The sequence below is a fragment of the Kitasatospora sp. NPDC094028 genome (genome assembly GCF_049543595.1).
Classification (GTDB): Bacteria; Actinomycetota; Actinomycetes; order Streptomycetales; family Streptomycetaceae; genus Kitasatospora.
Genome location: NZ_JBMVFA010000027.1, coordinates 1 through 53857 on the forward strand (window position 1 = coordinate 1; position 53857 = coordinate 53857).

At 71.8% G+C, this 53857-nt stretch carries 66 protein-coding genes (1 of these 66 cut by a window edge); 29 read left to right on the top strand and 37 right to left on the bottom strand.

Annotation, left to right across the window (positions count from 1 at the left end):
* Window positions 1–451: 451 nt before the first annotated feature.
* From ACPC54_RS30300 to ACPC54_RS30330, 7 genes are all read left to right on the top strand, one after another.
* Complete coding sequence (locus tag ACPC54_RS30300) at window positions 452–1432, top strand: hypothetical protein (RefSeq protein WP_498969345.1); 981 nt, start codon at window positions 452–454, stop codon at window positions 1430–1432.
* Window positions 1433–1476: 44 nt separating this feature from the next.
* Complete coding sequence (locus tag ACPC54_RS30305; protein ID WP_498969347.1) at window positions 1477–2211, top strand: zinc finger domain-containing protein; 735 nt, start codon at window positions 1477–1479, stop codon at window positions 2209–2211.
* Window positions 2204–2413, top strand: coding sequence for a hypothetical protein (locus tag ACPC54_RS30310; protein ID WP_498969349.1), 210 nt, complete (start codon window positions 2204–2206; stop codon window positions 2411–2413). Before ACPC54_RS30305 ends, ACPC54_RS30310 begins: the two co-directional genes overlap by 8 nt.
* Window positions 2406–3413, top strand: a complete 1008-nt coding sequence (locus tag ACPC54_RS30315) for a hypothetical protein (RefSeq protein WP_498969351.1) — start codon at window positions 2406–2408, stop codon at window positions 3411–3413. The genes ACPC54_RS30310 and ACPC54_RS30315 overlap by 8 nt, the downstream gene beginning before the upstream one ends.
* 482 nt (window positions 3414–3895) lie before the next feature.
* Window positions 3896–4402, top strand: a complete 507-nt coding sequence (locus ACPC54_RS30320) for a hypothetical protein (RefSeq protein WP_498969354.1) — start codon at window positions 3896–3898, stop codon at window positions 4400–4402.
* 118 nt (window positions 4403–4520) lie between these two features.
* Window positions 4521–5291 (top strand): hypothetical protein, encoded by a 771-nt coding sequence (locus ACPC54_RS30325; RefSeq protein ID WP_498969356.1) that lies wholly within the window; start codon window positions 4521–4523, stop codon window positions 5289–5291.
* A gap of 264 nt (window positions 5292–5555) precedes the next feature.
* The gene (locus ACPC54_RS30330) at window positions 5556–7502 is read left to right on the top strand and encodes a hypothetical protein (protein ID WP_498969357.1); all 1947 of its coding nucleotides are present in this window, start codon (window positions 5556–5558) and stop codon (window positions 7500–7502) included.
* Between the two features lie 111 nt (window positions 7503–7613).
* Here the strand turns inward: ACPC54_RS30330 and ACPC54_RS30335 are convergent, their stop codons facing one another.
* Window positions 7614–8441, bottom strand: a complete 828-nt coding sequence (locus ACPC54_RS30335) for a hypothetical protein (protein ID WP_498969359.1) — start codon at window positions 8439–8441, stop codon at window positions 7614–7616.
* Between the two features lie 123 nt (window positions 8442–8564).
* Window positions 8565–9200 (bottom strand): hypothetical protein, encoded by a 636-nt coding sequence (locus ACPC54_RS30340; protein WP_498969361.1) that lies wholly within the window; start codon window positions 9198–9200, stop codon window positions 8565–8567.
* A gap of 278 nt (window positions 9201–9478) precedes the next feature.
* Between ACPC54_RS30340 and ACPC54_RS30345 the strand changes: the two genes are divergently transcribed.
* Entirely contained in the window at window positions 9479–9988 is a 510-nt protein-coding gene (locus ACPC54_RS30345; RefSeq protein WP_498969362.1) for a helix-turn-helix transcriptional regulator, read from the top strand.
* A 37-nt stretch (window positions 9989–10025) separates the two neighbouring features.
* Here ACPC54_RS30345 and ACPC54_RS30350 read toward each other — a convergent pair whose 3' ends face one another.
* Window positions 10026–10469: a hypothetical protein gene (locus ACPC54_RS30350; RefSeq protein WP_498969364.1), complete on the bottom strand. Its 444-nt coding sequence runs from the start codon at window positions 10467–10469 to the stop codon at window positions 10026–10028.
* 232 nt (window positions 10470–10701) lie between these two features.
* On the opposite strand from ACPC54_RS30350, the gene ACPC54_RS30355 reads away from it, so the two are divergent.
* The 4 genes from ACPC54_RS30355 to ACPC54_RS30370 all read left to right on the top strand — a co-directional run bounded on the left by ACPC54_RS30355 (window position 10702) and on the right by ACPC54_RS30370 (window position 13532).
* Window positions 10702–11085 carry a hypothetical protein gene (locus ACPC54_RS30355; RefSeq protein ID WP_498969365.1) on the top strand — a complete coding sequence of 128 codons (384 nt, stop codon included), beginning with the start codon at window positions 10702–10704 and terminating at the stop codon, window positions 11083–11085.
* 270 nt (window positions 11086–11355) lie between these two features.
* On the top strand, window positions 11356–11973 hold the full coding sequence (locus ACPC54_RS30360) for a hypothetical protein (RefSeq protein ID WP_498969367.1): 618 nt from the start codon (window positions 11356–11358) through the stop codon (window positions 11971–11973).
* 435 nt (window positions 11974–12408) lie between these two features.
* Window positions 12409–12690, top strand: a complete 282-nt coding sequence (locus tag ACPC54_RS30365) for a hypothetical protein (protein WP_498969369.1) — start codon at window positions 12409–12411, stop codon at window positions 12688–12690.
* 47 nt (window positions 12691–12737) lie between these two features.
* Window positions 12738–13532, top strand: a complete 795-nt coding sequence (locus ACPC54_RS30370; RefSeq protein WP_498969371.1) for a site-specific integrase — start codon at window positions 12738–12740, stop codon at window positions 13530–13532.
* Window positions 13533–13545: 13 nt separating this feature from the next.
* Here the strand turns inward: ACPC54_RS30370 and ACPC54_RS30375 are convergent, their stop codons facing one another.
* Entirely contained in the window at window positions 13546–14208 is a 663-nt protein-coding gene (locus tag ACPC54_RS30375) for a hypothetical protein (RefSeq protein ID WP_498969373.1), read from the bottom strand.
* Window positions 14209–14714: 506 nt separating this feature from the next.
* Here ACPC54_RS30375 and ACPC54_RS30380 point away from each other — a divergent pair.
* Complete coding sequence (locus ACPC54_RS30380; RefSeq protein ID WP_498969375.1) at window positions 14715–15455, top strand: hypothetical protein; 741 nt, start codon at window positions 14715–14717, stop codon at window positions 15453–15455.
* 19 nt (window positions 15456–15474) lie between these two features.
* Here ACPC54_RS30380 and ACPC54_RS30385 read toward each other — a convergent pair whose 3' ends face one another.
* The gene (locus ACPC54_RS30385; RefSeq protein WP_498969377.1) at window positions 15475–16761 is read right to left on the bottom strand and encodes a helix-turn-helix transcriptional regulator; all 1287 of its coding nucleotides are present in this window, start codon (window positions 16759–16761) and stop codon (window positions 15475–15477) included.
* A 205-nt stretch (window positions 16762–16966) separates the two neighbouring features.
* On the opposite strand from ACPC54_RS30385, the gene ACPC54_RS30390 reads away from it, so the two are divergent.
* From ACPC54_RS30390 to ACPC54_RS30410, 5 genes are read left to right on the top strand one after another with little or no spacing between them, the layout of a single operon-like run.
* Window positions 16967–17707 carry an O-methyltransferase gene (locus tag ACPC54_RS30390; RefSeq protein ID WP_498969378.1) on the top strand — a complete coding sequence of 247 codons (741 nt, stop codon included), beginning with the start codon at window positions 16967–16969 and terminating at the stop codon, window positions 17705–17707.
* On the top strand, window positions 17704–18432 hold the full coding sequence (locus ACPC54_RS30395; protein ID WP_498969380.1) for a hypothetical protein: 729 nt from the start codon (window positions 17704–17706) through the stop codon (window positions 18430–18432). Before ACPC54_RS30390 ends, ACPC54_RS30395 begins: the two co-directional genes overlap by 4 nt.
* The gene (locus ACPC54_RS30400) at window positions 18429–19109 is read left to right on the top strand and encodes a putative 2OG-Fe(II) oxygenase (RefSeq protein WP_498969382.1); all 681 of its coding nucleotides are present in this window, start codon (window positions 18429–18431) and stop codon (window positions 19107–19109) included. The genes ACPC54_RS30395 and ACPC54_RS30400 overlap by 4 nt, the downstream gene beginning before the upstream one ends.
* Entirely contained in the window at window positions 19106–19672 is a 567-nt protein-coding gene (locus ACPC54_RS30405) for a hypothetical protein (protein WP_498969384.1), read from the top strand. The genes ACPC54_RS30400 and ACPC54_RS30405 overlap by 4 nt, the downstream gene beginning before the upstream one ends.
* A 37-nt stretch (window positions 19673–19709) precedes the next feature.
* Complete coding sequence (locus ACPC54_RS30410; RefSeq protein ID WP_498969386.1) at window positions 19710–19943, top strand: hypothetical protein; 234 nt, start codon at window positions 19710–19712, stop codon at window positions 19941–19943.
* Between the two features lie 70 nt (window positions 19944–20013).
* On the opposite strand, the gene ACPC54_RS30415 is transcribed toward ACPC54_RS30410, so the two are convergent.
* From ACPC54_RS30415 to ACPC54_RS30460, 10 genes are all read right to left on the bottom strand, one after another.
* Entirely contained in the window at window positions 20014–20352 is a 339-nt protein-coding gene (locus ACPC54_RS30415; RefSeq protein WP_498969387.1) for a DUF6300 family protein, read from the bottom strand.
* The gene (gene dnaE, locus ACPC54_RS30420; protein WP_498969389.1) at window positions 20349–23909 is read right to left on the bottom strand and encodes a DNA polymerase III subunit alpha; all 3561 of its coding nucleotides are present in this window, start codon (window positions 23907–23909) and stop codon (window positions 20349–20351) included. Before dnaE ends, ACPC54_RS30415 begins: the two co-directional genes overlap by 4 nt.
* Window positions 23910–24185: 276 nt before the next feature.
* The gene (locus tag ACPC54_RS30425; RefSeq protein WP_498969391.1) at window positions 24186–25028 is read right to left on the bottom strand and encodes a hypothetical protein; all 843 of its coding nucleotides are present in this window, start codon (window positions 25026–25028) and stop codon (window positions 24186–24188) included.
* Window positions 25025–25423 carry a DUF6415 family natural product biosynthesis protein gene (locus ACPC54_RS30430; protein WP_498969392.1) on the bottom strand — a complete coding sequence of 133 codons (399 nt, stop codon included), beginning with the start codon at window positions 25421–25423 and terminating at the stop codon, window positions 25025–25027. The genes ACPC54_RS30425 and ACPC54_RS30430 overlap by 4 nt, the downstream gene beginning before the upstream one ends.
* 183 nt (window positions 25424–25606) lie before the next feature.
* The gene (locus tag ACPC54_RS30435) at window positions 25607–26158 is read right to left on the bottom strand and encodes a LuxR C-terminal-related transcriptional regulator (RefSeq protein WP_498969394.1); all 552 of its coding nucleotides are present in this window, start codon (window positions 26156–26158) and stop codon (window positions 25607–25609) included.
* Complete coding sequence (locus tag ACPC54_RS30440) at window positions 26155–26757, bottom strand: hypothetical protein (RefSeq protein ID WP_498969396.1); 603 nt, start codon at window positions 26755–26757, stop codon at window positions 26155–26157. Before ACPC54_RS30440 ends, ACPC54_RS30435 begins: the two co-directional genes overlap by 4 nt.
* 25 nt (window positions 26758–26782) lie before the next feature.
* Window positions 26783–27418: a LuxR C-terminal-related transcriptional regulator gene (locus ACPC54_RS30445; protein ID WP_498969398.1), complete on the bottom strand. Its 636-nt coding sequence runs from the start codon at window positions 27416–27418 to the stop codon at window positions 26783–26785.
* Window positions 27415–27963 carry a hypothetical protein gene (locus tag ACPC54_RS30450; RefSeq protein ID WP_498969400.1) on the bottom strand — a complete coding sequence of 183 codons (549 nt, stop codon included), beginning with the start codon at window positions 27961–27963 and terminating at the stop codon, window positions 27415–27417. Before ACPC54_RS30450 ends, ACPC54_RS30445 begins: the two co-directional genes overlap by 4 nt.
* Complete coding sequence (locus tag ACPC54_RS30455; protein WP_498969402.1) at window positions 27960–28904, bottom strand: hypothetical protein; 945 nt, start codon at window positions 28902–28904, stop codon at window positions 27960–27962. The genes ACPC54_RS30450 and ACPC54_RS30455 overlap by 4 nt, the downstream gene beginning before the upstream one ends.
* A gap of 518 nt (window positions 28905–29422) precedes the next feature.
* The gene (locus tag ACPC54_RS30460) at window positions 29423–30007 is read right to left on the bottom strand and encodes an ATP-binding protein (protein WP_498969403.1); all 585 of its coding nucleotides are present in this window, start codon (window positions 30005–30007) and stop codon (window positions 29423–29425) included.
* A gap of 208 nt (window positions 30008–30215) precedes the next feature.
* On the opposite strand from ACPC54_RS30460, the gene ACPC54_RS30465 reads away from it, so the two are divergent.
* Both ACPC54_RS30465 and ACPC54_RS30470 read left to right on the top strand, forming a co-directional pair.
* Complete coding sequence (locus tag ACPC54_RS30465; protein WP_498969405.1) at window positions 30216–31124, top strand: helix-turn-helix domain-containing protein; 909 nt, start codon at window positions 30216–30218, stop codon at window positions 31122–31124.
* Entirely contained in the window at window positions 31121–31354 is a 234-nt protein-coding gene (locus ACPC54_RS30470) for a DUF397 domain-containing protein (RefSeq protein WP_498969406.1), read from the top strand. Before ACPC54_RS30465 ends, ACPC54_RS30470 begins: the two co-directional genes overlap by 4 nt.
* 150 nt (window positions 31355–31504) lie before the next feature.
* Here ACPC54_RS30470 and ACPC54_RS30475 read toward each other — a convergent pair whose 3' ends face one another.
* The 18 genes from ACPC54_RS30475 to ACPC54_RS30560 form a co-directional block, all read right to left on the bottom strand.
* Window positions 31505–33298: a hypothetical protein gene (locus ACPC54_RS30475; protein ID WP_498969408.1), complete on the bottom strand. Its 1794-nt coding sequence runs from the start codon at window positions 33296–33298 to the stop codon at window positions 31505–31507.
* 216 nt (window positions 33299–33514) lie between these two features.
* Complete coding sequence (locus tag ACPC54_RS30480) at window positions 33515–34606, bottom strand: hypothetical protein (RefSeq protein ID WP_498969410.1); 1092 nt, start codon at window positions 34604–34606, stop codon at window positions 33515–33517.
* Window positions 34607–34729: 123 nt separating this feature from the next.
* Window positions 34730–35368, bottom strand: a complete 639-nt coding sequence (locus ACPC54_RS30485; protein WP_498969532.1) for a GmrSD restriction endonuclease domain-containing protein — start codon at window positions 35366–35368, stop codon at window positions 34730–34732.
* 31 nt (window positions 35369–35399) lie between these two features.
* On the bottom strand, window positions 35400–35630 hold the full coding sequence (locus ACPC54_RS30490) for a hypothetical protein (RefSeq protein ID WP_498969412.1): 231 nt from the start codon (window positions 35628–35630) through the stop codon (window positions 35400–35402).
* A gap of 192 nt (window positions 35631–35822) precedes the next feature.
* Window positions 35823–36212: an HNH endonuclease gene (locus ACPC54_RS30495; protein ID WP_350882137.1), complete on the bottom strand. Its 390-nt coding sequence runs from the start codon at window positions 36210–36212 to the stop codon at window positions 35823–35825.
* 77 nt (window positions 36213–36289) lie between these two features.
* Window positions 36290–36628: a hypothetical protein gene (locus ACPC54_RS30500; RefSeq protein WP_498969415.1), complete on the bottom strand. Its 339-nt coding sequence runs from the start codon at window positions 36626–36628 to the stop codon at window positions 36290–36292.
* Window positions 36629–36795: 167 nt separating this feature from the next.
* Window positions 36796–37293, bottom strand: a complete 498-nt coding sequence (locus tag ACPC54_RS30505; RefSeq protein WP_498969416.1) for a hypothetical protein — start codon at window positions 37291–37293, stop codon at window positions 36796–36798.
* 15 nt (window positions 37294–37308) lie between these two features.
* Window positions 37309–37791: a hypothetical protein gene (locus ACPC54_RS30510; protein ID WP_498969417.1), complete on the bottom strand. Its 483-nt coding sequence runs from the start codon at window positions 37789–37791 to the stop codon at window positions 37309–37311.
* A 20-nt stretch (window positions 37792–37811) separates the two neighbouring features.
* Window positions 37812–39020 carry a hypothetical protein gene (locus ACPC54_RS30515; RefSeq protein ID WP_498969418.1) on the bottom strand — a complete coding sequence of 403 codons (1209 nt, stop codon included), beginning with the start codon at window positions 39018–39020 and terminating at the stop codon, window positions 37812–37814.
* Window positions 39017–39265: a hypothetical protein gene (locus tag ACPC54_RS30520; RefSeq protein WP_498969420.1), complete on the bottom strand. Its 249-nt coding sequence runs from the start codon at window positions 39263–39265 to the stop codon at window positions 39017–39019. Before ACPC54_RS30520 ends, ACPC54_RS30515 begins: the two co-directional genes overlap by 4 nt.
* A gap of 177 nt (window positions 39266–39442) precedes the next feature.
* Window positions 39443–39955, bottom strand: a complete 513-nt coding sequence (locus ACPC54_RS30525) for a hypothetical protein (RefSeq protein WP_498969421.1) — start codon at window positions 39953–39955, stop codon at window positions 39443–39445.
* A 65-nt stretch (window positions 39956–40020) separates the two neighbouring features.
* A complete protein-coding gene (locus ACPC54_RS30530) occupies window positions 40021–40344 on the bottom strand; it encodes a hypothetical protein (protein WP_498969423.1) in 324 nt (107 codons plus the stop codon).
* Between the two features lie 128 nt (window positions 40345–40472).
* A complete protein-coding gene (locus ACPC54_RS30535) occupies window positions 40473–41300 on the bottom strand; it encodes a hypothetical protein (RefSeq protein WP_498969425.1) in 828 nt (275 codons plus the stop codon).
* A gap of 26 nt (window positions 41301–41326) precedes the next feature.
* Window positions 41327–41536, bottom strand: a complete 210-nt coding sequence (locus ACPC54_RS30540; RefSeq protein WP_498969427.1) for a hypothetical protein — start codon at window positions 41534–41536, stop codon at window positions 41327–41329.
* Between the two features lie 17 nt (window positions 41537–41553).
* Window positions 41554–41826 (bottom strand): hypothetical protein, encoded by a 273-nt coding sequence (locus tag ACPC54_RS30545; protein WP_498969429.1) that lies wholly within the window; start codon window positions 41824–41826, stop codon window positions 41554–41556.
* A 133-nt stretch (window positions 41827–41959) separates the two neighbouring features.
* On the bottom strand, window positions 41960–42241 hold the full coding sequence (locus tag ACPC54_RS30550) for a hypothetical protein (protein WP_498969431.1): 282 nt from the start codon (window positions 42239–42241) through the stop codon (window positions 41960–41962).
* 36 nt (window positions 42242–42277) lie between these two features.
* A complete protein-coding gene (locus ACPC54_RS30555; RefSeq protein WP_498969433.1) occupies window positions 42278–42577 on the bottom strand; it encodes a hypothetical protein in 300 nt (99 codons plus the stop codon).
* A 67-nt stretch (window positions 42578–42644) separates the two neighbouring features.
* On the bottom strand, window positions 42645–43049 hold the full coding sequence (locus tag ACPC54_RS30560) for a hypothetical protein (protein ID WP_498969435.1): 405 nt from the start codon (window positions 43047–43049) through the stop codon (window positions 42645–42647).
* 211 nt (window positions 43050–43260) lie between these two features.
* Here ACPC54_RS30560 and ACPC54_RS30565 point away from each other — a divergent pair, with 211 nt between their 5' ends.
* From ACPC54_RS30565 to ACPC54_RS30605, 9 genes are all read left to right on the top strand, one after another.
* The gene (locus ACPC54_RS30565; protein WP_498969437.1) at window positions 43261–43788 is read left to right on the top strand and encodes a hypothetical protein; all 528 of its coding nucleotides are present in this window, start codon (window positions 43261–43263) and stop codon (window positions 43786–43788) included.
* A gap of 86 nt (window positions 43789–43874) precedes the next feature.
* Entirely contained in the window at window positions 43875–44486 is a 612-nt protein-coding gene (locus ACPC54_RS30570) for a hypothetical protein (RefSeq protein WP_498969439.1), read from the top strand.
* 141 nt (window positions 44487–44627) lie between these two features.
* Window positions 44628–45551, top strand: a complete 924-nt coding sequence (locus ACPC54_RS30575; protein WP_498969441.1) for a hypothetical protein — start codon at window positions 44628–44630, stop codon at window positions 45549–45551.
* Between the two features lie 122 nt (window positions 45552–45673).
* Window positions 45674–47122 carry a hypothetical protein gene (locus tag ACPC54_RS30580; RefSeq protein WP_498969443.1) on the top strand — a complete coding sequence of 483 codons (1449 nt, stop codon included), beginning with the start codon at window positions 45674–45676 and terminating at the stop codon, window positions 47120–47122.
* A 73-nt stretch (window positions 47123–47195) separates the two neighbouring features.
* Window positions 47196–47810, top strand: a complete 615-nt coding sequence (locus tag ACPC54_RS30585; protein ID WP_498969445.1) for a hypothetical protein — start codon at window positions 47196–47198, stop codon at window positions 47808–47810.
* A 61-nt stretch (window positions 47811–47871) separates the two neighbouring features.
* Complete coding sequence (locus ACPC54_RS30590) at window positions 47872–48888, top strand: phosphoadenosine phosphosulfate reductase domain-containing protein (protein ID WP_498969447.1); 1017 nt, start codon at window positions 47872–47874, stop codon at window positions 48886–48888.
* A gap of 74 nt (window positions 48889–48962) precedes the next feature.
* Entirely contained in the window at window positions 48963–49523 is a 561-nt protein-coding gene (locus ACPC54_RS30595) for a hypothetical protein (protein ID WP_498969449.1), read from the top strand.
* A 212-nt stretch (window positions 49524–49735) separates the two neighbouring features.
* Window positions 49736–50650, top strand: a complete 915-nt coding sequence (locus ACPC54_RS30600; RefSeq protein WP_498969451.1) for a hypothetical protein — start codon at window positions 49736–49738, stop codon at window positions 50648–50650.
* A 61-nt stretch (window positions 50651–50711) separates the two neighbouring features.
* Window positions 50712–51218: a DUF5949 family protein gene (locus tag ACPC54_RS30605; protein WP_498969452.1), complete on the top strand. Its 507-nt coding sequence runs from the start codon at window positions 50712–50714 to the stop codon at window positions 51216–51218.
* 71 nt (window positions 51219–51289) lie between these two features.
* Here ACPC54_RS30605 and ACPC54_RS30610 read toward each other — a convergent pair whose 3' ends face one another.
* The 4 genes from ACPC54_RS30610 to ACPC54_RS30625 form a co-directional block, all read right to left on the bottom strand.
* Entirely contained in the window at window positions 51290–51898 is a 609-nt protein-coding gene (locus ACPC54_RS30610; RefSeq protein ID WP_498969453.1) for a hypothetical protein, read from the bottom strand.
* Window positions 51895–52989: a hypothetical protein gene (locus ACPC54_RS30615; RefSeq protein ID WP_498969454.1), complete on the bottom strand. Its 1095-nt coding sequence runs from the start codon at window positions 52987–52989 to the stop codon at window positions 51895–51897. The genes ACPC54_RS30610 and ACPC54_RS30615 overlap by 4 nt, the downstream gene beginning before the upstream one ends.
* Window positions 52986–53513: a toxin gene (locus tag ACPC54_RS30620; RefSeq protein ID WP_498969455.1), complete on the bottom strand. Its 528-nt coding sequence runs from the start codon at window positions 53511–53513 to the stop codon at window positions 52986–52988. The genes ACPC54_RS30615 and ACPC54_RS30620 overlap by 4 nt, the downstream gene beginning before the upstream one ends.
* A gap of 103 nt (window positions 53514–53616) precedes the next feature.
* On the bottom strand, window positions 53617–53857 hold the 3' portion of the coding sequence (locus tag ACPC54_RS30625) for a hypothetical protein (protein ID WP_498969457.1). 206 nt of this gene lie beyond the right edge of the window; the window shows 241 of its 447 coding nt (coding positions 207–447); its start codon lies off the right edge, out of view — the gene reads right to left on this strand; the stop codon is at window positions 53617–53619.

Genomic DNA, 53857 nt, shown 5'->3' on the forward strand with positions numbered 1-53857 from the left:
GGGGGCGGGGCGGGGGGGGGGGGGGGGGGGGGGGGGGGGGGGGGGGGGGGGGGGGGGGGGGGGGGGGGGGGCGGGGCCGGGGGGGGGGGGGGGGGGGGGGGGGGCGCCCCCCCCCCCCCCCCCCCCCGACCTCTCAGCAGGCGCGGGACTCGCGAACCGCTGGAGGAGAAGGTACTTGCGGACAAGCCCGGTGGGACTGCTACCGTGGTCGGCGCGGCCATGGTGCCGTGACGGCTGCGTGTGAGGGCCGGAGTCCCGCCGTACGGCCCGCGAACGGGCGGCACAGCGGCCAAGGTGGTAGGAGCGCAGTCCACGGACTGGTACTCCCGCACCGCACACATCGTCAGCTCAACCTGGTCCACCCGCCCTGCTCGCTGAGTCCTTCGCGCGCCGGGGCCCGGGTCGCGGGACCGAAGCCCCCTCTTGCTGTGCGCGCTGGAAGTAGACCGCGATGCCCAAGCACAACCGTTCCCGGAAGCAGGCCGCGCGCCGCCGCAAGGCCACCACCGGCATGTCGTTGTCGGCCGCCGCCAACGGCACCGGCCACAAGCACCCTGGCCCCGACCTGACCGACCTCAACGCGCTGCCGCACGCGGCCGGCCGGCAGGTCAACACCCGGCTCGCGACGGCCCTCGTCGGTGCGTGCCGTGCCGCCTGCCAGCCCTGCCAGGCGTCCGTGATCCCCAAGCTCGTCGCGGACCGGCCCACCGTCGCGGTGCTCGCCGCGGCCGCGTACGACAATCCCCTCACTCGCCTCGCAGGCGGCCCCGGGATGTTCGCCTCCGAGCCCACCCGGGCCTGGTGGGCCGCAGCGCGCGGAGTCGGCGCCGACCAGGCCGGGCAGGAGAAGGCCCGGGCGGCTCTGGACCTCCTGGAGAAGATGACCACCAGCGAGGCCACCGCCGTCCTGGATGACGCCCTCGACCACTGGGCGGCCGGCGCCGATCCCGCCACCGCGCCGGGCGGCGAGTCGGGCATCCAGATCGTCACGCTGGAAGACCTCGGCCTGGCCGACGACGAACCCGCCTCCGGCACCTACGGCGTGATGCTCGGCCACATCACCCTGCCCGGGCAGCCCCCACTGCCGATGCTCACCCTCTACCCGGAATCCCCGGCCGCCGGCCTGGAGGATCTGCGCCGACGCACCAGCTGGAGCACCTGGGACGGCTCCCGCCTTCCGATGGTGAACACCAGCTGGCGCCTGCGCCTGAACATCGCCAGCCGCTCGCTGGAGGAACTGGTGCTCGTCGACGACGAGGGCTTCGACGAGGAGAACCTGTGGCTGGCCGCCGAGCAGGTGAGCCTGCCCGACAGCTGGTGGGACCTGATCGACCGTACGGAGCACGTCCTGGTCGCAGGCCCCGGAAGCCCGGACGACGGCAGCCTCGACGCGCAGGCCATCGCCGTCGTGGCCCGGGCGAGGTTCATGTGACCCGCCCCCACCACACCCTCCCGGCCGACGAGACGGAGCCCGGCATGACCACCACCCCCTCCGTACAGACCAGCACTGACCCCGCCGACACCGCACACCTGCGTGCCGGCCGCCGCATCACCCTGGAGGAGATCACCGGCCACGTCTCGTCCGCCGCCGTTCTGCTGCGGCAGGTCGCCTACGCCGCCGAGACCCCCGACGTCCCGGTCGAACTGGCCGACTTCATCGAGGAGCTGCGCCGCACCGCCGACGCCCTGGCCAAGAACGCCGACACCGCGCAGCACCTGGCCGCCATCACGGCCGGCGAACTTCCCCTCGCCACCACCTTCGAGGACAAGCGGACCTGGGGCGCCGCCGCCCGCGACGAGGAGCCCAGCACGGCCCCGGGCAGCTACCCGCCCGCCGTCGTGCCCACCTATAAGCAGCTGCTGCTGCTCGCCCGCCGCGGCCGCCCGATCCCCGACGACCACCCGATGGCCCGCTGGCTGCGCACCGAGACCACCACCTTCCCGGAGGCGATGGACGGCGTGCACTTCGTGGAGTCGAAGGTTGCAGCCGAGCGCCGGGCAGTCGAACGGCTGGCAGAGATCCAAGCCGAAGTGCTGCTCGTCGAGTGCGACACCGTAACGTGCGCCCAGGGCGAGGGACAGCCGTGCCGCACCAGCACCGGCCGGCTGACCGAGCAGCCGCACAAGGGCCGCCTGAACAGGGCAACGCTCCGCGTGGACGAGCGACTGGACACCCTCGGCTCCACCGTAACGGTAACCCGCCATGTCTGAGCGCCGCCCCCGCCGCGAGCACCCGGCCCCGCTGCCCGGCATCGCCCGAATCCGCGTCACCGGCGACGACCAGGCCGTCGCCGCCGTCCTCCAGCACCTTGCCGACCGCTTCGTCGTCACCGGTGCCGCCCGCTACCCCGGTGGCCGCGCCTACCTCGAAGCCGACACCCGCCCGCCGATCCGGGAGACCCATGATGGCTGACCAGTTCACGTTCGCCGCCGCCCGCTTCACCCCCCTGGCCGGCACCCATGAACCGCTGGCCGGTTCGGCGCTGGTGCTGAGCGTCCACGGGATCGTGCGCTTTGTCCTGGACGAGGGCGGCGCCGGCGAGCACTATGTGCTGCACCTGGCCACCGCATGCCTGGACCTTCCGCCCACCGACCCCGGCCACGGGTACGACGTGCACCTGTGGGCACAGGACCCCCTGTGGTCCGGCCCGATCGAGGTCTGGCTCGCCGGCGTTCACTTCGAGCCCGCCACGGTGTGCAAGGACGGGACGAGGGTGGAGATCATCGGCCGAGGTCGGGGCCGCTCCCTCTACCGGGCCGACGAGGTGCCGCCGGTGGCGCTGGCCGCCCTTCAACCACGAGCGGACACCGATATGACCACCTACCAGACCAACGCCGCGCAGAGGCGGTTCCCGGACCCCGCGCCGCTGGATCACACAGCGGTGCGCGACCTCGCCCGGCACGCCAACGACGTGATGTGGCCAGCCGCGCGGATGAAGCCCGCGGAGCCGCTGGCCGAGGCGGGCGTGCACGTCTCCATCGCCCTCAGCGGGTTCAACGGCCTGATGGCGGCCGACACCGGCCGGGACCACCTCGCCGAGGGCGAGCGGACGCTGGACCACCTGCACCGGGCGGCCGGTCACCTGCACGAGCACCTGGTGGCGACCGTGCCCGAGGAGCAGCGGGAGGCCCGGCACCGGGGGATGATCGACAGCTGCCTGCGGGAGGGGCTGACGGTCGTCGCCTCGCTCACGGCCGAACTGATGATGGCGGGCCGGCGGATCACGGTCCGCCTCACCGAGGCCGACGCCTACCAGGGCATCCAGCTGGAGGAGGAGGGGCAGGAGACGCGCACGCTCCGGCTCTCCGGCCGGGACCGCCTGGAGCTCCACAGTGGGCTGCACGAGATCGGCCGGGTCGTCTGGCTGATGCTGCTCGCCGAGAACGGCAGGGTGGCCACCGGCCCGCTCTGACGGCCCGTGCACAACCCGGGCGCCGGGCAGCGGCATCGTGGCCAGGTTCATCCGAACGGGTGGACAGTTCGGGAACCCGGGCCCGGCTGTCGGTGAGCGATGCCATAGTGGTTCTCGCCCCGCTGAACAACCTCCGTCCAGCACCGTTCGTCGACAACGCCTGGACAGCACCATCGCAGGACAACACGGGCAGATCCGGATCAAGAGCAGTCCAAGCCCAACCTCCGCCCCTTGGGGACGGCACCATCGCAGTGTGACATGGAGCGGCGTCGACCACGGCCCCATGTGCAACATCCTCCGCCCCCACGGGGGCGGCACCATCGCAGAGCAGCGTGGGCCAGGTTGGGAAGCCAACCTCAGCACCATCTCCGCCCCCTCGGGGGCGGCACCATCCGAAGGCGGATGCGCACCGAGTGCGCATCCGCTTCTCGCTGTTCGGGGGACGGAGTTCCGCCGTCCCCAGGGCCGGTAGGGTCGGACAGGTGAACGACGAGGAGCAGGCGGAACCGACCCCGGCGCAGCTGCGCGAGCTCCGCGCCCGCACGGAGGCTCTGGCCAGGGAGATCGCCGCCGTCCAGGCCCGCCTGGCCGCCCTGGACGAGCCGGCCCGCTCCACCAGCTACCCGCTCGGCCGGGCACAGGAACGGCTGCGGGAGGCGGCGGCGGAACTCGGGGAGGGCGCCGACGAACTGGCCCGGGCCCGCACCGCCCGGGACCCGCGGCTGTGCAAGGCACACTGGGGCGCTTGCCCGGACTGCGGCAACACCCTGGCCAGCAGCGGCGGCCGCGCCTGGTGCCGGAGCTGCCCGCGCACCTGGGACTACGACCGCCTGGGCACCGCGTGCATCGACGTCGCCACCCACGAGGTTTCCACCCCCAACAGCCCCGGCGAGACGATCCTCCTGTGCCAGGCGCACGCCCGGGACGCGGCCGAGCGCCTGGACGGCGCCGTCGTAACCCCGATCGATCCACAAGCCAGCCCCCGCTGAACCCCGCGTCCGCCACGGGCATGCCCGGCCCCGCGGAGGGGGCCACCTGAACAGGCTCGTCTCGCCCTACGATGAGGGGCTAGACCCGGCCGGCCCAGACGGTGAGGACCCCCTGACGATGGCGCCTTCGCGCAGCACCGAGATCCGCCGCTTCTTCACCACCCTCGGCAAGACGCTGGGCTGCACCTTCGACCCCGTCTACGAGGACCGCGACAAGCGCTGGTGCGTGACCTGGCAGGACGGCCCGACCGCGGGGAAGGTGCGGCGCAGCGTCGACCGCAACCTCAAGGAGTACGCCGAACTCATTGGGCTGAGCCGCGAGTACAGCGACGAGGCCACCGTCCTCGGTGCGCTGCGCGCCTTCACCACCGGCGCGATCGAGCAGTACACGGGCCTGGCCCAGGTGAAGACGTGGACGCTGCGCGATGTCGGCCGCGGCCTCCTGAAAGACGTTGCCGACCCGTTGTCGGCCGCCGACGAGCGCGAGCGCCACCTCGTCGACCACCTCCTGACCATCACCGCCCGCACCCTGTCCTGGGGCATCAGCCGCGATGCCGACTACGCGCTGGAACTGCTTGCCGAGCGCCGCGGCGTCGGCTTCCTCCTCACCCCCGATGCCGCCGTCGAGCAGCCGCCGGTCACCCTCACCCCGCTGGAGCGCCTCACCGAGCGCTACGCGCAGGGTGTCCAGGCCGTCGACTGGCGCCGGCGCGGCGCCACGATGTCGGCCGGCGAGGCGTTCGCCGCCGTGACCGCCGACCCCGAACCCACCCCCGAGATCGCCCGCGCCGCCCTCGCCCTGATCCCCGCCATGCGCGCCGAACTCGACACCGCAGAGCAGCGGCTGACCGCCGTGGCGGTCCCCGCCGACACCCCGGCGCAGGGGTGAGCGTCTTCGCGTGACCGGCGGGCAGGTGTTTCGGAGGGGGCGCGCACTCCCTCGCCGCACTTCGATTCCGACGCCTGAAACTGTGCTGCCCGGGTAGGGTGGAGGCGGCTGGACACGCACGCCGATCGTCGCTGCCCGCATCCCCGCCCACGCCGGGACCGCGGGCGTCGTCGGCCCAGGGACCCGAGGGTGCCCGTGAAGTTGTCGCCGTGCCCTTTCACCGGGCGGGCAGAGCGTGGGCAGACCCGCCAGGAGAAGCGCACCGTGACCAAGAAGAACCGCTCCACCGCCGCCACCCTCGCCCGTCAGGCACGCCGCGACGGCGTGACCGGCCCACACCGCGAACTGCTGCGCACCTTCGCCTCCGACACCGGCGGCGCACGAGTCGGCACCCTGATCATGGCCGTGGCCGGCGCCCCCAACGGCGACGCCACCGTACGGGCGCGCCGCGCCCAGGACCTGGCCGACCTGCTTGCCGCCCTCACCCGCGCCGGCACCGGCGAACGCTACGAGGCGTGCGCCGAGGTCACCCTGATCACCCCGCTCCGTGACGACGAGGAGCTGTACGGCGTCCTCGCCCTGACCGCCCGCCGCCCGTGGGAGCAGGACTGGCAGGCCGTGGCTCAGGACGTCCAGGCGCTGGTCGCCGCCCGGCCCGACGTCTGGCCGACCGCCCCCGAGCGCGAGAAGGCGGCGTGGCCGACCGGCTCGGAGAAGGCCATCCCCGCCGACGCCCCCGCCCACCGGACGCAGTACGTCGAGCACCGCGTCCACACCGCTGGCGCCCCCGCCGACCTTCGCCACCCCGCCGACAGCACCCGCCTGTACCCGGCGCCGCTGTGGCCGGAGTCAGCCGACCTCACCGCCCCCTTTCGCCCCGACCGTACGGTCTTCGCCGCCCACATCGACGACCCCGCCGAGCTCGACGGCTGGATGCGCACCCTGTGCCTGCGCTGTGCGTGCCGCGTCAGCCAGGCATGCCCGAAGTGCCCGGGCTGCTACTGCTACAACGACCGGTGCGACGGCCTGCGCCACCGCCAGCGGGACCTGGACGGGGCCGGGGTGTTCATGCTGAACGCGATGGTGCCCAAGGGCATCGACGAGCGGGCCTTCGCCCAGTACGTCGCCGACACGGTGCGCACCGTCACCCGCGAGGCCACCGGCGAGACCTACCCGGCCCGCGCCGTGGTCCACCACGCCGCCGTGCCGTGGCAGCAGGGCCCTGTCGACGATTGGCTGCCCGAGGACCGCCAGTACGCCTACCTGCTGGTGGAGTGCGAGAGCGTCCGCGACTGGGACCCGGACGACGAGATCGAGAACACCGAGCAGGACATGGCCCGCGCCATCGAGGCCGGCGTCCGGGCCCTGTACCCCGCGCCCTGGGACGCCGTCGCCTACCCGACCGACACCGACGCCGCGAAGAGGTTCCACGACCGGCGCGTGTGGGCCGTCGCCACCCGCGACGCCGACCCGCTCGTCCTGCGCAACGGCTGGCAGGACGACCTCGACCACCTCAACGCCACCGCCCCCGGCACCCGCCCCACCCACGTCACCGACAACCCGAAGCCCGAAGCCGGCTGGCCCCACCGCCTGGTCGACGCCCACTGGCAGGGCTGGCTGCACACCGAAGACGGCCACTACCAGGCCACCAGCGGCACCGGCCGCGGCCTCGACCAACCGTGGACCCACGCCCAGATCACCACCAGCCGCGGACCCGTACGCCCCGTCCTGCCCCCGCCCGCCGAGGACACCGACCGCCTGACCGCCCTGTGGGCGCAGGCCGGCCACCAGGCCCTCGCCACCACCCTGGCCGCACTCCACCGCCTGGTCCTGCGTTTCCCCGCCGGCCAGCGACCCCACCCGGTCATGTCCGGCCGCGAAGGCAGCTGGGAGACCCTGCGCCTGATCGACCTCGCCTGGGGAATCGGCTCCGACATCGACGGCCAGATGCCCACCCGCTACGACGGCCACGCCGCAACCGCCATCGCCGACGTCCTCGAAGGCTGGGCCCGGCGCCCCGAGTACTACACCGAGGTCGCCGAAACACTCGCCCAGCACTTCGGCCAGCACGTCGACCGCACCGGCGGCTGGAACACGGTCACCGAGCCCTGGCTCCGCCCGGGCAGCGAGCTGATCGACCCCGACACGCTGTTCCTGATCGCCAGCTGGCTGCTGGCCAGCTCCGACCACCTTGACATCTTCGCCCGCTGACCAGGCCACCCGCTGCTAGAACCACCGCTGAACGCCAGCCCTGCCCCCGGCGTTCAGCGGTGCAGCGGGGCCTCTGGCTTCGGCCACGTCCGGCTCGGGGCGCCTCGCGGATCAGTCCTCGAAGCCCCGGGCGGTGGCGTCGAGGCGTCCGGTCAGCACCTGGGCGACCGTGTCGAGCGCGTGGCGTAGCCGCAGGTGCTCGGCGCCGGTGAGGGGCGTGGTCGTGTCCAGCAGCAGGTCCTGGGAGGCGATCGTGCCGTACCCGGCGTCCGGCCGCCCGTACGGTTGCTGGGAGACCGTGACCGTGATCGAGTGCCCGATCGGCAGCCCCAGCGTCACGACAGCGCCCTCGGTGACGGCCTGGCCCTCCACGTCTATCGCGTCCAAGTCGTCCCGCCCAGCGGCCTGGGCCAGGTCCTCACGGCCGCACAGGGCGGCCTGGACCCGCTGCACCTGCTCCAGCACGGTGCGGGCGTGCGCAACCGCGTCCTCGGCCATCTTGGCCCGCTCGGCCCGGTCCTCGTGGTCCATCGCGGCGGCCAGGCGCCGCAGCACCAGGCCCGCGTGCCACGCCGCCAGGGCCTCGGGCTGCAGCAGGTCGCTCTCGCGCAGCATCGCCGACCCGCAGACGTGGTCAACCAAGCCGGCCAGCGCCCGCACCTCCGCGGCGTGCAGCGGCACGTACCGGGGCTGGTGGGGAGCCTCGAAGGTCTCGTCGGCGAGGTCGGCGCCGACGCGGCGCAGCGCCTCGCGCACCTCGTCGACGGTAAGGCCAGCGGCCGCGGCGAGGTCACGCACGCACCGGGTGCCCGCCCACCACGCGGCGGCCAGCATGCCGTCCAGCCCGCTCGTGGGGACGGCCCCACCGGCGGCCTCGCGCAGGGCGCCCAGACACGCCTCGCGGGCGAGCACGGAAGCAGCGGACGTGGTGGTGGTCACGTCCTCCACCGTAGTCCTTCCCCAGGCGCGGCGGCGGGCGAACCGGGACTTCATCAGCATGCGCCACGCCCCCGGGACCGGGCAGCCCGCGCGCGAAGCACAACCCCCGGCGCGTCCCAACCGTTACGCGCCCCCGAGGCTCCCGGCCGCCGCCACCTCGGGCGTCCCGGCCTCGCCGGGCACAGCCAGAAGGCCGTTCACCTCCTCCAGCAGCGCATCCAGCCGCTGCCGGGCGGCAGCGAACTGCAGCACCCGCCAGCGGGGGCAGGGGAAGAACACGGATCGCGCGCTCTCGGTCAGCCCGAGCAGCAGACGCAGCCGGTCCTCCTCGGGCAGATCGCTCAGCCACACGGAGCGCGCCAGAACGACGTAGCCGGCCAACTGCCGGTGCACACCGAACCGGTGGGTGTAGGTGAGGACGAACGGCGAGCAGTCGTCCAGCATCGTGCGGGTCGCCTCGTCGACGAGACCGCGCCAGCGCTCCCACTCCGCCTGGAGGCGCTGCGCGTAGCCGGACCCGTCCGCGCGCGGCGCCACCTGGAGACGTGGCACGGTGAACAACACCGTCTCCAGTGCCTCCCGGAAGGCATCCCGGGAGGCGGCAGCGGCCTTGTACCGCACACCGAACCGCTCGGTTCGGGGCGTCACCCTCGAAATCACCAGCGTCGTGACGACCGCGGTGACCACCGCGGTCCCCATCGTGATCAGCGTCTCGCGCAACAATGCCTCCCCGGTGCCGGTCTTCGGGGCGCCGATCATGCCAGATGCTCGGGGGCGCTCATCGGGCTTCGGGAACTCCACCTCGGTGCCGCGCGGCCGATGTCGCCACGGCCGAGGCCAGCGCGCCACCGGCGGCCGCTGCCCGCACCGTAGAAGTCAGCGGCCCGGGCCCGAACCCCCGAGCGAGCCGGGGCCGCCAACAGCCTCCCGGCCCCTCCGAACCGCCTGCAACCCCGGGCGACGGCGCGGTGTAACGCATCATCGGTACTTGTCGTACTTCCAGGTAAGCGCCCACGACCTGCGAAGGACACGACGACATGGCTCTCACCACCCTCTCGGCGAACTCCGTCACCGACGAGCACTTGGAGGTGCTCCGCCAGCTCCTCGACAGCAAGAACGCCCTGCTGCGCCAGTACGGGTTGGACGACGGCGCGGCCTCCGGCGTGCTGGTGCAGATGACGCACGAGCTGCCGGCCTCGCTCGCGGAGTGGCTGCTGAGCACGGCGCTGGAGCGAGGCGTGTCGGTGAGCGACTTCCTGACCGAGCTGGTGGAGCTCGCCCGCACCGAGGTCCCGGTTCCGGCCCTGGCCCCGGTGCCGGAACCGCAGCGGGAGGTAGGTGTGCCGCAGGCGGATGGGGTGGAGTGGTTCAGCGTGCAGCAGCTGGCAGACTCCACGGGGATGCCGGCGAACACCGTCTACGGGCTGGTCGGCCGGCCGGACGGCCCGAGCCCGGTGCGACTGGGCCCCAAGGGCGGGCGCATCCTGGTGCACCGTGTGGAGGCGGAGCGCTTCGCGAAGGCGCGTGGGCGCAAGCTGGCGGCCTGAGCCGTCAGCCCGGGCCCGGTGAACCTGTCGGGATGGGTCAGGCGGCGGAGGAGGACCAGTCTTTGCTGTCCTGCTGGGGGTCGGTGATCATCAACGGGCCGACGTAGGCGACCATCATGTTCATCCCGGCCATCGACGCGATGACGGACCAGGGAGCGTGGCCCGGATCGCCGAGGGGGTAGGTCATCGCGCTCAGCGCGAGGGCGTAGAGGCCGTACAGGGCGACGACCAGGGCGTGACGGACGCGCAGACCGAGGCCGTGGTGGCGCAGCTGGTGGGCGTAAGCGGCGAGGACGAACGCGACGAGGGGGAAAGCGAGCGCGGCCGGCCAGCACATGACGGTGCCGTATTCAGGGCGAAGGCCGTCAGCGAAGTGGGGAATGGTGATGATCCACCAGCCGATGGAGACGACCGCGAGGGTGCCGCGCGCGATCTGGTAGCCGGTGCTGGGTCTGCGGACGGGGGAGTGCGTCTCGGTCACGCCGGCCATCTTGCCGGGCTCGTGGTGAACGGCGCGGGAGGAGGCGCGGATGCGGGTCACGCGGCGTTGACGCCGGTGCTCGGGAACCGGCTCGTCCCGCTGAGGTCGGCACGGTCAGCGTCTTCGCGAACAGCACGGTGGCGTCCAAACGTTTCGGTCGAAACGTTTGTTATCCCGTAAGGCGCCGACCGCTCGCCCGCAACGGCGGACAGCGGGAGTCGTTGAGCCGGGCATGGATGAATCGCCTCTGGCTCAGGCCGACGCGGCCAAGTCGCGCCGTGATTTCGATGGTGAGATGTCGGCGCTGGTCGACGGCGGGAAGTCGTTACAGGACGCCACGTGGTTTCCGGCGCGGGCTGGTGACATGCTGAGCGTCCGGTACGGGGTCGGCGGATCGGTGCCGGCGCACGAGGAGACGTACGAAGTCGTCCCGGATGAGTTCGGCAGTCTGATCCTCAGCTTGAGGTCCCATACGTTCCCGGAAGGGCTTGCGAGCTCCGCTGGCTCGTTCGCCCCGGGCCTGCCCGACGAACCGTTCTTCGAGGCATGGATGGAAGTCGGCCCCGGCAGCCTGACGATTGTGCGGGACGACTGGGTGATCCACCGGGGCCGCTGAACCACGGGTTCGGTGACGCCGGCCAACCGGGCCACCTGCTGGGCGGCGAGGATGGAGGTTGCCCGGTTCCGGGACGAAACGCCCGGTGAACAGCCGGCACCCGCCGGGCGCTAGAATCCCCGCCGGGCCCCGCAGCCCAAGGCCCGCCGTCCGGCCCGTGGGAGAGACGGCACACCCGGCCGGACCCGCGACGCGGCGAGCGGTCACTCCCGAACCGTGCCAACCGTGCGTGCCGGGGCCACGGACCGCGCGCCGAACGGACGGCACCCCATGAGCGACCCCCGCCACGCCCGCAAGACCGAGGTCCGGGCCCGCATGCAGCAAACCGGCGAGAACTACACCACGGCGGCCGCCGCCATCAGGGCCCAGCGGACGAGGCCCGCAACTCCCGAGCACTACAGCGGGATGGACCGGCAGGACCGGTACCAGGAGGCGGTGCGCGAGGCTCGCGCGGCCGCTGAGCCCGCCCACCTTGCCCTCTGGAACGCCTGGGGCGAGAGCTTCGCCCCCTACCACCACCTCGTGATGGTCCTCTCCCTTCCCACCGGCGACAGCGTGCAGTGGATCACCTACAGCACCGGCGGCCGCGACCTCGCCCAGCAGATCGACCAGCACGCCCGGAGCGCCGGCCTCGGCCTCGCCGACTACCGCACCATCAGCCAGCGGCACGTCACCGCCGACTACACCAACGGCCCGCTCCAGGTCGCGGCCACCGACCTCGTCGCCGTGTTCGAGGACGTCTTGGCCGGGCGGGGCGCCAGCGAGGAGCACCAGGCCCAGGCCGCGAGCGACCCGCTCCACAAGACGTGGTTCGGCTTCCACGACAACAGCGGCGCCTCGCTGTACCCGCCGCTGATCGACTTCGAGAGGTGGGGCCTGGACGGCTGACCAGGCCAAGGTCCGCCGGATCGCCTTGCTGCCCAAGCGGTGAGTCCGCCGGGGCCCGGGTCTGGGAAACGAGCTGGTCCGTCCTCGGTCACCGGCTCGCCCGAGGACGTGGCGGTTCTGTTCGGGACAGCGGGCAGGTGTAACGCTTTGGAGCACGCCGTCGTACAGGAGGGTGTGGGTGTCCGGCGGGCGACGTGGGAGCTGCCCGCCGGACACCCACCACGGCTTCCAGGGCACCACAGATGACTTGTGATAACAGCCCAGGACCTCAGCCACCCACTCAGCTGGCGCCGCGCGCGCCCCTCACGTGCACGTGGGAACGGCGGTTCGGAAGGCTCGCCAGGGAGATTGGTGAAGGTAGGGCTGTTATCACAAGTCATTTTTGGGAGTAGGTACGCGGCTCAAGGGCCCGGTCGAACCTGAGAAGATGAGGCCATGGCCTTCACCACTTCGCGCGACGTCGTCCTCAGCTGCAGTTCCTGCGGAGCCGTCGAAGTGCTGCCGCCCGAACTCGTCGACCCCGACGACGAGCGCGCCACCTACAAGGCCGCCTGCACCTGGCACAAGTCCAAGTGGGCCGCCGGCTGGCGCTGGCTCGGTTCCCTGAACCTCTACTCCTGCCCCGCCTGCCCGAAGCTGCTAGTGGAGAAGGACGGCGTGCACGTCGCCGGCCCCGGCCTGCAGCAGCCGCATGCCGAAGCCCAGAGCACGCCGTAACTCCCAGCCCGGACCACCGCGATCCAGCGTGTGGCACCCTGAGGCACATGGCCCGCGCCCTCGATCCCTACGCCGTCCTCGCCGACTGGCTGCTCAGCAAGCCGTACGGCGACACCACCCGCGAAGACTACGAGCGCGAAGTCACCGACCTGATCAACGCGTTCGGCCCCACCAAGGTCTGGGATCTCACCTCCGACGACATCCGCACCTGGACCAAGACGCCCGACCGCCCCCGCACGGAAGCCTGGCGCATCAGCGTCCTGCGCGGCTTCTACCGGCACGCCCGCACGATCGAGCCCACCATCGGCAACCCGGTCCCCCGAGGGCTGCGCCCGGCCGTCGATGGCCTGCCCCGCGGCCGCCCCGCGCTCACCCGCGCCGAGTCCACCTACTTCGTCGCCGCCCTCGACGCCTACGTCCACCACCCCGACGCGCTGTTGCCCCATCGCGCCCGCGCGCTCGGCTACCTCGTCCTCGGCATGGGCCTGCGGGCCCACCAGGTCGTCGCTCTCGACCTCGACGGCCACTGGATCAGGGAGCAGCACCGCACGACCCTGCGCGCCACCCTCAAGGGCGGCGGTCTCGGCGACCCCCGCGAAGTTCCGCCCGCCGTCGCCCACGCCGTCGAGGACTACCTCCTCCACCGCCGTACGGCAGCTCCGTACAGCCGTCCCGACGCCGGTCCCCTGCTCACCAGCGGTCGCGGCCGCCGCCTCGACAGCTACAACAGCCCCCGGGACCTCCTGCGCGCCATCGCCTCCACCCACCCCCAGCTCGCCCACCTCGCTGAGACCCTGACCGCGGATGGTCTCGCCAATTCCCCCAACCCGTTCCTCGGGTAGGCGGGGGCCTTGGTCAGTCCAGGTCGGCGGAGGCCAGGGTGACCGCGAGCACGATGTAGGGGATGGCGCTCAGGCACAGCTCCGCCGCCGTACTCGGGTCAGACGTCGCGGCGGCCTCCTGCAGCGCCAGCAGCCCGGCCGCGACGGTGGAGTCGACCGCTTGGTCAAGGATCTCCTCCACGGTGAGCTCGCCGCCGGCGACCAGCTCGCGCACCAGGGCGACCGCCTCCGCCGGATCGCGCCGCCAGGATGCGGCGACCTCGTCGCCGGCGTTCACCAGCTCCATCACGGCAAACTGCTCCGCGAACGCCAGCTGCACGCCGTGCTCACCGGGCGGCTCGTCCTGCTCGATGTGCTCCTGGGCCTGTGCCACGACGCACCGCGCGGCGAACGTCCGCCGGGCTTCCTCCCGCTCCCGGGCGACGGAGGCCGGCCACCGGGCGTCGTCCTCGCCGCTGGCGATCTCCAGCAGGGTGGCGGCGGCGAGGCTGACCTGAATGCACGGCAGGCGGGACACCTCCACGGCCTCCTGCTCGGGCGGCGCGCCAGCGATCGGCCCGTACACCGCGCCTGCGGCCTCGACACAGGCGCCGATCAGCGTGTTCAGGGCGGCGATCAGCCGCGCGTGGCGGCGTCGGCGGGCGGGCAGGTCGGTGCGGTCCGGTGTCGTGGTCACCCCCGCACTATGCCGCGCGAGCCGACGTCTGCAGTCGGATTCGGCCAAGATCCGGGGGTTGAGGAACAACGACGTCAGATCGTGCGGCCGTGCGCTCCGTGGTTCCGGGACGGTCAGAAATCGACGCCAAGGGCTGCGACTTCGGCGCGGGCTCGGTCAGCCAGCGCAGTGGCCCTCGACCTGGCCGCCTGCGCATCGTCGTCGGCCGCCAGGTCGAGAAGGAAAGCCACTTCCAACGCGTCCAGGCCCGGACGGAAAGCCGGGGCCAACCGCTCGGCTTCTCCGGGGGAATCAGGACTTGCTCTGTCGTCTCGTCGGTCATGGCGCCATGGTCGCCCGGCCTGGCCGTCAGTGGCCCGCGCCACACCGGCACCGCAGCGATCACGGAGCGCACAGCCGCACGATCTGACGTCGTTGTTCCTCAACGCCCAATCCCCGCGACCGTACGGCCTTGGTGTAGCTACGTTCGGGCCGCCCCGAACCCGCCGACGAACCAGGACCGACCCGTGCGCCTCGCTCTCACCGCCTCCGACCTTGAGTTGCTCGCCCGTACCCCAGTCGAGCGAGCGGCCGCCACCTGCCTGCGGCTTGGCCGCCGTGGCTGGGCTCTGGGCCGCCGTGTGCCGGACCGGCGGCTGGACGGCCTGGTCGCGATCGATGCCGAAGCTCTGCACGAGCGGCTCGCCGCCGGCGACACCTTCACCACGCTGCTCGATGCCGCCGGTTCCTGGCGGGTGGACGGTGCGGCCGCCGGGCGCGGCCTCCAGGTCGTCGCCGGCCCTCAGTACTCCTGGCGGCAGGCCCGGGTCGTCGACCTCGACGGCGCCGTACGGGTCGCTGGCCCGGGCGTCGAGCTGTTCGTGACCCGCTGCGGGCGCTACCTCAGCGTCGACGGGGGCGGGGAGCTGGAGGAGATCAGCGAACTCGCTGGTGCCCGGCTCGTCTACCGGCTCCCTCATGTCCGTGAGGACGGGCTGCCGCCGGTGCTGCTCGCCGCTCGGCACGCCCGCCGTCTGGTCGCGGCCCTCGCCGTCCCTGGCGGCGCGGTCCCCGATCAGGCCCTTGCCGGGGCGCGGGCGGCCGCGACGGTGACCGAGTTGCTGCGCGGCACCGTTGCCGGGGATGTGCGGGCCCAGCGCGGCATCGCCGCGCAGCTGCTGGTTGACCATCACGGTTCGCAGGCCCGTGCGCGCGCGGAGCTGGGTGTCGCGAAGTCGACGTTGTGCGAGTTGTTGTCCGGGCGGTGAGCGCGCCGGGGCCGGGGTCCTACTGGTTCTGGAGACGGGCCAGGACGGTGCTGACCGGCTTGAGATCCCGGTAGGCGTTGAAGGCGGGGGCGGCCTGGCGGGCGAGTTCGACGCAGCGGGTGGCACCGATGCGCTTGGCGGTGTCGAGGGAGGCGGTGAGGACGGCGGCCGCGTGCTCGGGCTGGCCGGCGCGGGCGAGGGCTTCGGCCTGGTAGGTCTGGAAGATGGCGCTGGTCTTCGCGCGGGGCGTCTGGAGTTCGGCGAGGCCGTTGTCGATGTAGCTCACGCCGGCGCGAAGGTCGCCGAAGTCGAGGAAGCAGCGGCCGGCGTCGATGAGGTAGTCGGCCGGCGACATCCAGGAGCACCAGGCCGGGACCGGGTCGGGGCTGGAGGCGTCGAGGAGTTCCTCGCAGGCGTGGAGGGAGCGGTAGCAGAGGCGTTCGTCGCTGCTGATGGCGTGGGCGCGGGCCTTGCGGACGTGCAGCAGCGCCCGTGCGCGGGGGTGGGTCGTGCAGTCCAGGGTGCGGTCGAGGAGCCCGATCGCGGTGCTGGGGTCGCGCAGCCAGATCGCCTGGTAGGCGAAGTCCGCGAGGACGCTGGTGCCGAGGTCGGTGGCGCCCGCGGCGTGGGCGGCGTGGAGGGCGCCTTCCCACAGCCGTCCGGCGGAGCCGTGCTCCCCGACGTCGAAGCGGGTCCAGCCGGCGGTCTGGCCGAGCCGAGCCGCCAGGGCGTGCAGGCGCAGCGTGGTCGGCTCGTCGTGGACGCCGGTTTCGATCAGCGTGGTGGCGGTGGACAGGTGGGCGTCGATCAGGTCGACGGTGTGCTGGCGGTCGGCCGTGGGCAGGGCGGTGAGGGTGCGGGAGGCTTCCTCCAGCCAGTCGACGAGGCCCGTACCGCAGGGAGTATCGCCGGTGAGCGCCTGGTCGAGTTGGTGGGCTTGGGCGTCTTGGGACCACTGGGTGCACAGGGCGATGAGGGCGCCCGAGCTGGCGGCGATCGCCGAGCGGCGGGAGAGATTGCCGATGGCGTCGCGCAGGACGGTCGCAGCGGGAACGGAGCCCAGGTCGACGGGCTGGTGCTGTCCGGGGAGCCAGTGGGGCCAGCCGTAGCGTTTCACGTCGCTCCAGGGGACGTCGAAGACTTCGGACAGGTAGAGCTGCGATTCGTCGGTGGGGTCGTGCCCGTTCTCCCAGCAGTAGACACGCTGGCGCCCCATGTTCGAGGCAAGTCCGTGTTCCTGCTTGCGCTTTCGGATCTCGCGGGCGAGGTCGTCCTGCGACCAGCCGCGGAGCTTTCGGGCCGACACCAGCGGATGTTCGCTACCGCGTGTCATCGCGCAATCACACCACTGGGAGGCGGGGGACACAAGCCCCCGCAGACGGTGACAGCGAGGTGACAGATAACTACTTGCCGCAGCAAGCGATTTGCCCTGTACTCGGTCCCCCGGCCCGCTCGTCCCGGCCGGCCTCGACCACTGGCTCCCACGTCAACTCGGCGGGAAATGAGGCGAGATGGACACCAACATGCTGCTGCGCACCTTCTACACCGTCGAACGGGCGGGCTCTGAGCTGCTCTCGGACGGCGGCGGCCCGCTGGGCTTCGACATCCAGGTCGCCCTTCAGCTGGACTACCTGATCCGCGGGTACCAGGTCGACGGCATCGTCGAGACCGGGTGCTGCCTGGGCGACACCACCGTCTACTTGGCCCGCATGTACCCGGACCTGCCGGTCATCACCTGCGACGTCGACCCCGACCGTGCCGCGCTGACCGCTGAACGCTGCCGCACGAACGCCAACGTCCGGGTCCTGGTCGGCGACTCCGCCGAGCTGCTGCCCCAGATGATGATCGGGTTCAGCCGGCCCCTGGTCTACCTGGACGCGCACTGGGGCAAGAACTGGCCCCTCGTCGCGGAGCTGCGCGCCGTCCAGCGCGGCGTGATCGCCGTCGACGACTTCAACATCGGCCACCCGCGGTTCGGCTACGACACCTACGACGGGGTGGACTGCGGCCCCGCCCTGGTCCGGGCCGCGCGCCGGGACGTGAGCGAGATGTACGTCTCCGACCCGTACGGCTCCTACCCGCTGCCGTGCCTCCAGGTCGGCCGCCGGCGCGGAGTCGGCTACATCGCCGCCGACTTGCCGGCCACCTTGCTGGCGGCGTCCGACATGTTCCGCCTGCTGCCGCTCTCGCCCGAGGTGCTCATGCCGTCCTGGCCGATCGCGGAGTCGTTCCTCGTGGGTGGTCGCCGGTGACCGCGCCCAGCATCGACGTCTTGGCGGGCGTGCCGTTCGTCGACGACGGTTTCCAGGCCGAACTGCTGCTGGCGGGCGTCGCCGCCTGGCGGGCCGGGGACGCCGCCCGCCGCGGCCTGGCGAAGGCCCCCGGTCCGACTGCCGGCCAGTGGCTGGACCCGCAGGAAGCCGTACGGGTCCGCCGCAACGCCACCCCGGTGCCCTCGGACCCGCTGACCGCCGGGCAGGTGGATGCGGTCCGCGTCACGGTCGACGGGATCGTCACCGAGATGCCGGCCTGGTCCGTGCTGCTCAGGGCCCTGCCGACCCGATTCCTGCTGCTGTCCACGGGCAACGGCGCCCTGTCGGCGTCCTCCTTCCTGTGGCCGCAGCACGTCTTCCTCGCCCCGGCCGCCTTCGAGAGCACCGCCGCGCTGCGCGAGTTCGTGGTGCACGAGATGTGCCACCAGTGGCTCTACCTGATCGAAGAGCTGTGGGACCTCGAGGAACCCGACGCGGCCCGGCACGTCCTGCCGTCCGGCACCGCGAACCGAGCCCCGCGTGAGGTGATCGGCGCCGCCCACGTCGCGGCCGCCACCATCCGCCTCTACGCCGCCACCGGCGAGCACCAGCAGATCGGGCCGCTGCGCGACTACGGCCGCGGCTGCCTCGTGCTCCTCGACCAGAGCAGCGACCTGACCGGCACCGGCCGCACCATCACCAACCGACTACGGGAGGCACTGTGAGCAGCGTGACCGCCGAGGCCCTGGCGGCATCGACGTTCGGCACCTGGCAGACCACGATCTACCGGAGCGACCTGACCCAGCGCGCGGGCGACGAGTACGGGCCCGAGGTCGTGGCCCGCAGGAACGCCGAGCTGCGGGAGATCATCCTCGCCGCCGAACAGCGCGACAACGCCGCGCACGAGTTCGCGGTCATCGGCGCGAAGAAGTCGTCGCTGAACATCCTGCAGTGGGAGCACCCGGCGATCGACTGGCTGCGGCGCCGGATCGGGGAGGCCATCACCGACCAGGTGCGCGCCAACCTCGGGGACGAAGCGGCCGACGCGGTGAAGGGCTACGAGGTCCTGGCCGAAGGCTGGGCGGTGGTCTATCGCTCCGGCGGCAGCCACCGCCAGCACACCCATCACGATTCCGTGTGGTCCGGCGTGTACTACATCGAGACCGGCGGCGTCGGGGCGGCCGGCGAGGACGCGGGCTGCCTGCAGCTCCTCGACCCGCGACCGGGCGCGATCGCCCGCGGGGTCTCGCCCGGCATCGAGATGATCAAGCCCACCCCGGGCCTGCTCGTTGCGTTCCCGTCCTGGGCGCCCCACAGCGTCCGCTCCACCCTGCACGGCGATGCCCTGCGCATCTGCATCGCCTTCAACGCCGCCTACAACAAGGAAGGGGACCCGCGGTGACCGCCATCGTCGAGACGCCCACGGTGACCCGGCACTGGGGCTGCACCGTGCTCTCCCACCAGCTCGACCTTGCCAGCCTCGTCCGGCCGGGCGCGAGCGCCCTGCACCACGGCGGCGGCCCGTGGGCGCAGCTGCCGCTCACCGACCTGATCGCCGACGAGGCCGGCCTGTACGAGCTGTTCCGCACCGGTATGGGCGTCTTGTCCGGCGCCGGCCCCGGCGGGGGGTTCAGCGGGCGCCGCCCGGGCGGCATCAACCTGTCGCTGGAGGTCTGGAACGCCGGCTACGAGCTGCCGCAGAGCAGCGCCCCGGGCGACTACATCGGCTGGCTGTTCCTGGAGGCCACCGAACCCAACCACATCGACTCCGGGACCGTGGCGGTCTACGACCCTCGTGCGGGGTCCGCGATGACCGCCATGCCCGGTCTGCCCTGGGGGCGGCAGCTCACCGTACGGCCGTCCCCGGGCAACCTGACCATCCTCCCCGGCTGGCTGACCAACGCGGTCCAGCCGGTGGAGGAGGGCCAGAGCATCACCGTCGTGGTTGCCACCTCGGCACCGTGACTGCCAACCACCCATCCTGTTCGAGAAGGGAACCGAGATGAGCGACACCATCGTCACCGGCACCACCGTGATCGACGCGCCGGTCGTCGAGCCGAAGAGCCTGACCGTGGAGGCGCCGGCGCTGGGCGTCGACCCCGAGGGCGCCAACGCGTTCCTCGCGGCGGCCTCGGCGGGCCTGCTCGGCGGCGACGCCAACGGCTGCAACGCGGTCCAGGACAACTTCGCGCTGCGCCCGGAGACCCGGGTGAGCCTGGGGTCGGCCGCGGCCTGACCCGTACACCGGGTCGCCGTCTAAGGGCTGGTGCCCGCCGGAGTCATCCGGCGGGCACCAGCCCGACGCGTTACAGCTCGCCGTTCCGCCACAGCTCGATCTCGCGGTCGAGCTGGTCCTCGTCGACGGTGAGCGTGTTGAGGTGCTCGGTCCACTTCAAGAGGAGTTCCGTGAACAGCCGGCTGTTCGCCCCGGTGACCCGGTCGTCGACCGCGAACAGGGCGAGAAGCTCGGCGGCCTGGGGCACGTCACGGTCGCAGACCGGGCAGAGCACGTGACTGACGCTGCCGCCGGTGTGCGCGCCGAGGCTGCCGGGCCGGGGCGGGAACTTCACTCTCAGCAGGCCGTCACCCAGGCAGCGCATGCACTGCGGCGGCTCATCGCCAAGGTCGACGTCGATCAGGCTCACAGGGTGCTCCACGCGGACGGTCCGAGCAGGGTCTTGATCTCGGAGGCGAACGCGTTGTCCGAGTTCACCAGGAACCCGAGCGCGTAGACCACGTCCTTGTCCCAGCTGGTGGTGCGCAGCTGCACCGGCACGTCGCCGGGGTGGGCCTGGAGGGAGCGCTTGAGTTCGGCGATCATCTTGGAGTTGATCCGGGCGGCCGGGACGGTGAGAAGCACCGGCGGCTTGGTGCCGTGCTCGGCTGACGACACGTCCAAGATGGAGACCTCCGAGCCGAAGATGGACAGGGCGCCGTCGCGTTCGTTGATGCGGCCCTTGAGGCTGATCACGGTGTCGTCGGCGAGAAGTTCGCCGATCAGCTGGTAGGTCTTGGGGAAGAACAGGGCTTCGATCTGGGCGTCGCGGTCCGCGAGGACGATGCTGGCCCAGGCGTTGCCGGCCTTGTTGATCCGCCTTTGGACGCCGGAGATCAGGCCGGACAGCTTGACCTCGCCTTCGGTGCGGCCGGAGCCGAGGAGTTCGGCGATCGAGACCTCGCGGTTGCGGGCGAGGATGTGCTCGGCGCCGTCGAGGGGGTGGCTGGAGACGTACAGGCCGAGCATCTCCCTTTCCTGGGAGAGGAGCTGCTTGCGGCCCCACTCCTTGTCGGTGAGCTCGAAGTCCAGGCCGATCGTCGGCATGGCATCGCCTGCGTCGAGGCTGCCGAACAGGTCGTCTTGGCCGTGGGCCTGGGCCTTCTTCACGCCGGTCACCGCGTCGATCGCGTTCTCGGCGACCATCGTGAGCGACATGCGGGTGTGGCCGAGGGAGTCGAACGCGCCGGCCTTGATCAGTGAGTCGACTGCGCGCTTGTTGCACACCGGGAGTTCGACCTTGTCGAGGAAGTCCGCGAACGAGGTGAACTTGCCCTTCTCCCGGCGGGTGGCTACCAGGGAGTCGATGACCGGCAGGCCGACGTTGCGGATTGCCTTGAGGCCGAAACGCACGTCCTCGCCGATCGCGGTGAAGTCCGCGACGGACTCGTTCACGTCCGGGCTCATCACGTTGATGCCGGCCGCCCTCGCGTCGGCGAGGTAGACCGCCATCTTGTCCTTGTCGTCGTCGACAGAGGTCAGGAGGGCGGCCATGTACTCGGCCGGGTAGTTCGCCTTGAGGTAGGCCGTCCAGTAGGAGACGAGCCCGTAGCCGGCGGTGTGGGACTTGTTGAAGGCGTAGCCGGAGAACGGCAGCATGACGTCCCAGAGCGCCTGGATCGCCTCGTCCGAGTACTTGTTGGCCCGCATGCCGGCCTGGAAGTTCGCGAACTCCTTGGCCAGAATCTCCGGCTTCTTCTTACCCATGGCTCGGCGCAGCAGGTCGGCGCCGCCGAGGGAGTAGCCAGCCAGCTCCCGGGCAATGGCCATGATCTGCTCTTGGTAGACGAGCAGGTGGAACGTCGTCCCGAGGATCGGTTCCAGAGCCGCTTCCAGCTCCGGGTGGATCGGGGTGATCTCCTGGCGGCCGTTCTTGCGGTGCGCGTAGTTGGTGTGCGCGTTCGCGGCCATCGGGCCCGGGCGGTACAGGGCGAGGACAGCGGCGATGTCTTCGAATCGGGTGGGCTCCATCAGGCGCAGGAGCTGGCGCATGGGTCCGCCGTCGAGCTGGAACACGCCGAGGGTGTCGCCCTTGGCCAGCAGTTCGTAGGTGGGGACGTCGTCGAGCGGGATGGTCTCGGTCTGGAGCTTGATGCCGCGGTTGGCTTCGACGGTCTCGATGGCGTGCTGGATGATGCCCAGGTTCCGCAGGCCCAGGAAGTCCATCTTGATCAGACCCATGTTTTCACACGATGGGTAGTCGAAGCCGGTGATGATCACCTCGTCCTTGGCCCGCATGTGGAGCGGGATGAGGTCTTCCAGCGGGGTGGAGGAGAGGATGACGGCGGCGGCGTGGACGCCGGTGCCGCGGATCAGGCCCTCGATGCCCATGCCGGTGTCGATGATCCGCTTGACGTCCGGCTCGTTCTCGTACAGGGACCGGATCTCGGTGCCCTCGCTGTAACGGGCGTGCTCGGGGTTGAAGAGGTCCTTGAGGGGGACGCCCTTGCCCATGACGTCCGGCGGCATGGCCTTGCTGATCCGGTCGCCCATAGCGAAGGGGTAGCCGAGGATACGGCCGGAGTCCTTCACGGCGGCCTTGGCCTTGATGGTGCCGAAGGTGTTCACCTGGGCGGTGTAATCGGCGCCGTACTTCTCGGTGACGTAGCGCACCATCTGGTCGCGCTTGCGGTCGTCGAAGTCGAGGTCGACATCCGGGGGGTTGATGCGCTCGGGGTTGAGGAACCGCTCGAACAGCAGGCCGTGCTCCAGCGGGTCGAGCTCTGTGATGCGGGTCGCGTAGGCGACGATGGAGCCGGTCGCGGAACCACGGCCCGGGCCGACCGGGATGTTGTTGTCGCGGGCGTACTTGCAGATGTCGGCGACGACGAGGAAGTAGCTGCTGAACCCCATCGGGCCGATGACCTTCATCTCGGTCTCGTACCGCTCCGTGACCTCGGGCGGTAGCGGCGACCCGTAGCGCATCACCAGGCCCTGCTCGACCTCCTTGCGCAGCCACGACTCCTGGTCTTCGCCCTCGGGGACGTCGAACTGGGGCATCCGGTCGACGTACTTGAAGACCTCATCGTAGGGCTGGACGCGTTCGGCGATCAGCAGGGTGTTGGCGCAGCCCTCCTGCCAGGAATCGGAGGCGTCGAGGCCGTACATCTCGGCCGCGGACTTGATGTAGTAGCCGGAGCCGTTGAAGCGGAAGCGGTTGGGGTCGGCCTTGTCCTTGCCGACGCCGATGCACAGCAGGTTGTCGTGCGCGTCGGCCTGGTCCTCGGTGACGTAGTGGGAGTCGTTGGTCACCAGCGGCGGGATGCCGAGCTTCTTCGCGATGTCGAGCAAGCCCTGGCGGACCTCCCGCTCGATGTCCAGGCCGTGGTCCATCAGCTCCAGGAAGTAGTTGTCCTTCCCGAAGATGTCCTGGTACTCGGAGGCGACCCGCAGCGCCTCCTCTGGCTGGCCAAGGCGCAGGCGGGTCTGTACGGCGCCGGACGGGCAGCCGGTGGTGGCGATGATGCCCTTGGAGAGTTCGGAGATCAGCTCCTGGTCCATGCGGGGCTTGCCGGCCGGGTACTGGCCTTCCTTCCACGCCTTGGTGGACAGCTTGAACAGGTTGTGCAGGCCCTCGGTGTTCTCGGCCCACATGGTCATGTGAGTGAAGCGGCCGCCGCCGGAGACGTCCTTGCCGCCCTCGCCGTCCTCCGTGGGCCGGCGCCCGCCGGGCGACCAGAAGACCGGCTTGCGGCCGAAGCGGGTGTCCGGCGCGACGTACGCCTCGATGCCGATGATCGGCTTAACCGGGCTGTCCTTGAAGACGTGGAAGAACTCGTAGGCGCCGAACATGTTGCCGTGGTCCGACATCGCGATGGCCGGCATCCCCAGCCGCTCGACCTCCGCGAGCATCTTCTTGTTCTTCGCCGCACCGTCGAGCATCGAGAACTCGGTGTGAACATGCAGGTGGGCGAACTGGTCAGCCACGGGGAGGACTCCTCGACGGTACAGACGGCGGCGATCGAGTACTCGACCCTACCGGCGTCGACCCCCATCCTCCGAGCCGAGCAGCTCACGACCTCGCCACACGGCGTGGCGCGCACCCGCGCCCCCGCGACGGCCCGTACGGAGCGTGCCGAAGTCGTCGCTTTCGGGTGCTCGTCGAACCGCCCGGCTCGCCCTGCGGCGTCCGCCGACACGATTTCGAGCGGTCCTGCTCGCCCCGGGACCCGCATGGGCCAGGAGGAGCAGGACCGCTCGGGTTCAGGAGGAGGGACGCTCGACACGCCAGGCCAGGACGACGGCGAAGTCCTTCCCAGCCACGGGGTGCGTCCAGGCTGTGCAGCTCTGGTAGCCGAGCACGGCCAGGTCCTCCTGGAGCCGGCCGACGCCCTCGTGCCAGTGCTCGAAGGCGGCAGCCGCCAGCGAGCCGTCCGCGGCTCGCGCGTGCTCCTTATCCGGGTGCCAGTGCACGCGGGCGCAGGCGTGCGCGCCGGGCGGCCACAGAACGCCGTCCTGCTCCCCGACCACCACCCGGCCGATCTCCGTCCCGCCTTCGCTCTCCCGCTGCCGGGTGAGGTCTCGAAGGGCCCGGCCGACCTCGTCCTCGGGGCTGGGGTCATTCCACCGGTGCCAGCCGTCGACGAAGTTCGGGCGGATCGGCGGCACGCCTGCCCAAGCGCCGGGCGGCGGCCACTCGGCGGGGGTGTCGGGCCCCGGCTCCCAGACCAGCAGGTCCGCGGAGCTGTGCCTGTCCGGGGTCCGGGGCGGCCCGGTCATCGCCGCTCCGAGGCCGAGCCCGTGCAGGACGGCGAGCAGTGCTTCGGTGCTCGCCTGCCAGTGCTTGGCGGCGCCGGCCGGGATGGTCTTCTTGCGGTGGTCCCTCTGGTACGCCGGGTCGGGGTGCCAGAAGACGCGCAGGCAGCCGAGCGCGCCGGGCGGCCACGACTCCGGGCCGGCGCCGGCCGGCTGGCACCAGCCCGTGCCCTCGGTGGTCCGGGTGTAGTGGACCCCGTCCTCCGTGGCGTCCCAGGCGCGGAATCCAGCGCCTTCGAGTTCCTTGCTCAGCCAGCGGACGGCGTCGCGCATGGACAGTTCGGCGATCACGGTGCGTTCCCTGGAGCCGCGGCGGATTGGCGTGCCTGGTGGAGCGCCAGCATCAGCCGGCACGCACCGGCGAGCACGAGCATGTTGTCGACGGTCGTGGGGCCTGGTCTGGCCAGCAGACCGCCGGCGGCGCGCGCCGCGCCTTCGGCCACGGGCTGCAGACGCACGCCCGGGGGCAGCAGCGCGTACTCAGCTTCGACGACGGCGAGGAGCAGCATGAGGTGGCCGATCAGTTCCTCGAAGAGAAGGGTGAGGGCCTGATCGTCGGGCGGCTGGTTCTGCTGGGCCTGGGCGATGTCGTCGGCTCGGCGGACTGCGGCGTCAACAACGGCGACGTCGAGTGGCAGCGTTTCACGAGTGTCGTTCGGTCCGGCTGTTCTTGCTTGTGGGGTCACGTGGGTTCCTGGGGTGGGTAGTTGGCGCCTGCGGTGATGGGGCCGGAGGGCGTGGGGGCGGTTCTTCGAGTCCTCGTGGCGCGGCGTGCGTGAGCTTCGGGCCGTCCCGGTGGCGGCGGTGCCGGCGGGCGTGACGGTGGTCGCCGCTGAGCTCACCCGGCGGGTGGCTGGGGCGGCCGCCCGTCACCGCTTCCTGGCCTTGGGCGGACGGCAGGGGCAGGGGTGGTGACCCGGGAGTTCGCCGATGGCGTGCAGGCCGAAGATCAGGTTGGGGCTGTTCTCCGCACCGAGAGCTTTGCGGAGACGGCGCAGCCGGGCCTTGACGGTGTCCTCGGCGAGGTTGAGCTTGCGCGCGATGGGCCGGACCTCCAGGCCCTCGGCGAGCAGCTCGGCCGTACGTCGCAGCGGTTCGGGGATGCCGTCCTCCGGCGGGCGCAGCCGGGGCGGGACCAGGAGTTGGGTGCGGCAGGCGACGTCGACCGCGTGGGGGCGCCCCGTGGCTCCGAGCGCCTGTACGACGTCGCGGATCGCGTCGGCGCCGGCGCGATCCGGCTCCTTGCTCGTGCGGACGGTCTTCTGGCCTGCGCGCAGCCGCTGGGTGATCCGCTCGGTCGGAATGCCTTGGGCTACCTCGGTCAGTACCAGGTGTTGGCCGTGGGTGAGGGTGAGGGTGCTGGCGCAGTCCGGGCAGGGCAGGCCCGTGAGCAGAGCTTGTCCGGGTTGGGTGAGGGTCATGGTGTGGTGGCCTTGGAATCGGGTTGGCAGGGGCAGGGGTGGGTGTCGGTCAGCAGGCGAACGCCGTGGAGCAGGCGGACGGCCTCGGGCCGGGTGTGCAGGCTGTGCGTGCGCAGGAATCGGCGCAGGCCGTCGTCGACCGCCCGGGCGGTGCGCCCGGTCTGCCTGCCGATCTCGCTGTCGCTCAGGCCCGCGGCCATTCCTTGCAGGGCTGTCAGAGCGCCGTCCGTGGGCGGGTGGACCAGCCGCCGGAAGCCCGGCTCCCGGCGCAGCAGGCCGGCCCGGTAGGCGATGTCGACCGCGTGCGCCAAGTTGGCCGCGTCGAGCCCGGCGGCCAGGGCCTCCAGATCGCCTTCGACCGCGGCCTTGGCGGTGCGCAGGCGTCGGCCGATCATGTACGGGGTGTTCCCGTGCGCGGTGAGGGCGAGCAGCCGGGCTTCGGACTGGGTGGCCAGGAGCCGGGCACCGCAGGCCGAGCAGGGGGCGCCGGCGATCAGAAGCGGCAGCAGACGGCCAGGGCGTACGGCGCGCCTGGCCGGGGTTCTGTGTCGCTGCGGGTACTGGGCCGGGTCGATCAGGAACAGCGACGGCCAGGTCATCGACACCCCCGGCGCTTCGAGATGATCACGAAGGCCCTCCTGCTGTGCAGTGAGGGCAGATGGGGTCCGCGGTGAGCAGCTGGGCCGCGTGAAGGCGGTAGACGGCCGCGGGGCTGCCACAGGTGCCCAGGTGCCTGCGGGTCCGGACGAAGGAGCGGGTGATGCTGTATTCGCTCAGGTAGTGCTGTGCGGCGATCTCGGCGGTGAGGCGCCCGTTGGCATGGCTCTGGAAGATGTCCAGGTCGCTGGCGGGCAGGGGGCGGGCCAGGCAGGTCGGCCGCGGGGCGAGGAGGCCGGCGCGGCAGGCGTGATCGACGGCCTGCGCCCATGTCCGGGCACCGAGCTTCTTCGACAGGCGCCTGAGGTGCAGTTGGACGGTGGAGACGCCGACCCCGGTGTGCCGGGCGATCTGCCGGGTGGACAGGTCGGCGGCCAGCCAGGTCAACAGCTGCGCCTCGGACGGGGCGAGGGTGACCGGAGTGAGGCATGCCTCACATAGCGAGCCGACGGTACAGGCCGTGGGCGTGCTGAACACCTCAGCCGCGGGGCGGTGGTGCTCGCGGGGATGGTGGACCCTGGCGGCCGGGTAGCCGGGCCGCACCGGGGGGTTATCGCGGGCGGTCAGGGCCAGGGTGGGTCCGGGGCGGGTGGTCTCGCTCACGATGCGCCCTCACGAGTACAGGTCGGGCAAGGGGGGCGAGTGCTGTCGAGCAGGCCGGGAACGCCGTGCAGGAGGTAGACGGCGGCCGGGTTGTGCCGCACGCGGGTGCGAGAGCGGGCCGTTGACAAGCGGGCGCAGGCGGTACGGCTGCGGATGCCCTGGTAGTTGGCGATCTGCTGATGGGTGAGGCCCTGGGCGAGGAGCTGGACGGCCTCCAGTACCTCCTCCGGGAACGGCCTGTTCAGCGTGGCGGCCGGTGGAATGAGCAGGCCGGTGCGGCAGGCCGTGTCCACGATCTGCGTCCATGTCCGGGCGCCGGTCTTCTCCCGGAGCGTGAACACCGTGGCGCGGATGGTCTCGGGCCGGCCGCCGATCCGGTCGGCGATCTCGATGGCGTCCAGGTCACCGGCGAGCATCGCCAGTACCTTCGTCTCCCGCTCGGTGAGGTCGATGTAGTGGCGGCACCGGAGGACTCGCGGCTCCTGGACGACGGGCAGCTGCCGCGCCACGGCCGCCGGGCGCAGTGCCGGCACGGTGGCGCTCACCGGGTGCTCCAGCGCCACGGGGCCGGGTGGGCGCCGCGCAGGCACGCCACCTGATGCTCGGCGGCTTGGCGGGTGCGGTCGTCCCGGTGAGCGCCGCGCACCGTCTCCATCACCGCTGTGAGCACCACGGCGTCGCGCACCACCTGGTAGTCGGGCCACGAGCCGATCGGCTCCCGTGCTAGTGGGGAGCCCGAGCAGCTGGCGTAGGTGACGGCGTAGGTCCGCTGGCTTTCCAGGTGGCCGTACAGCAGCTCGCTGCGCCAGCGGGCCGCGACGAGGTCCCACTCCCGGTGGCCCAGGCGCAGCGGGGCGTGCAGGAAGAGGCGGTAGTCCCCGTCGTCGTGGCAGCGTGCCGGCCCCGTGGTGGCGAGGATCACCGTGAGCGGGGTGGGCCACCTGACGTGCTGCCAGTCGGCGCGCACCTTGGCGGTGTGCTCGTACAAGAAGTCGCGGGTGTTGTCGTTCAACGGGGCCTGTTCGAGGCCGTCCAGGAGGTCGTTGAAGGGGTGGTGCTCGCGCAGCCACAGCGCGCCGGCGGGCTTGATGCCGTGCACGGCGGCGGTCACCCGGGCGGCCGCGCCCGGGGCCGGGCGGTACCGTCCGGGGTTGTGCCAGAAGGTGACCGCGCGGCCCTGGCCGACTACGAGGGGGCGGCCGTAGTGGACCGGCACGACGGGGACCCTGCACTCGCGCAGCAGGTCGGCGCAGGCCAGGAGCTCGCACGCTTCCTGCTCGGAGTCGTGGATGACGGCGAGGGCGTCCGAATGGGGCAGTAGCCAGGCGTACTGCGGATGCTCGCCAACCAGCTCGGCCTGGTCGGCGTTGTCCCCGGAGTCCCGGCATGCCTGCGTCAGGGCAGCGTAGGCGGCTTGCACGCCCGCTCGGATCTTGGTGTCGCGGGTGAAGGTGATTAACGCGCCGGTGCGCGGCCCAAAGCTCACAGCGGGTCCTCGGGGGTGCGAAGTCGTAGGGGATGTGGTCCGGGGCAGGCCCCCATTGGCCTGTCCCGGACCGGGCCGGCCCCGGGCCGGGTGGCTCGTGCCGGTACGGGCGGGCCGGGGCAGCATGCCCCTCGACCCCGGCCGCCCGGGTTCGGTCCCGGGGCGGTGCGACGACGGGGTGGGCCGCACCGCCCCGGGGCCACGCCCGCCTCCAGCAGCGGGCGGTCCTTGAGGCGAGGGTCGTCCCGGCCAATGGGGACGGGCGGGACGACCCTCGCGCCGGTGGCCCCCCTCGCCAACGGGGCCACCGGGGTTCGCCGGCCGTCCACCCGACATGGACGACTGGCCGAACGGACCGGCGCCCCGGCGGGGGCGCGCGGTCGGCGGCGGTGAGCGGGACGCCGGTTGGAGCTGCGGCGTTACTCTTCCGCCTCCCCTCGGGTTCGGAGAGGGGGTTGGTGTCCGGTGACGGCCTGTCCGGCGGAACCCAGGCCGCCACCGGAGGTTCTAGGTGGTGTTCACGCCGCCGGTATCCGGCGGCGCAGGACGGGGCGGGCGGGCAGCGTGCCGACCTGCGGCTGGGGTCGCATGGCCCGTACGGTGGTGTCCGCGCGCAGAACCGCGGCCACCAGCGCGGCACCGGGGTCGGCGGCCGCCTCAGTGGAGCCGCATTCGAACCAGACGACCTTCGTGCCGGCGCACTCGTCGACCTTCACGCCCCAGGCGTCGGACAGCGCCCTGACCAAGTTCAGGCCCTGACCGCTGGTCACTGCTTCACCGAAGTGCTCTCGCACGGAAGGCACTTGGTCGCTTTCGTCGGCGACTTCGACGCGAACTGCGGCGCCGGTCCAGGTCGCGGTGACGGTGGACGGCTTTCCGGTGTGGATGGCCGCGTTGGCGATCACCTCACCGGCCAGCAACTCGACGTCTTCGATCCGCTCGTCCAGCAGGTCGAGGCCCCACCGGCGGATGCCGTCGAGGAGGGCCCGGCGCTGCTCGGCGGCGTCCTTCGGCGTTGGGGCTACGTGCAGAACCAGCCGAAGGGGCTGGCGTGGTGCTAACGGTGCGCCCAGCGGTGGGGCAGGGCGCAGTGACTCATTCATGGGAAACCCCCGGTGAGCACGGCGTAGCGATGAATCACCGAGGCTGTGACACAGGCCACTGACGGTGAGTGCGCTGCTACAGTCTCGCACTCAGGGCTGATTTGCAACAGGTGCCGCTACCGTCAATTGACGGTAGCGGCACCTGGCGCTTCCCGTACGGGCGCGGCAGACTTGACGCGGCATCAGTAACGACTGATAGGGGTGTGGCATGGATGATGAGGTCGCGAACGAAGAGCAGGACGACGAGCGGCCCGCCGGCGTGCCGTTCCTCCGACATCTCCTCGGCGGCCGGCTGAGGAGAATCCGCGAGCGCAACAAGCTCACCCGCGAACAGCTCGGGGACGCCCTCGGCCTGTCGGCCGCGATCGTCCGCCGTCTGGAGACCGGCCGGAACATCATCAAAGTTCACGACGTCAACTCGTGGGTCACACAGTTCAACCTGGACCAGGCCACCGCCAACTCGCTCCGGGAGATGGCCAAGCAGAGCAAGGAGCACGGCTGGTGGACGGACGAGGACATGCATCCCTCGTTCAGCGCCCTGGTTGAGGCAGAACGGCTGGCCAAGCTCATCAAGAACTGGGAGCCCAACATTCTGCCGGGGTTGTTGCAGACCGCCGCCTACACCGAAGCCGTCATCGCCCGCGAGCGCTTCCTGATGAAGGCCGACAACCCGCTGCCGCTCGAAAAGGTCGTCGAACGCACCGAGCTACGCAAGCAGGTGCTGTTCAGGGAGAAGGCGCCGCAGGCCCGGTTCATCATCGGCGCCGGCGCCCTGAGCATGCTCGTCGGCGACATCGAGGTGATGAACGGCCAGCTGGAGCATCTGATCGCGGTGTGCGAGCTGGACAACGTCACGCTCCAAGTGCTTACGGCGGAGGCCGGCTACCACGTCGGGGCAGCCGGTTCGTTTGCCGCCTACCTGTTCAGCGACCTGCCTGGCGATGGTGTCGTCTACACCGAACAGAACCTGACATTTGCGGACCGTCTTTCGAATCTCAACCGTCGCAACCGCCAGTTTGAGGTCCTTATGTCCCAGGCGCTCGACCCGGCGGCGACCCGGTCATACTTGCAGGCAACCCTGACGAACAAGACGGGTTGGGGGCAACTGAGAGGATGACCATGCACGACGGCACCACCCTCGACCAGGGCGGCTACGGCTGGGCGAAGTCCAGCTACTCGGCCGGTGAGAACGGCAACTGCGTCGAGGTCGGCCGGACCCCGGCCGGCACCATCCCGGTGCGTGACACCAAGCAGGACCGGCGCGGCCCCGTCCTGGCGTTCTCCCCCGCGGCGTTCCAGACTTTCGTCGACGCCGTCAAGGCGGGCGAGTTCCCGGTTCAGCTGTAACGGGTGATGAGAGGTGGGTGGACCCTGGCGAAAGAGCCGCCGGGGTCCACCCACCTCTTCCATACCACCTGGCTGCGACAATGAACGCAAGTAGCCTCGCAACAATTCTGGCTAGCCCACCGTCATCGTCAACTGACGCCTGACCGGCCCCTACGCGATGAGGCCCATGCGGCGGTGGCTGAACAGGTCCTCGGGCTCGTACAGGGCCATGAGGGCGCCATCCGCGCGGTCGGGGCTGGAGACACCACGGGCCCGCATCGCCTTCTTCGACTCGACCACCGACGCGCCGGTGCTGTTGGTCGACAGGTTCGGTGAGGAGAGCTGGACTGCACAGGCGTGGTCGACGCGCAGGCGCAGCCGGGCCTGGCCGGTGGCGGGATCGGGTTGGAGTAGCGCCCGGCCGGCGAGCCACATCTCGTCCCGCTTCCGGTAGGGGCGCATCAGCTGGGCCGGATCGTCGCGTTCGGGGTCGATGTTCTCCGACACCATCACGCCCACGACCTCGGCCTGGTGTCGGCCATCCTCACCCCAGCGTTCGAGCATGCTGGTGACGCCGTGCCCGAGGCCGTTGCGGTCGACCTTGACCCGGACCGGGGCCCGGCTGCCGAGCGCGGCCGCCAGGCGCTGCGCCCGGAGGATCTCCTGTTCCACCCTCTCGGCGACGTCGACCTGGTTCAGGTTGATCTGGCCGCTGGAGGCGTGCCGCTGCTCCAGGGCGTCGCCGACGACCCGGTAGATCGTCACCTCGTCGCCGCCGTCTGCGGCGACGTCGACGCCGAGTCGGACCCACGATCCGCGGCGCACCGTGTGGGTGGCGGTCTCGCCGACCAGGCCGAGCTGATCAAGGCGGACCCAGTCCCGTCCTTCCGGGTCGTCAGTGTCCTGAGCTGCTTCGATCCAAGCGAGCGGGATTGCTTTGGAGCTGCCGCCCTTGGGGAAGCGCGCGTACACCTTCGCCTGGACGTACGGGTGCTCCTCGCCGTACTCGCGGAGGGTCCGGTCGACCCAGTCCATGTTCGGCAGGTGCTCAGCGAGAGAGTGCCGGGCGCCGCCGGGTGGGCAGTCCTGGCAGTACGGGACGCGTTCCAGGGTGATCGCTGGCGAGTCGAGGACCCGGATCGGGATCGTGGTGGTCGTCGGCTCTTCGGGGTCGTCGCCTTCGTCGCACAGTAGTTCGAACCAGGAACGGGGGTCGTCGGCGGGCGGGTTGCCGATCGCGAGCATCCGGGCGTCGCCGGTGAGGAGGTTGTTGGTGCCGTTGCCGATGGTGCGGGCGATGCCGCCGGCCTCGTCCACCACGATGAGCAGCTTCGGGGTGCCGTGGATGCCCTGCATCGCGGCTTCGTCGTTCTCAGGCGCCGTGAAGCCGTACGCGACGACGACGTCGTTGCCCCAGGTGTCTGGGATCTTCCACTGGGTGGTGTCGCACCAGCCGGGGAGGGCGCCGCGGGCGACGACCTTGCGGATGTGCGGCCAGAGCTGGTTCCTGACCTGGCGGAAGCGGGTGGCGGTGGTGACGATGACGGCGGTGCCGGGCGGGTTGACGCAGCCCATCCACGCGACGAGGCGGCCGGCGAGCCAGGTCTTGCCGACGCCGAATCCGGCGGGGACGGCGGTGCGCTTGTAGCGGGCGACGGCGTCGAGGACGTCGCGTTGCTTGGACCAGATCGTCTCGCCGAGGACGTCTTCGACGAACGCGGACGGGCTGTCGTGCCACAGGCCGTACAGGGTGCCCTGCTCGCGGCGGACTTCGCGGACGACGTAGCCGAGTTCGCGGGTGGTGAGGGTCTTGACGGTGGCGCGCCGGGCCGCGATGGGTGCGCGCAGGAGGAGGTCGGCGACGTTCGCGGCGTCGCGGGAGCGCACGCCCTGGCCGGTGGTGCGGGCGGTTTCCGCGAGCACGTCGGCGGTGGCGGTGCGCAGCGGCGCGGCGGTGGTCGACATGGCGGGCACTGTGGCCGCCGAGCACGCCTTGCGTCCCGCTTCGCTCTGGGCAGCGGCCGTGGGCGGCGGGCCTTCTTCGACGGCTTCGGGGCGCCGCCGCTGCGCAGGGCCTCGTAGCGCTGCTCCCCGGGCCGGCGTGCGGCGGCCCGGGAAGCAGCGGGGTGGGGGTGTGGAGTGACCCTCACATCGTGGTGTACGAGCGGGGACCGGGAAGCGTTACACCTGGTCGGTGGTCTTGGCGGCGCGCTTGGCGGTCTTCCCGGCGCGCTGTGCTTCGTCGTGGCGGGCGCGGGCCTGCTCGATGAGCACGCGGTAGGTCTGCAGGTCGGTGAGCGCCTTGTCGACGGGCAGCTGAGCGATGCCGTGTTCGTGGGCGATGCGGGCGCGGGTGGGGCCGTTGACGGGCGGTTCCGGGGTGTCCTGGCCGGCACGGTGGTGCTGGCCGAGGGCGGCGGTCCACACCTCGTCCCACTGCTCGCGGGTGTAGCCGAGCGCGCGGGGCATCGAGCGGATGCGGCCGCCGCCGTACGCCCACAGTGACAGCGCGGCCTGGTGGCGCAGCTGGGTGTACTCGGTGATCTCCTGCTGGGCGGTGCGGGCGATCTCGGCGGCGCGGCGGGCGCGGTCGGCGGGGGCGAGGCCGTCGAGTTCGGCGGCGACCAGGCGCACGGCTTCCTGATGGGCGGCTTCGGCGTCGGCCTGCTTGGCTTCGTCGGCTGCTCGCTTCGTTCGTTCCCCGACCGTGCCGGTGGCGCTCATCCCGACTTCCGCGACGATGGCCTCGTGGCCCATCGAGTACGGGGGGCGGCTGAGCACGAGGATCGCGGCGTCGCGGAACTTCACGGCTTCGTCGCGGCGGGCCTGGGCCTGCACGGTGAGCACGCCGTACTTCGCGACCTGGTCGAGGGCCTTGTCGACGGGGAGTTCGGCGATGCCAGCGGCCCGGGCGGCTTCGACGCGGTCGGGGCCGGCCTTGGGGGTGGGCGGCGGGGTGGCGGCGCCGGTGATCGCCCAGCCGAACGCTCCGGCCTGGATGCGGGTCCACTGCATGCGGGTGCAGCCCATGCTCTGCTCCAGGCCCCGGGTGCGGTGCCCCTCGTACGCCCACAGGGACAGCGCGGCGCGGTCCCGCCGCTTCTTGTTCTTGGGGAGTTCGGTGTCGGCCTGGTCGATGATGGCGACGGCGCGGCGGGCCCGCGTCAGGGGGTCGGCGATCGCGCCGAGGTCGGCGGCGACGGCGTCGGCCGCGTCCTGGCGGACCTGCGCGAAGTCGGGGCGCTCGGGGTAGACGAACGGGGCCTTGGTCATGGTGGTGGGAGCTCCTGCACAGTCACGGTGGAGTGTGCGGCTGGGGCATCCCCATCACCGACCCGTTAACTGTAACACCCGCAATGATGCCCCCGGTCGGGGTCGGGTCCGCCGGGCAGGTGGTCAGGTCGGGCAGCCGGCGAGGGCCTTCATGAGCGCTGCGCGCTGCGCGTCGGTGACCCCGAGCTCCCAGCGGGCCTTCGTGCGGGCGTAGCCGGCCGCGTAGGCGCACTCGGCGGCCTTGCCGCCCGAGGGCTTCCACTGATCGGGGCCGCGGCTGCCCTTGCCCCGGTTGACGGCGGGCAGGGTGGGGACCAGGTTGTCGTCGTCGTTGCTGAACTGGTGGCGCCACTGCTCGGTCCAGGTGTTCGCGCCGGACGCCCACGCGTCCTGGAGGGCGACTCGGTGGTCGACGTCGATGTGCTCGACGCCGGTGACGACGCTGGTGCCGCTGTAGGGGTCGGTGAGGCGGCCGGACAGGACGATCGTGCACTCGGCGGGGCGCTGCGGGGCGGTGACCTGCTCGGTGAGGGTGCGCAGCAGGGCGGCTTGGCGGGCGTTGCAGCCGTCGCCGTCGAGGTCTTCCCAGGTGCCGAACAGGTCACGGTCGTAGCCGGGGGCGGGGGCGGTGACGGCGGCGGGGAGGGCGGCGACGAGTCGCTGGTCGTCGGTGAGGGGCGCGGCCGGCGGGGAGGCGATGGCGCAGGTGGCGGTGATGGCGAGCGCGGCGGCGGCGCGGGCGGCAAGGCGGGTGGCGGGCAGCGGGGGCTCCTCGGGTCGGTGGCGGACGGTTCTACGTGCGCGGCGGCCGCGTACGGTCGGCGCCGCCGGGCAGGAGGTGGGCCGTCACGGCGACGGGCCAGAACACGATCAGGATCGCGAGCAGCAACAGCGCCGGAACCGGCCGGAAGTCGACGGCGAGCGCCAGGGAGGGCGTCCGGCGGACGGCCACGGGCGCGGCCAGCGTCAGCAGCACGATGCCGATCCCCCACACGGCCGTCATCGCGGCCGCTGCATCATCCACCTCAACTCACCTTTCCTGGTGCCTGGTTGGACGTTCCGCGCCCGAGGGCTGGCCGGCCGGTGCTGAGCGTAGCGGCGCTGTTCCGGGCGGGCGGGCAGGCGCAGTCGGCGTACGGTTCCCCGCAACCGGGGCAAAGCTGGTGGCGGGGGCACTCGCCGTCCGGGTGGGCGGCGCGGATGCACGGCAGGACGCTCACCGGGCGGCCCGGGCGGTGAGGACGACCGGCACGCCGAGGGTGCGGGAGGTGCCGTCCGTCTCCAGAGTGCGCAGTTCCCCGGTGGGGTAGCGCACGGGGACGTGGGCGGGGTCGGTGGGTCGGCGGACCTTCCAGCCGGCGGCGTACGAGGCGGCGGGGTTCGCCTCGAACCACATGTTGCACGCCTGGCAGGCCGTGACGAGGTTCGTCGGGTGGTTGATCGCGGGGTCGCTGCTGCCGCCCATGGCCCGGTTGGTGCGGTGCTGGATGGTCAGGGTGTTGCCGGTGCCGCACCGTACACACTGGTGGCCGTCCCGGGCGTAGACCAGGGTGCGGACGGCCGGGGTGGGGCCGGTGTTGCGGGGGCGGGTGCGCAGCGCGGTCACGAGGGTGGGGGCTCCGTTCACCTCGGGCGCGGGCGGCCCGAGGTGACGGGGAGAGTGCAGGCCGGCGGCGTCTTGTGTCACCCGCTGGTCGGCCAGCCGCGTACGTCGACGTTGACGACCTCGGGGTTCTCGGTGGTCTGGGTGTGCTTGGCGGGGTCGAGGTGGTCGTGCCAGAGCTCGGGGTAGTCGTTGAGCCAGCCGGTGAGGGTGTGCTGTTCGTCGGAGAGGTCGTGCTGTTCGTCGTCGCAGAACTCGATCAGCTCGATCGGGACTTCGTCGAGGGGCAGGTCCAGGGCGTAGACGGTCGTCTCGATCACGGTCAGGCCGAGGGTGAGCGGCGCGGTGCCGGGGGCCTGGGCGGGCCTTGGACCGGTGGCGGTCGCCGTCACGGTGGTGGTGGGGGTGGGTATGGTCAAGGGGGCTCCCTGCTGGTCGGTGTCCGTGCAGGGGAGCAGCCCGGGGGCGCTTGCGTCCCGGCCGGCGGCCGCTGGCCGGGGACGCCGGGGGCGGGCGCGCTGCTGCGCCCCGGCGGATGGGCCGGGGCGCAGCGGGGTGGCGGTTCGGGTCGCCGTCCGGAGCGGGGCTATGTCCGGTCTTCGGTGGTGAACTTGCCGCAGGCGACGGTGAGTTCCTCGTATTCGTGATGGAGAACCCCGGTGTCGATGTGCTCGGCCCGGTGCTGGGAGCAGCGGGTGCAGATCACTCGGTCGGGGCGGGTGAACGGGCGGAAGTCCGATGTGCAGCTCGTGCGGTGGCCGGGGGTGTTCTCGTGGTCGGGGCGGCCGGTGTGCTCGCTCTTCCAGTGCAGGCACTCGGCGCACAGCGGCTTGTCGGTGTCGGTGGGGGTGGCGGTGTGCTCCTGGGCGTCCGGGCCGGCGCCGGTGGTGTAGCGGACGGCGCAGTTACGCAGTAGGACCGCCTGGCCGCCGGCGTCGAGGCTGTCGGCGAGGAAGCGGCGCAGCCGCATCGCGGACACCTCCGCCGTGGCGGTGGTGCTGGGGATGGCGGGGGTGATCGTGTAGGCGGTGCATCCGGTGTGCTGGGCGATGGTGTCGTAGGTGATCACGTCGAGCAGGTTCATGGTGGTGTCCAGGGGTTAGTACGAGGCGACGGTCACGCCGTTGACGATCAGGGTCATGGGGAGTTCGTCGCCCGGCTGGGTGAGCAACGCGGGGTCCGCATCCTCGGTGTGGATGGAGACGATGAAGGTGCCGTCCGGGTCGACGAAGGCCGCCGTGTCGACGCCGCCGACGCGCAGGAGGGGGATGCCGCCCGGTTCGCCGTTGGCGGGCACGAACTCGGCGTCGTCCTGGTAGTGCTGGTGGCGGTGTTCGTCTTCGGGGGTGAAGTCGCCGCAGGCGTCGACGATGGCGTGCAGCGGCTCGTGTTCCTTGCGCCAGCAGCCGCAGTGGGCGCACTCCTGCATGTCCGTGCTGGTCCAGCTTGCGGTGGGCGACGTGCCGGTGATCTGGTGGCCGCCGTCGCTGGTCGGGTCGATGCGGGCTTCGATGCCGAGCGCGCGCAGTACGTCGACGGCGGTCCGGAAGTTGGCGGGCGGCTGTGTGGTGGGCGTGGTCACGGTTGTTCCTTCGCTGCTGGTCAGCGGGTGATGGCGGCGGCGAGGCGGACGCCTCGGTGGGCGCGGGCGGCCGTGTGGGCGAGGACGGTGGAGGAACCGGCGGTCGCCCAGCCGCACGGGCAGGTCACCGTGACGTGGCCGGTGGTGCTGCTGACCGTGGTGGTGTCGTGCTCGTGGAGGGCCAGGAGGAGGTGCCCGAGGAACGTCACCTCGACGGGCGCGTCCGCCTCGCCGGTGGTGGCGATGAGGCCCCGTTCCAGGAGCAGCGCCGTCTGCTTCGGCCCGATGATGGTGGCCCGCAGGGCGATGCGCGGGCGGCCGAAGCGGTCGACTCGGCAGCCCGTCTCGCTGCTGTCGATGATCTGCCGCAGGTCGGCGGCGGCGCTGGCGGAGCGGCGGAACGGCTCGGCCGGTTCGATCGCAGCGGTCAGCGCGGGTGCGCCCTTCCGGTCGAAGCGGCGCAGGGTGAGCCTGGCGTTGCTGTACAGCTCGATGCCGAAGTTCCAGTAGGCGGCCTGGTCGACCAGGTCGCGGGCGGCGGGTTCGGTCAGCGGCCTGGTCTGCGGGCGCTGGGCGGGGTTGTGGCGGGTGATGGTCTCGCGGAAGGCGGCGGCCGGCTGCGGGGCGGTGCTGGTGCATCGGCAGGCGCAGGAGCAGCGGGCGCAGGTGGGGCAGGCCGGGGTGTCGGGGTCGCAGCAGCAGCTGCACAGGCCGGTGCGGTCGCAGACGCAGGCGGCGGGAGGTTCGGCGTCGGGCCGGTCGAGGCAGGCGAGCAGCGCGGCGGCCCCGCTGATGTTGCGTTCGCCGATCGTGAGGTCGTACCGGCCGTCCGGGCGGGCCGTCAGGTCGGCCTCAGGGTCGTCGTGGTACTGCCGCAGGTCGTAGGCCCCGGGGGCGAGGTAGCGGACGCTGTTGGGGTCCGGGTTGCCGCCGGGACCGTGGTCGTGGCGCAGGTGCGCGGTGTCCTGGCAGTAGGCGGCGCAGAGGCGGTCGGCGGTGGCCGCGTCGACTCCGATGAGGACAACCTTGGCGTCCCAGCCGGCATGCACGATGACAGTGCCGCTGTGCTCGCTGGTGTCCCACGTCGCGACGGTGCGGATCGCGGTGGATCGGGCGGGGTCGACGGTGAGGCCGGGGCGGTAGGTGGTGAGCAGCGCGACGACTTCGTCGCCAGCGGTGCGCAGCACGGCGTTCAGGCGGGCGTCGGGCGCGGCCGGGGGGATGGTCATCGGGTCTGCTCCGGGGCGTGGTGGATGGCGACGAGGTGGACGTCCTCGGCGGTGAAGTCGCGGGGGTTGGAGATCATCACCGGGAGGTCGGCGAGGGTGGAGTAGCCGGGGGTGATCCGGGAGCGCTGCGCACGGAGCTGGGGGTCGTCGCCGACCCGGTAGATGACCCGGACCTTGTAGGGCTCGCCCTTGTCGTGGGTGTCGGCGAGCGAGGTGGTCGCGGCGTCGATGATGCGGGTGTTCACGCTGGTGGTCTTTCTGCTGTGCGGGCCGGGCGCTCGGTCCGGGGGGCGGGATCGCCTCGTCGGCGGGCCAGGGCCTTCGGCATGGGGTGTACGGGGGCGGCGGTGGTTGTGTCGCGCGCCTCGGGGCCGGGTGCTGCGCCCCGCCGGGGTGGGCGGGGCGCAGCACTGGCGCGGGGGTCAGAGGGCGGCGGTTTCCTCTTCGGTGAGGTAGTAGCCGTTGTTCATGTAGTGCTGCTGGGAGGCCGGGCTGCGGAAGTCGATCGGGTCGAGCGGGATCTTGTCGATCAGTCGTTCGAGGTTGGCGACGGTGAGCGCCTGCCCGGGGTACGGGAGGATCAGGACCGGCTCGTCGGCGGGCCACGGGTCGCAGGAGTGCCAGGGGCTGCCGTTGGCGAGGACGACGGTGCCCTCGGGGCCCTGCACTTCGTCGAGGCCGCACACGCCGCAGCCGCAGGCCGGGTCGTACGGCTCGGGGAGGGCGACGTAGGCGCCGCCGTGGAAGTAGTCGGCGAGCGGCATGCGGCGGCCGCCGCTGGCGGGCTGGAACGCGGAGACGATCAGGTCACCGGCCTTGACCTGGTCGGCGCGGACGACGCGCAGCAGTTCGCAGGTGAGCGCGGGCTTGGCAAGCAGGAACTCGGTGGTCTTGGTGACGATGACCGGGTGGAAGTCGGCGTGGTGGGTGCTCACGGTGATGGGTCCTCAGCGGTTGGGGGGTGCCCCGTTCGGGGCGGGGCACCCGGGGCGGGGCTGGCTCAGTTGGTCGTCGCGAGCGGGGCGTAGGTGGCCGGGTGCTCGGGGAGGTCCCATCCGTGCGGCTGGAAGTCGCGCAGGATCGGGTTGAGCCAGTCGGGCCGGTTGTCGGGCTGGCGGCTGAGGAGGTCGAGGTAGACGCGTTCGCCGGCGGCGTCGAGGCCGACCAGATGGGCGGTGAGCTTGTAGTTCCCGCCGGGCTGTCCGTCGTAGGTGAGGGTGAGCGTGAGGGGGTTGACCGGGCCGTCCGTGGTGATGGAGAGGCCGAACTCGCTGACGTCGAGCAGCAGCTTGTAGGTCTGGGATGTGGCCTTGGGCGTGGGCATTCGGGTGTCCTTTCGATGGTGTGGGGTGCTCTCCCCAACGAGCACAACTGTATCATCGGCAATGATTATTTGCCTAGGTTTCGGCCCCGCCCCCGCTCTGAGGTGCGGGGCGCAGCCGGCGGCCGCGATCACCTGAGGTCGAAGGTCAGATCGGGATCGGTGTCTTCGTCGTCCTCGATCGGCGCGACGCCGACCAGCGCCCCCAGAGCGTCCCGCAGGGGCCGGAAGTCGCTGAGGTTGATGGTCAGCCAGGCGGAGCCGCCGCACCGGAACCGGATCTTCGAGCGGTCGTAAGCAAGCCTGCCGGCCGGGCCTCCCACCCGTTCCGCCGGGATGTCGACCTCCGTCACCGGCACGCCGGCGACCTCGATGCCCTTCAACGCGCCGCGCATGGCCGCCTTCACGTCGTCGAGGTAGTACGCCTCCAGCTTCTCGTTGACGAAGTAGCGCAAGCGGCGCAGCTCCGGGGCAGGAAGCCGCTCCAGGCCGAAGGCGCTGAGGCCCGCGCCGGCCGGGCCGGGGTCGTCGGTCAGACAGAGGGGGCATCCGTCCTGCTCGGGCTGGTGGTACTCCAGCACGCGGGCGGCGATGTGGGAGCGGACGGCTTCGGGTGCACGGCGCGCGGCCGCCATGGCCTGCTGCGCCCACGCGTGGGGCTGGAGTTCCTCGTACGGCCCGGAGTCGAGGACGTGGAAGCGGACGAGCGGTTCGGTGTCGCTGTGCATGTGGTTTCGCCAGTGGATCGGCGACCCGTTGACGAACACCCGGACGTTCGTCTCGCCCGCGTCGTCGTCCTGGTCGAAGACGATATCGATGCGCGGGACCGCCGAGGGGTCCGGGCCGGGGTTGGCGGTGCGGGGGCCGGCCGGGGCCAGGCATTCGACCAGGGCGGCGAGTTCGGACGGCAGCAGGCACGCGGCCAGGCTGGCGAGGTCGGACGGCAGGGCGTTGGACATGGCGTGGTCCTCGGGGTGATGGGTGGTCAAAACAGCGGGTTGTCGGGCGTCGGGGTCGGGCGGGGCTTGGGCGGGGCGGCGGCCGGCCGGGGCGGGGCGGGCGCGCCGAACAGGGCCTCGGTGCCGAAGTCGTCGGCGACGGCGGGCACCGGGCGGTCGGCGGCCGGCGCGGCGAACAGCGGCGGCGCGACGTCGGCGTCGAAGTCGGCGGGCTGCATGCGCGTCCAGTCCGGCACGGGCGGTCTCCTTCGGTTCAGCGGGTGTGGGCGGTGCAGGGGCATCGGCCGGGGGCTGTGCGCTGCTCGTGCACCGCGATGCGGGCCCGGGGTGTGGTCACGCGGTCGGCCGGGCCGCCGACGCGCCACGGGCCGGGGCCGGCGGCGGGGAGGGTGAGGACGGCGCCGTGGAAGTAGTGGCGGCGGCCGGTCCACCGGCTGCTGGCGGTCTTGCTGGTGGCGATCAGCATCAGGCCGTTGTCGTGGTACTCGACGACCGCGCCGGGCTGGATCTCGTTGGCCGGGGTCATGGTGGGTGCCCTTTCGTTGGGGTGTTCGGTGCTCTCCGAACGGGGCGGCGCAGGGTGGAGGGTGCTGCGCCGCGGGGCGTTGTGTCGCGTCCCTCGGAGCCCGGGGCTGTCGGGCCCGGGCCCCGAGGGCGGGTCAGAGGTCGACCGTCAGGGAGCCGCCCGTCTCGGCCGGCTCCCGGTCGGCGAGGGCGACGACCGCGATTTCGAGGAACGGGGCCTCGGAGTAGTCGGCCACCACCGTCCGGCCCTCGCGGTTGTGGAGGGTGATGTTCGAGAGGTCGTAGCGGCCGGTGAGGTCGGATCGGGCGGGGATGACGGCCCGGGCGAACGCGTCGCCGACGATGGCGTGCAGTTCGGCACGGATCAGGGCGTTGAGGTCGTCGATCGAGTGGTCGGTGAAGAGCGGGAAGGCCATGGGGTTGGGGTCCTTTCGGCGGCGGGTGGTCGGGGGTCAGCAGTTGGCGGCGGGCGGGTAGTCGTCGGGGTCGGGGGCCTGGTCGGTGGCGTAGAGGTGGCGGACGATCGCGGCCGCCTTGGCGGGGGTGGGGGCGTTGACGCCGTAGGACTCGAAGCCCTGGTGGTCGAGGGCGATGGTCAGGGCGTCGCTGGCGGTGACGCAGAGCGGTTCGGGGAGGACGCGGACGACGGTCATGGCGCCGGCGGCGTCGACGTGGATGGCGACGCGCATGGGCTGGTCGGCGAGCGGGGTGGGGGTGATGAGCAGGGCGATGGTGAGCAGGCGCAGCAGCACGAGGGGTTCTCCGGAGGTGGGGTGGGGCCGGGTGGTGTCCGGCCCCGGGGGCGACGGTCGGTGCGGGTTAGGCGGCGAGGGCGTGCGCGGGGCGCAGCGGGCCGCCGGCGATCCGGTCGAAGGCGTTGATCGCGTCGCGGTTCTTCGCGGGCCGGTAGATGGCCAGGAGGGCGTCTACCTGGGTGGGGGTGTAGAGGGTGACGTCCTGGGGGCGGGGGCCCTTGGGGGTGTTGATGGTGCGGGTGAGGATGCCGGCGGAGGGCAGGCCGTGCTGGTTGGCCTTGCGGGTGGCGGCGCCGTTGTAGCGGTGGGCGTGGTCGGGGTGCATGCCGCGTGCGATGAGGTGGGTGGAGAGGGAGCGCACGGGGTTGGTGGCGACGGCCTTGATGGCGCGTCGGGTTTCGCGCAGGTGGCGCAGCCGGCGGCGAAGGCGGGTCTTGCGGGTGGGTTCGGGCGTGGTGGTGCTGCGCATCGCGGGTGTCCTTTCGGTGGTGGCGGGTGCTCTCCCGCCGGGGCCGGTGGTGCTCGGCCGGTGTGGTTCCCACCGTAGGACCCCATCGCCATAACTGCAACATGAACAATGAATCTCATTGATTTTGGTCGAATGCCTTGTGCTGATCATTTCCGTTGTTACAGTTGTGGCCATCGGCGGGGCAGCGCCCGCCACCACCGGAAGGACACCCATGCCCGCGACGCAGCAGACCACCGGCCACACCTTCGAACGCGCCGTCAGCGAGGCCCGCGCCAACCTCGACTACGCGGTCACGCAGCTGGTCCTCGACCGCTTCCCCGGCGGCATCGTCAACCCGTACGAGGGCCCGATCGCCGGCCGCGTCTGCCTCCAGTGGGAGGGCCCCGGCCGCTCCTTGGAGACCGTCATCACCAACGGCTACGACGTGTGGATCAGCGCGCTCCTGCCCGAGCAGGACGCCGACACCCTGGTGAACGCGGCGCTCGACCCCGACCCCCAGCGCTACGAGAGCCCCAGCACCCCGAGCGGACGCACCGGCAGCATCACCAACGCCTACCCCGGCCACATCCACTTCATGGACCACGAGGACGGCACCCCCGCCGCCCACCACGCTCTCCGGCTCGGCGACGGCACCGCGCGCGTCAGCCTCGAACGCGTCCCGCTGGACCGCACCCTGCTGGCGCTCACCACCCTGCACACCTGGCTCACCTCGACCAGGCTGCCCGCCACCGCCCGCTGACCCGCCCCCGCTGCGCCCCGGGCGGCATCGGCCCCGGGGCGCAGCCCCGCCGGAACAGCACCCGGCACCACCGGAAGGACACCCACATGCCTGACCAGCTCCACCCCGCCATCGCCCAGATCCTGGCCGCCCAGCACGCCGCCGGCCTTCCGGCCGTCGTGGCACCGGCGGACGGCGGCGGCGACCAAGTCTTCGTCCACGGCCCGGGCAACACCTACGCGCTCATCGGCTGCGACGAGGTTCTCCCCGCCGAGGACGAAACGATGGAGGCCCTGCACTGCCAGCTGTACGCCCCCGATGATGACGACGACGTGATCGTCGTGTTCCACCGCTGCACCGACCCCGCGTGCAGGAGCGCCGAGTGCGGCGAGGGCGCCACGCTGGACCCGGCGCTGCTGGCGGCCGCGCTCGCCGACGCCCTCAACTCCCGGCGGCCGGCCTACATCCCCAACCGCTCCGACTACTTCGACCGCGAGGGCATCCGGTACAGCGCCGCCTTCACCCCGGCCGAACACGAGGTCACGATCCTGCGGGACGTGCGCGGCGGTGTCTCGGGTCCGTTCGGCGACCACCCGGCCACCACGCTCGCGGACGCCGAGAACGTGCTGAACGGACTCGGGTACGCGCCGGCCACGGAGTGGGCGGGGCCGACCGTCAACGGCGACCTCTACTGCTACCTGCTGCGCCTGCCCGCGTAGGTCCGCTCTACCGGCTGCTGCCGCTCGCGTTGGCCGCAGCCGGGTTCGCCGTACCCCGAACCGCCCCGCGCGTGCGCGTGCGCGCGTTGGGGCGGTCGCAAAAGTCGCAAAAAGCACAGTCTCTTCACAATGGAGGTCTTCATGTTCAACCTGGATGCCGTGGTGGTTGCAGGTCCGGTTGTCCGGCCGGGGGTTCGCCTGACGACGAAGCTGCTGGCGGAGAAGGGCCGGTTCCCCGTGTGGCGGGAGGGCGGCCGGCCGGGGTTCTCGGTGGCCCCGGTGGGGCCGGGCGGCGGGGTGGACGGCGCGACGGTGCGGGTGTGGTGGCACCGGCTGCCGTCCCCGTCCGAGGATCAGGCGTTGGTCGTCGCGGAGCGGTTGGCGATGACGGAGCAGCTGCGGCGGTTCCTGGTGGCGAACCGGTACGCGGTGCGCTACTCCCCGGACCGGTCGACGCTGCTGCTGCTCAGCACGGTGGAGCAGCGGGTCGAGGACGGGAAGGCCCGACACCGGGAGACGGGGGTGATCACCGAGGCGGACCGCAGCGTCTTGCCGGTGCCGATGCCGATCCTTGACGGCCGTTGGGACTTCGGCGTGTGGAGCATGGGCGAGGTCAGCTTGGGGGGTTTCGTGCTGGCGCAGCACGTCGCGGAGGCCGTGGCGCTGGCCAGCCGGCGGCGTCTCCCGGTGGTGGTCGGGGGCGACGGCTCGTTGTGGTTCGGGGAGCGGGAGGTGTACCGGCGCCAGCCCGGCGGGCCGGAGGCGGAGCGGTGGACGCCGTACGCGGTGCCGAACGAGTTCCTGGATGTGCGGCGGGAGCACGGGGACGTGGCCCGGCAGTGCGCGCGGGCCCTGATGTCGAACCGTGGGGCGCGGTGGCGGGCGGTGGTCACCCTGCCCGGCGGGGGCGTGGAGGCCGACGAGGTGCTGGACCGGAGGTGGGCGGCTCTGGAGTTGGAGAGCCTGCTGTCGTTCGACTTCGCCCGGGTGGAGGTGAGCAAAGCCGGCGCGGTGCGGTCGTGGCGCCTCGGGGGCGGCCTGATCACGTGGGCCCCGGAGGAGTAACTCACCTCCCGGCGTGGGGCGTTGTGACGCACGACACCCTGTCGCATTAATCATTGGCGATGTTACAGTTATGGGGCGTCGGGGAGAGCACCCCGGCGCCCCACCGAAAGGACACCCGCACCATGACCGTGAGCCTGATCAAGCCGAACGCCCCCCTCTACCGGATCGAAGCACCCTTCGACCTGGTCGACCTTGTCCGTACCACGTCGGCCGCCCTCGGGCCCGTGTGGGTCGCCAGCGAGCAGCACGATGTCGTCTTCCTCACCCACCCCTCCGGCCTCCGGGTGCGCATCGAGGGCAGCCACGAGGAGGAGCGCGACTCCGGCATGTTGAACATCGACGTCGACGCCGGCGGCGAGCCGATCGGCGAGTGGCTGCTCCGGCGCTTCGAGCCGAACGAGGACGAGGACGAGGACCCGGTGGTCCTGTGGACGCCGTTGGACACGGCCGGCCGGGAGCTCGCGGAGATCGCCCGCACCGCGCTGGCGAGCGCCACCCGGGCCGTGAGCCTGCCCGGCGCGTTCGCCGAGTGGCTGAGCGGCACCGGCGCGATCCTCGGTGACGACGACGTGGACCCGATGTGCAAGGCGCTGCGCCTGGCGTACGAGAACCGCGAGGAGATCACCGAGGGCCAGGACGAGCTGATGGTCGTCACCGGCAGCCCGACCGTGATGCGCATGATCGCCGAGTACGCGACCACCCTCCTCAACATCTCCGAGAACGGGGAGGCGTCGCCGGCCGAGGTCGACGGAGCGGGCAAGGCCCTCGACCAGGCCCGCGAGGCGCTGGACAGCCTCTCCAGCGAGCCGTACCACGACCCGGCCAGGACGACGCCCGCCACGGCGGAGCGGGCGCTTCCCGGGGTGGTGTGCCGCCTCGGCCAGCCGGAGCCCGCCTTCACGCCGCCGGCCGACGCGGACCCGATCCCCGCTGGGAGCACCGTCTACGACGCCATGCCGGGGCGTCAGCTCAGCCCGAACGCGCTGTGGCCCGTCCCCGCTGAGCTGCCCTTCGGCGACTTCCTCATCGAGGTGCGCAACGGCCTGCGCTGGGAGCAGCCGGCCGCCGACGAGCCGCAGATGATTCCCCGGGGCCGGGTGCTGCGCATCGTGCGCGAGCAGATGAGGCAGCAGCCGTTCACCCGGGCGGCGGTCACCGAGACCGGGGCCGTCTACATCTCCACCGGCGCGCTGGCCGCGCGGTACCTGCCGCTGCGCCCGTACCGGGCCAGCGACGGCCGTCCGGCCGGGCCGGAGGACGCCACCGCCACGGCCTACCTGGTGGACCACCCGCACCCGCAGGTGGACGAGCGTGTGTTGCGGTCCGGTGCCTGGTTCTCCGCCGAGCTGGGCCGCGTGATCCGCGAGTACGGCGCCGCGGCCGCGTTGGAGCCGGACGGCTCGATCCGCTTGACGTTCCCGTACGGCGGCGTCGTCGAACCGCGCCCGGTGCTGCTGGCGACGCCGGCCGACGCGGAAGGCCACGTGCCGTGCGAGCGCTGCGGCCTGTGGGCCCGCGAGCACCACGTCAGCTGCTCCCACCACTGCGAAACCTTCCTCCCCGCCAGCTGACCGGCCGTCGACCGCTCGGGGTGCCCCGCCTGTTCGGGGCACCCCGAATCACCTGATCTTGAGAGGCCCGCTGATGTACCGCACCAAGGGCTACGTGCCGGCCCGCTACGTCCTGACCTGCCAGATGGGCGTGATCGTCTCCGACCACCCGGGGGAGTGCGACCGGCTGGGCGGTCAGGTCGTCGTCGTCCCCGACGTCGCCGTGACCCATGTTGGGGCGGGCTGGCAGTGCTGGTCCGATGGCGTCACCACCTCGGGCCTGTGGGCCGGTGTCCGCCCGCTGTCCCGGCTCGCGCCGCCCGTCGTCGCCGGCCGGTTGCACGGCAGCGAGTTCCTCGCCGAGGCGTACCTGACCAAGGGGTGGACGTTCACCGCGACACCGGCGGAGGCCCCGCCCGTCGACGGCCTTCGGGCCGCTCTACTGAACGCCAGCGCGCAGCGTGGGCTCGTTCGCGCCGTCCGGGTCCACGACGAGGACGTTGCGGACGACGCGGAGAACGGCGACCGGTACTGGTCGAGCGTCGACGAGTACGTGTACGGCGGCGGCCACACCTTGTACGTGGCCACCGCCGGCGCCCGCCGAGTCGACGAGGACGACCCCCGCCTGGAAACGAGCAGCCTCGTGTTCCCCGGCGCCGGTGAGGCCGTCGAGTGGGCACGGGAGGAAGCCCGCTATCTCGTCGGCTGAGCAGCGTCGACACGAACCCGCCGTGGGGAGAGCACCCCCGGCCACCGAGAGGACACCCCCGATGAACTGCGCCGTCCTGCTGCGGAGCCCCGGCTCCGCCGTACTGCACCTGCCCGCCCCCGGACAGGACCCCACCCGGTCCTTGTGCGGGCGTACCGCGCTCGACCCGGCCGGGGCGCTCGGCACCCGGGATGCCGTGTGCCGCCGCTGCCCGAAGGCCCGCGCCGCCGGCGCGGTGCTGCTCGCCCTGGCCGACCGCACCCTGATCCAGACGTCCGGCGGCAAGGACAGCCTGGCGGCCGCGATCGTCGTCATGAACGCGGCCCGGCAGACCGGCACCGTCGACCGGGTGATGATGGTTCACGCCGACCTCGGGGAGGCCGAGTGGCCGGGAACCCGTGAGCTGGTCGAGCGGCACGCCGCGTTCTTCGGCGTCCCGCTGACCGTCCGCGCCCGGGCCGGCGGCTTCATCGGCATGGTCGAGGCGCGCGGCATGTTCCCCGACGCCAAGCGGCGCCTGTGCACCTCTTCGCTCAAGCGCGACGTCTTGGCCGTGGTGTTCACCGAGGTGACCGTTGCCCTCGGGGATCTCGGCCGCCCCGCACTGCTGCTGACGGTGATGGGCTTCCGGGCCGAGGAGTCGCCGGCCCGCGCGAAGCGGGATCTGCTGTCGATCGACCGGCGCGCGAGCAACGGCAAGCGCATCGTACTCCAGTGGAACCCGGTGCATGCGTACGACACGGCGAAGGTGTGGCGCAGCATCGCGGCGGCCGGCGTCGAGTACCACCCCGCGTATGACATGGGGAATCGAAGGTTGTCGTGCACCTTCTGCATCTTGGCCGGGTTCGAGGACCTGGTGCGCGCCGCCCGGCTGCGCCTGACGCTTGCCGCCCGGTACGTCGCGTTGGAGGCCGCCGTCCAGCACCAGTTCCGGCCGGACGTGTCGATGGCGGAGGTGTACGCCGAGGCCATACGGCGCGGCCCGCTGACCGGCTGGCGGATCGGCGACGTACTCGCCCGCTACGTCGGCGCGGCCGCCGCCGACGACTACCGCCGCCGGTACGAACTCGCTGCCTGACCGCCCCCTCTTCGACGGCCGGCCAGCACCGCCGGGCCGGCCGTCTCCCCCTACTGAGAGAAGGAACCCTGATCATGGCCCATACCGCTCTGCAGATCACCCGAGCCGTCGCTCGTGTCCTCGGTGACGGCTGGACCGCGATAGCCGCCGGTTCCGCCGCCCTCGCCAGGCTCGAAGGTCCGGACGGACTGTGGCTGAACGTCCAGGTTCTCCACGGCATCAACCGCAGCATCCGTTTCGAGGCCCGGTCGAGCTTCGAGCACGCCTCCAGCCCCTACATCGGAACGACCCGCACCACGGACGACATCGAGGGCATCGCCGAGTGGCTTCGCAACCGTGCGCTCCCCGACTGGAAGGAGCGCACGGCCCGCACCGGCCGGGCGGTGGCCGCGCTCGCCTTCGTCACGGCCGAGATCACCAGGCTGTTCCCCGACACCACGGTCGACCCGGGCGCCCGCCCGGGCCTGGCCAGCATCCGGTGGTCGGGCGGCGCCGCGCACGTACGCGGTCGCGGTGACGGCACCGTGGACTTCACCAAGATCGAGCTCACCGAGATCGACGGGTGGGCCGGCCTGCGGGTGCTCGCGGCGTTGGGCTCAAGCCGGACGACGGCGTCGGCGGCCGTCGCCGGCTAGCAGGTGTTTCCGCCTGGCGACCACGTGCGTCGAGCAGACACCCCACCCGGCGCGCAGGTAGCACAGGCTGGCGAAGCGTATGCGGTGAACCTGCCGTGTACGCAAGGATGATGAGGCGGCGGCGAGGAAGCCGACCCGTCCGCCTTCGGGTGGACGGGTTCCCCGATTACCAACGGCCCCACGCGCTCCGTGGCGGTCGAGGAGGACAAGGCGTGAACAGCTATGAACGGAACTTCTCCGCCGGGCGGGACCGTGAGCTTGACCCCGTGATGCAGTGGCTCCCCCGGCTGTACAGGGCCGCTGCCAAGCGCACGGGGGCCCTTGAGCACCAGGCGTCGAAGAAGTACCCCGGCATCTTCGATCTCCTCGACCGGCACCGGCAGGCGCACGCGCAGGAGTGGCCGTCGTGGTGCTGGATGCCCATCGGCCGGGTGTTCGACATCGTTGAGGCCGGCTACCCGGCGCTGCACGGAAGGCCGAGCGGCCTACCGGCCGAGGTTCTGGCGCTACGGGACAGCGCTGTCCTGGCGGCGATCGGCGCGTGGCGCGCCGCCGGCCGGGCGAGCGTCAACTTCCACGACAGCCTTATGCCGCAGATGGAGGCCAGGGCGAACCGATTGCCTCGGGACCTCCCGGGCCGGTGGCCGGTTCCGGGCGTCTACATGACCTCGGAGAGCCCGCACGGCGCGGACGGGGTCTTCCTCCACCTGGAGTGGGATGAGAAGGAGCAGCGCACGGAGTTCCGGCAGGTCCAGGACATGCAGCCGAAGCCGCGGTTCGACGACCTGTTCGTGCAGCCCATGCACATGGTCGGCAAGACGATCACCGACGCGTTGGAGGCGACGTGGGCGGCGACCTTCATGAAGGCCGACCAGGCGCTCGGGCAGGAGATCCGGGTGCCGGTGACGGGTGCGGACACGGAGCTCCGGGGGCTGGCTGCGCAGCAGGCCCGGCATGTGGGGGTGTTCGTCGCGGCGGCGGACATCCTGGCCTCCGCGCCGCCCGGAGGCGTCGATGACGCGGCGGCGGTACTCGAACGCGCTGATGGCGCTGAGTGGCCGCCGCGGCCGGACGGAAGCAGCGATATGAGGCTGTGGCTCGTGCCGCCGGGTGCGGCGCTGAGCTGACCGAACCAGCTGATCTGCGGAACGCCGGCCGGTGTCGGCCGTCGCCCCTACGATTCTGGGCATGAGCTCTCACGACGCCCCGCTGCCGGGCGCGCAGCCATCGTTGCTCGGCAACGCGGTCCTCACCGGCTGGATCGGCAAGGACCCGCGCACCGGCAGCGACTTCCCGTTCCTCATGCTCTACAACCCCGGCGACGGAGACCTCGGGCGCCCGGCGGGCGAGGCGGCTATGACCGAGATCCTGGCTGGTTGGGGTGTCCGGCCGGGGAACGTCGTCTCGCACCCTCACCTTGTTGGTGGCCCGGTGCCGCTGCACGTACGTGTCCGGCTCGTAGAAGATCCCCGGGTGGAGGTTGTGGGGATTCCCGGGCTCAGCCCGGTTCTCCCGGTTAACGCGGAGTGGGCGGGGGTGGCGGCGGCCTCGAAGGAGGTCATGTTCGTGGTGGCCGGCCGGGTGTGGCCGCAGGGTCCGTCTGCCGGCCAGGCACAGTTCGACGCGTTCACGATGGACCCTCGTACGATCTCGCAGTCGGTGCTGATGCTCGCTCCGGCCAGCGTGGTTGCCTGACCTCGCGGCTGGTACGCAGCAGGGGGTGCACCCGGTCTCGGGTGCACCCCCTGCTCGCGTTTCGGCGGGGTTCAGGTGATGAGTGCGTAGACGCCGCCGGCAACCAGGGTGCCGAGCACGGTTCCGGTGATGGTCTGGGACAGGGTGTGTTCGTGGACGGTGACGCGGGCCCAGCCGAGCAGCGCGACGAAGGCGTAGCCGAGGAGCCACCAGGGGTTGTACGCCTGGGCGAGCATGGCGAACGAACCGGCGGTGACGGCGGCGTGGACGCTGATCTTGTACTTCGCGAGGACGGTGATGGGCCATACGGCGGTGATGGTGGCCCACATGGCGGCGGTCATCGCGATGAGCGGGCGGGGGGCGCTGGTGGCGGCCTGGAGGGCGATGCCGGCGGCGACCGAGGCGCTGATGACGGGCAGGACGGTGATGCGGCGGACGCGGTCGGTCAGGTGTCGGTTGGCCCAGTTGCCGTCGCCTTCGATGTAGACGATGTAGATCATCGGGATGACGGCGGCGAAGACGATGGCCACGACGGCCCAGCCGAGGCCCTTCCAGCCGTAGAGGCCGCAGCCGATGAGGAGGCTGACGGCAACGATGGTGTTCTTCGGGTCGGCCCAGTCGCTGAGCCGGCGGCCGAGGAGTGCGCGGCCGGGCGTCAACTTCGTTGTGGTGTCGGTCATTTGCTCGTCTTGTTGTAGGCGCGGGCGACGTTCTTCGCCCAGCGGATGTCGCGGGAGGGTGCGCGCAGTTCCCGGCTGCCGGGAACGGGGGCGTCGGGCACCGCGGCGTCGGTGAGCAGGTCGTGGGCGGCGTGCCGGTGCAGGGCGTTGCGGGCCTTGATGGCGTCGGTGGTGGCGTCCTGGCCACCGCTGACGCCGAGGTTGAGGAAGGCGTCGCGGACGGCGAACGCGGAGTAGGCGGTGTCCAGGGTCCGGTCGCCCCAGACGAAGAGTTCACGCACGCGGGAGCGGCGCTCGCCGAACTGGAGGTTGGGGAAGGTGTCGATGACCTGGCCCAGGAGCGGGTGGAGGACCCACAGCGTGTGCTGGTCCTGGAGGTAACGGGCCAGGCCTCGCAGGGGCGGGAGGCACAGGCCCGTGATGATCAGCAGGATCGAGGCGGCGACGGTGACGTCGCCCAGCACGTTCAGCTGGGTCAAGCGGGTGTCGTCGATGCCGAACGCGATGATGTAGACCCGTTCGGCGACGTAGAGGGTGCCGAGGGCGCAGCCGGTGGCGAGGGAGAGAGCGCCGGTGCGGGCCAGGCCGCGGGGGAGGGCTCGGCGGGTGGACCAGAAGATCCGGGTGGCGAGGGCCATCGAGAAGCCGAGGTAGCTGTAGAAGATCATCATGTAGGCGATGACCGCCGGCTCGCCGAAGTGGGGGCTGAGCATGTCGTCGGGGTCAACGTTGGCGTCGCGCGGCAGGGCGAAGAAGAACAGCCCGGTCATGGTGGCCGCGGCGCCGGCGGCGAGCCGGAAGCTGGGGCGCAGGCGTCCGCGCAGTCCTCTGCCGTGGACGGCGTAGAGGTAGTCGATGAGGAACGCGATGCTGGTGAGGCCGAGGAGGTGGCGCGTGAGGATGGGGAGGCCGGTCACCAGCTCCTGCAGCGGGTCGCGGACGGCGGTGACGCCCATGGCGAGCCCGAGGGCGGCGATGGTGATGCACAGGGACCGGGCGGCGCGGCCGGAGCGGATGGCGGCCGGCAGGCGCCAGAGCGAGATGGCGACCAGGAGGGTGGGGATGATGATGGTGAGGATGATGGAGATCACGCTGCTCGCCTCCAGCCCGCGATCTTGCGGACGGGGTAGGTGAGGGTGCGGTAGAGGGTTCGGCCCTGGCGGGTCGTACCTTCTTCGGCGCCGACGTGCTCCATGAGCAGCAGGGCGAGCATCTCGGCCTGGGCCTCTTCGAGGTCGGCGTAGCCGGCTCGGGTGAGCAGGACGCTGGCGACGGTTTCGGCATCGAGGTCGGGGAAGATCGAGGCGAGGACGTCGTGCTGGACGCGGCACTCGTGTTCCCAGATCATGTGGCCGAGTTCGTGCAGGATGATCAGCGTCTGGTGGGGGACGCTGGTGTTCTGCTTGTAGAACACGACGTCGATGCTCGGGAGCCGGACCCACAGGCCGGTTGGAGTGGAGGGGCTGACGTCGGCTGGGAGCGGTTCGAGCGCGATGGGCCGGCCGCGCTGCTTGGCGAGTGCGGCGACGAAGGCCGAGACGTCGAAGGGGTCAGGGATCGGCAGGTCGGCGAGCAGTGCTTCGCAGTCTCTGCGTATCCCTCGTGGCACGGGCATGTCGGACCTCTGCGTTCGCGCGCTCCGCCTGAACGGTTTGGTGCGCGCTACATGGACATAGGTCGAAATTTAAACACATCTTGACTGTGGCATTCCGCAGACTTTACTCTCGGTGACCGTCGGCCTGGGTGCGAGCCTGCGCTTCCAGTTCGGCCATCCGCTCCGCCATGGTCACGAGGACGTTGAAGTTGCTGGGCTCCAGGCTCATCGCGCGCTGCATGAAGCCGAGGCCGGAGTCTGGCGTTCCACCGTCGACGGCCCCGGAGGGGTTGCGGAGTCTGGCGAGGGCGTTGAGGGCGTCGAGCTGCTTGTCGACGGCCTGCGTGTCCTCGGCGGTGAAGTAA

What these genes read in the sequence shown, in the direction of transcription:
- ACPC54_RS30300 (WP_498969345.1), top strand. Translation starts at nt 452, where the DNA reads ATGCCCAAGCACAACCGTTCCCGGAAGCAGGCCGCGCGCCGCCGCAAG.
- ACPC54_RS30305 (WP_498969347.1), top strand. Translation starts at nt 1,477, where the DNA reads ATGACCACCACCCCCTCCGTACAGACCAGCACTGACCCCGCCGACACC.
- ACPC54_RS30310 (WP_498969349.1), top strand. Translation starts at nt 2,204, where the DNA reads ATGTCTGAGCGCCGCCCCCGCCGCGAGCACCCGGCCCCGCTGCCCGGC.
- ACPC54_RS30315 (WP_498969351.1), top strand. Translation starts at nt 2,406, where the DNA reads ATGGCTGACCAGTTCACGTTCGCCGCCGCCCGCTTCACCCCCCTGGCC.
- ACPC54_RS30325 (WP_498969356.1), top strand. Translation starts at nt 4,521, where the DNA reads ATGGCGCCTTCGCGCAGCACCGAGATCCGCCGCTTCTTCACCACCCTC.
- ACPC54_RS30340 (WP_498969361.1), bottom strand. Translation starts at nt 9,200, where the DNA reads ATGATCGGCGCCCCGAAGACCGGCACCGGGGAGGCATTGTTGCGCGAG.
- ACPC54_RS30345 (WP_498969362.1), top strand. Translation starts at nt 9,479, where the DNA reads ATGGCTCTCACCACCCTCTCGGCGAACTCCGTCACCGACGAGCACTTG.
- ACPC54_RS30355 (WP_498969365.1), top strand. Translation starts at nt 10,702, where the DNA reads ATGGATGAATCGCCTCTGGCTCAGGCCGACGCGGCCAAGTCGCGCCGT.
- ACPC54_RS30360 (WP_498969367.1), top strand. Translation starts at nt 11,356, where the DNA reads ATGAGCGACCCCCGCCACGCCCGCAAGACCGAGGTCCGGGCCCGCATG.
- ACPC54_RS30365 (WP_498969369.1), top strand. Translation starts at nt 12,409, where the DNA reads ATGGCCTTCACCACTTCGCGCGACGTCGTCCTCAGCTGCAGTTCCTGC.
- ACPC54_RS30370 (WP_498969371.1), top strand. Translation starts at nt 12,738, where the DNA reads ATGGCCCGCGCCCTCGATCCCTACGCCGTCCTCGCCGACTGGCTGCTC.
- ACPC54_RS30390 (WP_498969378.1), top strand. Translation starts at nt 16,967, where the DNA reads ATGGACACCAACATGCTGCTGCGCACCTTCTACACCGTCGAACGGGCG.
- ACPC54_RS30410 (WP_498969386.1), top strand. Translation starts at nt 19,710, where the DNA reads ATGAGCGACACCATCGTCACCGGCACCACCGTGATCGACGCGCCGGTC.
- ACPC54_RS30435 (WP_498969394.1), bottom strand. Translation starts at nt 26,158, where the DNA reads ATGACCCTCACCCAACCCGGACAAGCTCTGCTCACGGGCCTGCCCTGC.
- ACPC54_RS30440 (WP_498969396.1), bottom strand. Translation starts at nt 26,757, where the DNA reads ATGACCTGGCCGTCGCTGTTCCTGATCGACCCGGCCCAGTACCCGCAG.
- ACPC54_RS30460 (WP_498969403.1), bottom strand. Translation starts at nt 30,007, where the DNA reads ATGAATGAGTCACTGCGCCCTGCCCCACCGCTGGGCGCACCGTTAGCA.
- ACPC54_RS30465 (WP_498969405.1), top strand. Translation starts at nt 30,216, where the DNA reads ATGGATGATGAGGTCGCGAACGAAGAGCAGGACGACGAGCGGCCCGCC.
- ACPC54_RS30470 (WP_498969406.1), top strand. Translation starts at nt 31,121, where the DNA reads ATGACCATGCACGACGGCACCACCCTCGACCAGGGCGGCTACGGCTGG.
- ACPC54_RS30475 (WP_498969408.1), bottom strand. Translation starts at nt 33,298, where the DNA reads ATGTCGACCACCGCCGCGCCGCTGCGCACCGCCACCGCCGACGTGCTC.
- ACPC54_RS30480 (WP_498969410.1), bottom strand. Translation starts at nt 34,606, where the DNA reads ATGACCAAGGCCCCGTTCGTCTACCCCGAGCGCCCCGACTTCGCGCAG.
- ACPC54_RS30505 (WP_498969416.1), bottom strand. Translation starts at nt 37,293, where the DNA reads ATGAACCTGCTCGACGTGATCACCTACGACACCATCGCCCAGCACACC.
- ACPC54_RS30515 (WP_498969418.1), bottom strand. Translation starts at nt 39,020, where the DNA reads ATGACCATCCCCCCGGCCGCGCCCGACGCCCGCCTGAACGCCGTGCTG.
- ACPC54_RS30530 (WP_498969423.1), bottom strand. Translation starts at nt 40,344, where the DNA reads ATGCCCACGCCCAAGGCCACATCCCAGACCTACAAGCTGCTGCTCGAC.
- ACPC54_RS30535 (WP_498969425.1), bottom strand. Translation starts at nt 41,300, where the DNA reads ATGTCCAACGCCCTGCCGTCCGACCTCGCCAGCCTGGCCGCGTGCCTG.
- ACPC54_RS30545 (WP_498969429.1), bottom strand. Translation starts at nt 41,826, where the DNA reads ATGACCCCGGCCAACGAGATCCAGCCCGGCGCGGTCGTCGAGTACCAC.
- ACPC54_RS30550 (WP_498969431.1), bottom strand. Translation starts at nt 42,241, where the DNA reads ATGGCCTTCCCGCTCTTCACCGACCACTCGATCGACGACCTCAACGCC.
- ACPC54_RS30560 (WP_498969435.1), bottom strand. Translation starts at nt 43,049, where the DNA reads ATGCGCAGCACCACCACGCCCGAACCCACCCGCAAGACCCGCCTTCGC.
- ACPC54_RS30565 (WP_498969437.1), top strand. Translation starts at nt 43,261, where the DNA reads ATGCCCGCGACGCAGCAGACCACCGGCCACACCTTCGAACGCGCCGTC.
- ACPC54_RS30570 (WP_498969439.1), top strand. Translation starts at nt 43,875, where the DNA reads ATGCCTGACCAGCTCCACCCCGCCATCGCCCAGATCCTGGCCGCCCAG.
- ACPC54_RS30575 (WP_498969441.1), top strand. Translation starts at nt 44,628, where the DNA reads ATGTTCAACCTGGATGCCGTGGTGGTTGCAGGTCCGGTTGTCCGGCCG.
- ACPC54_RS30580 (WP_498969443.1), top strand. Translation starts at nt 45,674, where the DNA reads ATGACCGTGAGCCTGATCAAGCCGAACGCCCCCCTCTACCGGATCGAA.
- ACPC54_RS30585 (WP_498969445.1), top strand. Translation starts at nt 47,196, where the DNA reads ATGTACCGCACCAAGGGCTACGTGCCGGCCCGCTACGTCCTGACCTGC.
- ACPC54_RS30590 (WP_498969447.1), top strand. Translation starts at nt 47,872, where the DNA reads ATGAACTGCGCCGTCCTGCTGCGGAGCCCCGGCTCCGCCGTACTGCAC.
- ACPC54_RS30595 (WP_498969449.1), top strand. Translation starts at nt 48,963, where the DNA reads ATGGCCCATACCGCTCTGCAGATCACCCGAGCCGTCGCTCGTGTCCTC.
- ACPC54_RS30605 (WP_498969452.1), top strand. Translation starts at nt 50,712, where the DNA reads ATGAGCTCTCACGACGCCCCGCTGCCGGGCGCGCAGCCATCGTTGCTC.
- ACPC54_RS30610 (WP_498969453.1), bottom strand. Translation starts at nt 51,898, where the DNA reads ATGACCGACACCACAACGAAGTTGACGCCCGGCCGCGCACTCCTCGGC.
- ACPC54_RS30620 (WP_498969455.1), bottom strand. Translation starts at nt 53,513, where the DNA reads ATGCCCGTGCCACGAGGGATACGCAGAGACTGCGAAGCACTGCTCGCC.